This window comes from Gluconobacter sp. DsW_056, assembly GCF_002153595.1.
GTDB lineage: Bacteria > Pseudomonadota > Alphaproteobacteria > Acetobacterales > Acetobacteraceae > Gluconobacter > Gluconobacter albidus.
On sequence record NZ_JOPF01000001.1, the window covers coordinates 56,688 to 113,467 of the forward strand.

General features: G+C 61.5%; 55 protein-coding genes, 2 tRNA genes and 1 riboswitch (2 of these 58 cut by a window edge). Of the genes, 29 read left to right on the forward strand and 28 right to left on the reverse strand.

All coding sequences use genetic code 11. From position 1 onward, the window contains the following. Window positions 1-672, reverse strand: the 5' portion of a protein-coding gene (gene gcvT, locus HK22_RS00305; protein WP_086647926.1) for a glycine cleavage system aminomethyltransferase GcvT. 474 nt of this gene lie to the left of the window's left edge; 672 of the gene's 1,146 nt are visible here — the first part of the coding sequence; it begins with the start codon at window positions 670-672; its stop codon lies off the left edge, out of view. Between the two features lie 158 nt (window positions 673-830). After that, window positions 831-920, reverse strand: a riboswitch (glycine riboswitch). A gap of 91 nt (window positions 921-1,011) precedes the next feature. On the opposite strand from gcvT, the gene HK22_RS00310 reads away from it, so the two are divergent. The 3 genes from HK22_RS00310 to HK22_RS00320 all read left to right on the forward strand — a co-directional run bounded on the left by HK22_RS00310 (window position 1,012) and on the right by HK22_RS00320 (window position 2,142). Next, on the forward strand, window positions 1,012-1,314 hold the full coding sequence (locus HK22_RS00310; RefSeq protein ID WP_062030589.1) for a putative quinol monooxygenase: 303 nt from the start codon (window positions 1,012-1,014) through the stop codon (window positions 1,312-1,314). Between the two features lie 3 nt (window positions 1,315-1,317). Continuing rightward, window positions 1,318-1,599 (forward strand): DUF333 domain-containing protein, encoded by a 282-nt coding sequence (locus HK22_RS00315; protein WP_062030591.1) that lies wholly within the window; start codon window positions 1,318-1,320, stop codon window positions 1,597-1,599. Window positions 1,600-1,713: 114 nt separating this feature from the next. Then, a complete protein-coding gene (locus HK22_RS00320) occupies window positions 1,714-2,142 on the forward strand; it encodes a MarR family winged helix-turn-helix transcriptional regulator (RefSeq protein ID WP_086647927.1) in 429 nt (142 codons plus the stop codon). Window positions 2,143-2,177: 35 nt separating this feature from the next. Here the strand turns inward: HK22_RS00320 and speE are convergent, their stop codons facing one another. The 6 genes from speE to miaA all read right to left on the reverse strand — a co-directional run bounded on the left by speE (window position 2,178) and on the right by miaA (window position 8,299). Continuing rightward, window positions 2,178-3,050, reverse strand: a complete 873-nt coding sequence (gene speE / locus HK22_RS00325) for a polyamine aminopropyltransferase (RefSeq protein ID WP_062030593.1) — start codon at window positions 3,048-3,050, stop codon at window positions 2,178-2,180. A 65-nt stretch (window positions 3,051-3,115) separates the two neighbouring features. Further along, a complete protein-coding gene (gene speD / locus HK22_RS00330; RefSeq protein WP_086647928.1) occupies window positions 3,116-3,595 on the reverse strand; it encodes an adenosylmethionine decarboxylase in 480 nt (159 codons plus the stop codon). Window positions 3,596-3,936: 341 nt separating this feature from the next. After that, window positions 3,937-4,956 carry a ketol-acid reductoisomerase gene (ilvC, locus tag HK22_RS00335; protein WP_086647929.1) on the reverse strand — a complete coding sequence of 340 codons (1,020 nt, stop codon included), beginning with the start codon at window positions 4,954-4,956 and terminating at the stop codon, window positions 3,937-3,939. After that, complete coding sequence (ilvN, locus tag HK22_RS00340; protein WP_062030599.1) at window positions 4,956-5,483, reverse strand: acetolactate synthase small subunit; 528 nt, start codon at window positions 5,481-5,483, stop codon at window positions 4,956-4,958. The genes ilvC and ilvN overlap by 1 nt, the downstream gene beginning before the upstream one ends. After that, window positions 5,483-7,276, reverse strand: coding sequence for a biosynthetic-type acetolactate synthase large subunit (ilvB, locus tag HK22_RS00345; RefSeq protein ID WP_143412350.1), 1,794 nt, complete (start codon window positions 7,274-7,276; stop codon window positions 5,483-5,485). The genes ilvN and ilvB overlap by 1 nt, the downstream gene beginning before the upstream one ends. Before the next feature lie 30 nt (window positions 7,277-7,306). Continuing rightward, window positions 7,307-8,299 (reverse strand): tRNA (adenosine(37)-N6)-dimethylallyltransferase MiaA, encoded by a 993-nt coding sequence (miaA, locus tag HK22_RS00350; RefSeq protein ID WP_086647930.1) that lies wholly within the window; start codon window positions 8,297-8,299, stop codon window positions 7,307-7,309. Window positions 8,300-8,340: 41 nt separating this feature from the next. Here miaA and serB point away from each other — a divergent pair, with 41 nt between their 5' ends. Beyond that, window positions 8,341-9,234: a phosphoserine phosphatase SerB gene (serB, locus tag HK22_RS00355; RefSeq protein ID WP_086647931.1), complete on the forward strand. Its 894-nt coding sequence runs from the start codon at window positions 8,341-8,343 to the stop codon at window positions 9,232-9,234. A gap of 67 nt (window positions 9,235-9,301) precedes the next feature. Here the strand turns inward: serB and HK22_RS15490 are convergent, their stop codons facing one another. Continuing rightward, a complete protein-coding gene (locus HK22_RS15490; RefSeq protein ID WP_198945445.1) occupies window positions 9,302-9,919 on the reverse strand; it encodes a hypothetical protein in 618 nt (205 codons plus the stop codon). Window positions 9,920-10,032: 113 nt separating this feature from the next. Then, a complete protein-coding gene (locus HK22_RS00365) occupies window positions 10,033-10,578 on the reverse strand; it encodes a DUF721 domain-containing protein (RefSeq protein ID WP_086647932.1) in 546 nt (181 codons plus the stop codon). Window positions 10,579-10,588: 10 nt separating this feature from the next. Between HK22_RS00365 and HK22_RS00370 the strand changes: the two genes are divergently transcribed. The 3 genes from HK22_RS00370 (at window position 10,589) to HK22_RS00380 (ending at window position 14,550) form a co-directional block, all read left to right on the forward strand. Further along, window positions 10,589-11,647, forward strand: coding sequence for an A/G-specific adenine glycosylase (locus HK22_RS00370; RefSeq protein WP_086647933.1), 1,059 nt, complete (start codon window positions 10,589-10,591; stop codon window positions 11,645-11,647). Then, on the forward strand, window positions 11,644-12,285 hold the full coding sequence (locus tag HK22_RS00375; RefSeq protein ID WP_143412351.1) for a hypothetical protein: 642 nt from the start codon (window positions 11,644-11,646) through the stop codon (window positions 12,283-12,285). The genes HK22_RS00370 and HK22_RS00375 overlap by 4 nt, the downstream gene beginning before the upstream one ends. Window positions 12,286-12,858: 573 nt before the next feature. After that, on the forward strand, window positions 12,859-14,550 hold the full coding sequence (locus HK22_RS00380; protein ID WP_086647935.1) for an alpha-keto acid decarboxylase family protein: 1,692 nt from the start codon (window positions 12,859-12,861) through the stop codon (window positions 14,548-14,550). A 92-nt stretch (window positions 14,551-14,642) separates the two neighbouring features. Here HK22_RS00380 and HK22_RS00385 read toward each other — a convergent pair whose 3' ends face one another. Next, window positions 14,643-15,707 carry a transporter gene (locus HK22_RS00385; protein ID WP_062032587.1) on the reverse strand — a complete coding sequence of 355 codons (1,065 nt, stop codon included), beginning with the start codon at window positions 15,705-15,707 and terminating at the stop codon, window positions 14,643-14,645. A 242-nt stretch (window positions 15,708-15,949) separates the two neighbouring features. On the opposite strand from HK22_RS00385, the gene HK22_RS15165 reads away from it, so the two are divergent. From HK22_RS15165 to HK22_RS00400, 3 genes are all read left to right on the forward strand, one after another. After that, window positions 15,950-16,312, forward strand: a complete 363-nt coding sequence (locus HK22_RS15165; protein WP_062107123.1) for a hypothetical protein — start codon at window positions 15,950-15,952, stop codon at window positions 16,310-16,312. Between the two features lie 94 nt (window positions 16,313-16,406). Then, window positions 16,407-17,702, forward strand: a complete 1,296-nt coding sequence (gene ahcY / locus HK22_RS00395) for an adenosylhomocysteinase (protein ID WP_086647990.1) — start codon at window positions 16,407-16,409, stop codon at window positions 17,700-17,702. A gap of 75 nt (window positions 17,703-17,777) precedes the next feature. Next, a complete protein-coding gene (locus tag HK22_RS00400; RefSeq protein ID WP_086647936.1) occupies window positions 17,778-18,164 on the forward strand; it encodes a DUF3597 domain-containing protein in 387 nt (128 codons plus the stop codon). Between the two features lie 77 nt (window positions 18,165-18,241). On the opposite strand, the gene HK22_RS00405 is transcribed toward HK22_RS00400, so the two are convergent. From HK22_RS00405 to sucB, 4 genes are all read right to left on the reverse strand, one after another. After that, window positions 18,242-19,351 (reverse strand): histidine-type phosphatase, encoded by a 1,110-nt coding sequence (locus HK22_RS00405; protein WP_233142283.1) that lies wholly within the window; start codon window positions 19,349-19,351, stop codon window positions 18,242-18,244. Between the two features lie 62 nt (window positions 19,352-19,413). Continuing rightward, window positions 19,414-21,678, reverse strand: a complete 2,265-nt coding sequence (locus HK22_RS00410; protein ID WP_086647938.1) for a TonB-dependent receptor — start codon at window positions 21,676-21,678, stop codon at window positions 19,414-19,416. 143 nt (window positions 21,679-21,821) lie between these two features. After that, the gene (locus tag HK22_RS00415; protein ID WP_086647991.1) at window positions 21,822-22,832 is read right to left on the reverse strand and encodes a L,D-transpeptidase; all 1,011 of its coding nucleotides are present in this window, start codon (window positions 22,830-22,832) and stop codon (window positions 21,822-21,824) included. Window positions 22,833-22,946: 114 nt separating this feature from the next. After that, a complete protein-coding gene (gene sucB, locus HK22_RS00420) occupies window positions 22,947-24,059 on the reverse strand; it encodes a dihydrolipoyllysine-residue succinyltransferase (RefSeq protein ID WP_086647939.1) in 1,113 nt (370 codons plus the stop codon). A 167-nt stretch (window positions 24,060-24,226) separates the two neighbouring features. Here sucB and HK22_RS00425 point away from each other — a divergent pair, with 167 nt between their 5' ends. The 3 genes from HK22_RS00425 (at window position 24,227) to rho (ending at window position 27,996) form a co-directional block, all read left to right on the forward strand. Next, window positions 24,227-24,874 (forward strand): gluconate 2-dehydrogenase subunit 3 family protein, encoded by a 648-nt coding sequence (locus tag HK22_RS00425; protein ID WP_086647940.1) that lies wholly within the window; start codon window positions 24,227-24,229, stop codon window positions 24,872-24,874. A gap of 14 nt (window positions 24,875-24,888) precedes the next feature. Then, window positions 24,889-26,418 (forward strand): GMC family oxidoreductase, encoded by a 1,530-nt coding sequence (locus tag HK22_RS00430; protein WP_086647992.1) that lies wholly within the window; start codon window positions 24,889-24,891, stop codon window positions 26,416-26,418. A 276-nt stretch (window positions 26,419-26,694) separates the two neighbouring features. Next, entirely contained in the window at window positions 26,695-27,996 is a 1,302-nt protein-coding gene (gene rho, locus HK22_RS00435; RefSeq protein WP_062032614.1) for a transcription termination factor Rho, read from the forward strand. Between the two features lie 84 nt (window positions 27,997-28,080). Here rho and HK22_RS00440 read toward each other — a convergent pair whose 3' ends face one another. Continuing rightward, window positions 28,081-28,527: a methylated-DNA--[protein]-cysteine S-methyltransferase gene (locus HK22_RS00440; protein WP_086647993.1), complete on the reverse strand. Its 447-nt coding sequence runs from the start codon at window positions 28,525-28,527 to the stop codon at window positions 28,081-28,083. Between the two features lie 464 nt (window positions 28,528-28,991). Here HK22_RS00440 and HK22_RS00445 point away from each other — a divergent pair, with 464 nt between their 5' ends. The 8 genes from HK22_RS00445 (at window position 28,992) to HK22_RS00480 (ending at window position 38,489) form a co-directional block, all read left to right on the forward strand. Then, entirely contained in the window at window positions 28,992-31,265 is a 2,274-nt protein-coding gene (locus tag HK22_RS00445; RefSeq protein ID WP_062032617.1) for a PQQ-dependent dehydrogenase, methanol/ethanol family, read from the forward strand. A 34-nt stretch (window positions 31,266-31,299) separates the two neighbouring features. Further along, entirely contained in the window at window positions 31,300-32,736 is a 1,437-nt protein-coding gene (locus HK22_RS00450) for a cytochrome c (RefSeq protein ID WP_062032618.1), read from the forward strand. Window positions 32,737-32,877: 141 nt separating this feature from the next. Then, a complete protein-coding gene (gene mnmE / locus HK22_RS00455) occupies window positions 32,878-34,182 on the forward strand; it encodes a tRNA uridine-5-carboxymethylaminomethyl(34) synthesis GTPase MnmE (protein ID WP_086647941.1) in 1,305 nt (434 codons plus the stop codon). Between the two features lie 3 nt (window positions 34,183-34,185). After that, window positions 34,186-36,042 (forward strand): tRNA uridine-5-carboxymethylaminomethyl(34) synthesis enzyme MnmG, encoded by a 1,857-nt coding sequence (mnmG, locus tag HK22_RS00460; protein ID WP_086647942.1) that lies wholly within the window; start codon window positions 34,186-34,188, stop codon window positions 36,040-36,042. Beyond that, on the forward strand, window positions 36,039-36,620 hold the full coding sequence (gene rsmG, locus HK22_RS00465) for a 16S rRNA (guanine(527)-N(7))-methyltransferase RsmG (RefSeq protein WP_086647943.1): 582 nt from the start codon (window positions 36,039-36,041) through the stop codon (window positions 36,618-36,620). Before mnmG ends, rsmG begins: the two co-directional genes overlap by 4 nt. Beyond that, a complete protein-coding gene (locus HK22_RS00470; protein WP_086647944.1) occupies window positions 36,610-37,413 on the forward strand; it encodes a ParA family protein in 804 nt (267 codons plus the stop codon). Before rsmG ends, HK22_RS00470 begins: the two co-directional genes overlap by 11 nt. A 6-nt stretch (window positions 37,414-37,419) precedes the next feature. Beyond that, a complete protein-coding gene (locus HK22_RS00475; RefSeq protein WP_062107143.1) occupies window positions 37,420-38,295 on the forward strand; it encodes a ParB/RepB/Spo0J family partition protein in 876 nt (291 codons plus the stop codon). A gap of 118 nt (window positions 38,296-38,413) precedes the next feature. Continuing rightward, window positions 38,414-38,489: transfer RNA gene (locus HK22_RS00480), tRNA-Lys, on the forward strand. Window positions 38,490-38,600: 111 nt separating this feature from the next. Here HK22_RS00480 and HK22_RS00485 read toward each other — a convergent pair. Together HK22_RS00485 and HK22_RS00490 are read right to left on the reverse strand one after the other, a co-directional pair. Then, entirely contained in the window at window positions 38,601-39,287 is a 687-nt protein-coding gene (locus HK22_RS00485; RefSeq protein WP_062107145.1) for a histidine phosphatase family protein, read from the reverse strand. Next, a complete protein-coding gene (locus HK22_RS00490) occupies window positions 39,284-41,332 on the reverse strand; it encodes a hypothetical protein (RefSeq protein WP_086647945.1) in 2,049 nt (682 codons plus the stop codon). Before HK22_RS00490 ends, HK22_RS00485 begins: the two co-directional genes overlap by 4 nt. Before the next feature lie 197 nt (window positions 41,333-41,529). Here HK22_RS00490 and rfbB point away from each other — a divergent pair, with 197 nt between their 5' ends. The 5 genes from rfbB to HK22_RS00515 all read left to right on the forward strand — a co-directional run bounded on the left by rfbB (window position 41,530) and on the right by HK22_RS00515 (window position 46,076). Beyond that, window positions 41,530-42,585 (forward strand): dTDP-glucose 4,6-dehydratase, encoded by a 1,056-nt coding sequence (gene rfbB, locus HK22_RS00495; RefSeq protein ID WP_086647946.1) that lies wholly within the window; start codon window positions 41,530-41,532, stop codon window positions 42,583-42,585. A gap of 20 nt (window positions 42,586-42,605) precedes the next feature. Continuing rightward, window positions 42,606-43,472: a glucose-1-phosphate thymidylyltransferase RfbA gene (rfbA, locus tag HK22_RS00500; RefSeq protein ID WP_062107195.1), complete on the forward strand. Its 867-nt coding sequence runs from the start codon at window positions 42,606-42,608 to the stop codon at window positions 43,470-43,472. A gap of 82 nt (window positions 43,473-43,554) precedes the next feature. Beyond that, on the forward strand, window positions 43,555-44,118 hold the full coding sequence (gene rfbC, locus HK22_RS00505) for a dTDP-4-dehydrorhamnose 3,5-epimerase (protein ID WP_062107152.1): 564 nt from the start codon (window positions 43,555-43,557) through the stop codon (window positions 44,116-44,118). A gap of 8 nt (window positions 44,119-44,126) precedes the next feature. Further along, a complete protein-coding gene (gene rfbD / locus HK22_RS00510; protein WP_086647994.1) occupies window positions 44,127-45,017 on the forward strand; it encodes a dTDP-4-dehydrorhamnose reductase in 891 nt (296 codons plus the stop codon). Window positions 45,018-45,125: 108 nt separating this feature from the next. Next, window positions 45,126-46,076, forward strand: coding sequence for a glycosyltransferase (locus HK22_RS00515; RefSeq protein WP_086647947.1), 951 nt, complete (start codon window positions 45,126-45,128; stop codon window positions 46,074-46,076). Here the strand turns inward: HK22_RS00515 and HK22_RS00520 are convergent. Continuing rightward, window positions 46,068-46,508, reverse strand: a complete 441-nt coding sequence (locus tag HK22_RS00520) for an HIT family protein (RefSeq protein ID WP_086647948.1) — start codon at window positions 46,506-46,508, stop codon at window positions 46,068-46,070. The two genes, HK22_RS00515 and HK22_RS00520, sit on opposite strands and share 9 nt — an antisense overlap. 36 nt (window positions 46,509-46,544) lie before the next feature. Then, window positions 46,545-48,029 (reverse strand): sugar porter family MFS transporter, encoded by a 1,485-nt coding sequence (locus HK22_RS00525; protein ID WP_198945440.1) that lies wholly within the window; start codon window positions 48,027-48,029, stop codon window positions 46,545-46,547. Window positions 48,030-48,149: 120 nt separating this feature from the next. On the opposite strand from HK22_RS00525, the gene HK22_RS15415 reads away from it, so the two are divergent. Continuing rightward, entirely contained in the window at window positions 48,150-48,278 is a 129-nt protein-coding gene (locus tag HK22_RS15415; RefSeq protein WP_255308576.1) for a hypothetical protein, read from the forward strand. On the opposite strand, the gene HK22_RS00530 is transcribed toward HK22_RS15415, so the two are convergent. From HK22_RS00530 to HK22_RS00545, 4 genes are all read right to left on the reverse strand, one after another. After that, window positions 48,265-49,071: a metal ABC transporter permease gene (locus HK22_RS00530; protein WP_086647949.1), complete on the reverse strand. Its 807-nt coding sequence runs from the start codon at window positions 49,069-49,071 to the stop codon at window positions 48,265-48,267. The genes HK22_RS15415 and HK22_RS00530 overlap by 14 nt on opposite strands. Further along, complete coding sequence (locus HK22_RS00535; RefSeq protein ID WP_086647950.1) at window positions 49,058-49,747, reverse strand: ATP-binding cassette domain-containing protein; 690 nt, start codon at window positions 49,745-49,747, stop codon at window positions 49,058-49,060. The genes HK22_RS00530 and HK22_RS00535 overlap by 14 nt, the downstream gene beginning before the upstream one ends. Beyond that, window positions 49,734-50,633: a metal ABC transporter solute-binding protein, Zn/Mn family gene (locus HK22_RS00540; protein ID WP_233142287.1), complete on the reverse strand. Its 900-nt coding sequence runs from the start codon at window positions 50,631-50,633 to the stop codon at window positions 49,734-49,736. Before HK22_RS00540 ends, HK22_RS00535 begins: the two co-directional genes overlap by 14 nt. Window positions 50,634-50,708: 75 nt before the next feature. Further along, window positions 50,709-51,116, reverse strand: a complete 408-nt coding sequence (locus HK22_RS00545) for a lytic transglycosylase domain-containing protein (RefSeq protein WP_086647951.1) — start codon at window positions 51,114-51,116, stop codon at window positions 50,709-50,711. Window positions 51,117-51,222: 106 nt separating this feature from the next. Between HK22_RS00545 and HK22_RS00550 the strand changes: the two genes are divergently transcribed. After that, complete coding sequence (locus tag HK22_RS00550) at window positions 51,223-51,699, forward strand: YbaK/EbsC family protein (protein WP_062032727.1); 477 nt, start codon at window positions 51,223-51,225, stop codon at window positions 51,697-51,699. 9 nt (window positions 51,700-51,708) lie between these two features. Here HK22_RS00550 and galE read toward each other — a convergent pair whose 3' ends face one another. The 5 genes from galE to HK22_RS00575 all read right to left on the reverse strand — a co-directional run bounded on the left by galE (window position 51,709) and on the right by HK22_RS00575 (window position 55,405). After that, entirely contained in the window at window positions 51,709-52,698 is a 990-nt protein-coding gene (gene galE / locus HK22_RS00555; RefSeq protein ID WP_086647952.1) for a UDP-glucose 4-epimerase GalE, read from the reverse strand. A gap of 88 nt (window positions 52,699-52,786) precedes the next feature. Then, entirely contained in the window at window positions 52,787-53,224 is a 438-nt protein-coding gene (locus HK22_RS00560; protein WP_062032733.1) for a DUF2501 domain-containing protein, read from the reverse strand. A gap of 111 nt (window positions 53,225-53,335) precedes the next feature. Then, window positions 53,336-54,550 (reverse strand): AGE family epimerase/isomerase, encoded by a 1,215-nt coding sequence (locus tag HK22_RS00565; RefSeq protein WP_233142290.1) that lies wholly within the window; start codon window positions 54,548-54,550, stop codon window positions 53,336-53,338. Between the two features lie 63 nt (window positions 54,551-54,613). Continuing rightward, window positions 54,614-54,689 (reverse strand) — tRNA-Ala (locus tag HK22_RS00570). Between the two features lie 104 nt (window positions 54,690-54,793). Then, a complete protein-coding gene (locus HK22_RS00575; RefSeq protein WP_062032740.1) occupies window positions 54,794-55,405 on the reverse strand; it encodes a Maf family protein in 612 nt (203 codons plus the stop codon). A gap of 353 nt (window positions 55,406-55,758) precedes the next feature. Between HK22_RS00575 and hemE the strand changes: the two genes are divergently transcribed. Beyond that, window positions 55,759-56,780 carry the 5' portion of a uroporphyrinogen decarboxylase gene (hemE, locus tag HK22_RS00580; RefSeq protein ID WP_062032743.1) on the forward strand. It continues 40 nt past the right edge of the window, so 1,022 of the gene's 1,062 nt are visible here — the first part of the coding sequence; the start codon lies at window positions 55,759-55,761; the stop codon falls past the right edge of the window.

Genomic DNA, 56,780 nt, shown 5'->3' on the forward strand with positions numbered 1-56,780 from the left:
CGGCTGCGCCAGGATCGCACGTGCGATTTTTTCAGAATCCGCGCCCGCACAGCCGATCTCGAACCCGTCCTCGCCCGTATAGCCGGACCGCGACACCGTCACCTTCACGGGCCCAGTCGCAGTGGCCAGTTCGGTCTCGATCACATCCATGAAGCGCATGTCCTTCACGGCCGTGCAAAGCGGCGCCAGAGCCGCTTCCGCAGCCGGCCCCTGAAGCGCCATGAGCCCCCGATCAAACTGGCGCGTCACAACACACCGATCAGACAGCGCAGCCTCGATCCGGTCTGCGTCCTGAACCTTGCAACCCGCGTTCACGACCACCAGAAGATCATGGCCCATATTGGCGACCATCAGATCGTCCAGAATACCACCCTCTTCATTGGTCAGCAGTCCATAACGCTGGCGCCCGGCGGCAAGCCCAACATAATCCGCCGGTACCAGCGTCTCCAGAGTTGCAGCCGCGTCCTTCACGTCGCCGCTTTTCGCGGCAATGCGGATCTGCCCCATATGGGACACATCGAACAGACCAGCCTTCTCGCGCGTATGCAGATGCTCCGCCATCAGTCCCGCAGGGAACTGGATCGGCATCTCAAAGCCTGCGAACGGCACCATCTTCGCGCCAAGTTCCAGATTCAGATCGTAAAGGGGAGTACGCTGGAGGGAATCGCTCATACGAAAAAGCCCGGTCCATTCTATCTCAAGACGTGAAGATGCAGACGCCTCCGGCTCCACGCAGAACGCGGCCGGAAAAACGTCGCCCCTTCTGTCCTTTCGCCTGAGATCGCTATCCCGTCGGCGGATGCGTCGAGCGCACCTCTCTCCAGAATGTCCTGACCGCCTCGGTCCTTTGGCCTGAGAGTTTCCGGGGCGGTTGCTCCTTCGGCGCCAGCCTCTCGGCCGGTCTCTCCCGTGTCGGTCCTTCCGATCCTGCCAGTTTCCGAAAAACTCCGCAATCGTTACGATCGCTCCTGCGTTGTGTCCCGAGACCTTAAATGCACAAAGGAGAACTCCATGGCTGGCGAACTGACGGTCATTGCCGAATTCGAGACCACACCGGCAACCTATGACAGATTTCTCAAGGTCTGCGCCTATGACAGCGAACGCTCCGTCGCCGACGAATCCGGCTGCCACAGCTTCACGGTCCTCTCCCCCGAAACGGAAGCCGATACCGTCATCCTGGTGGAAGTCTATACCGACCGCGCGGCCTTCGAAGAGCACCTCAGGACCCCGCATTTCGAGGTCTTCGCAAACGCTGTAAAAGAACTGGACATCAAGGAACGCAGCGTCCGCTTCCTGAAGAAAAGGGCTCCCTGAGCAATGCATCTTTCAAGCACGAAACACCTCCTGGCCATCACCCTCCTGTGCGGCACGGTGTCCGCCTGCGCTTCCCATCCGCAGCACAATCCGCGCACCCGCCTGATCGGCATTCCCAACCCCGCCAGCGTCTATTGCACGCAGCAGGGCGGCCGACACGGTGATGTCCGGACTGCAGGCGGCGAAACCGGCACCTGCACCTTCCCGCCCAACCAGATCTGCGACGAATGGACGCTCTACCGCGAGCACCGCTGCGTCGCCCCGCTGGCCAAAATGACACCCTGATTTTTCAGCCTGGTCAGATCAAGCCCGGTCAGGCCCGAAAGAGCCGCCGGGTTTTTTCATGACCTCAATACATAACATGTTATGTATTCTATCCACATGATCCCCGGAATCCGCATGACCGTCCCCTCTCCCCTGAGCGCCCTGACCACCCGCAACACCAGACTCTTCACACTCCTGCTGGAACGCGAACTCAAAAAGACCGGCCTCCGGATCGGTCAGCTCCCCGTGTTGCAGGCTTTGCAGGACGGAAAGACCCTCAATCAGAAAGCGCTCGCGGATTTTGCGGATATCGAACAGCCGGGCATGACGACACTTCTCGCCCGGATGGAACGCGACGACCTGATCCGGCGCGAACCAGACCCAACAGACCGCCGCAGCACACTGGTCACACTGACACTGGACGGTCAGCGGAAAAGCCGGAATATCGTTCCTGTTGTGGAACATTTAACCGACACAGCACTCAAGGGGTTTACACCCCTCGAACGCGATATTCTCGTAACACTTCTGGAACGGATCAACAGCAGCCTGAGAGAGCAGCTGTAACCGCCTGCCCCTTTAATGAAGAGGCAGGCGCGGGATCATTTTCCGGTCTTGGGAAGATGCTCGGCAATATAAGGCGGCAGGTTGAACGCCCCGACATGGATCTCCGGCGTCCAGTAGCGCGTCGTACCCACGATCTTCGCAGCATCCGCACGGGCGCGGATCTGCTCGACCGTCTGCGTGTTCGGTGCCTGCCCCTTGGAGGCCACACCCAGCGTCATGAACCCGCCGACATAGGTCGGAACAGCCGCCACATACGCACCGACATGCGGGAAAAACTTCGCACGACGCAGGCTCGTCTCATGCAGTTCGTCCGCCTGCATGAACGGAACGCCACACTGGTTCACGATCAGACCTTCGTCCGACAGGATGCGCGCGCAGTTGCTGTAGAACTCGTCCGTGAACAGCACTTCGCCCACACCGATCGGATCGGTGCTGTCGACGATGATCACATCGAACGCACCATCAGCCGCCTTCAGAACATAGTCGATGCCGTCGCCGACAATGACCTCGGCCCGCGGGTCGTTCCAGGCATCTCCGGCAATGTTCGGCAGATACTGCTTGGACAGCTCGATCACCGCACCGTCGATCTCGACCATGACAGCCTTCTCGACCGTCTCATGCTGCAACACGCGACGCAGAACGCCACCATCACCCGCACCGATGATCAGAACACGCTTCGCACAGGGATGCGCCAGCAGCGGCACATGCGTCAGCATTTCCTGATAGACGAACTCGTCACGCTCGGTGATCTGGATAACGCCGTCCAGAACCAGCACGCGGCCGTGGCTGGAACTTTCGAACACCACCACATCCTGAAAGTCGGATTTTACCCGTGCGAGTTCGCGCGTAACGAGAAAACGCTGTCCCCAGTCCGGGTACAGTGTCTCGTTGAGCCATGTTTCAGCCATGGATCATCGTTTCCTTGTCGGAGTATATTGAAAAAGGGCCGGTCTTACCCGGCCCTTTCATCAGTTCAGACCGCTTTTGCGGCCTTGTCCTGCACGCGGCCACGCCGCACTGCATCGACCTCGATCCGCCCAGCCTGGAACAGGCGCTGCATCACCGGAATCGACAGGTTCGGATCACACACGCCGCACATGAACACGTCTACAGCGGCATAATTCCGTTCCGGCCACGTATGGATCGAAATATGGCTTTCTGCCAGCACGATCACGCCCGACACGCCGCCATTGGGCGTGAAGTGGTGAAAATGGCTATGCAGAATCGTCGCGCCAGCTGCAACAGCAGCTTCACACAGCGTTTCATCAATCCGCATCGGATCATCGAGATTCCGGGCATCCCAGAAATCGATCAGCAGGTGATTGCCAGCAAAACGCTCGCCATCACGCTCAATGAAGTAATCTTTGCGCTCATCCTCGACGAAGTGAGCGGCGCTGTTCTGGATATCTCTCGGGAGTTCCGATACCATCCCCAGTTGAGCAAGTGCGTTCATCACGTACCCCCAAACCAGTAGACAGCCTGTTGGGCAAAAAATGCCCCCTTGGGCCAGGAAGCGCGCTAGTTACCGGCCCCTCCCCCCTGATGCAAGCACTTTATGGGGCAATTCCCCAATATGTCACATATCTTTTTCGCCCCATGTGCCTATTGCATGAGAAAGAGGTTTTCCCTTTCCTGTACACAGGGCTGAGACCAAAAATTTCATAAATCCCCGAGCCCCGGAAACAGTTCGGGCGCCGGATCTGTGGGAAACGAATCCCCCAAATCCCGACGCCCGGCAGACGCTGATACGTCCCGATCCAGAGAGGCCGAATCCAGCCTCCCTGACCCGCCTGATCAGTTCTTGGTCTTGTCGACCAGCTTGCCCTTGGCAATCCACGGCATCATCGCGCGCAGCTTCTCACCGGTCTTCTCGATCTGGTGCGCGTCGTTGCGTGCACGGATGGCTTTGAAGCCAACGCCGCCGGACTGGTTCTCAAGGATGAAGTTACGAACGAACGTGCCGTCCTGAATGTCCGTCAGAACGCGCTTCATCTCAGCCTTGGTTTCAGGCGTGATGATCCGCGGACCCGTCACATACTCACCATACTCCGCAGTGTTGGAGATGGAGTAGTTCATGTTGGAGATACCGCCTTCGTAGATCAGATCCACGATCAGCTTCATTTCGTGCAAGCACTCGAAATAAGCCATTTCCGGCGCATATCCGCCTTCAACCAGCGTCTCGAAGCCGGCGCGGATCAGATCGACCACACCACCACACAGGACAGCCTGTTCGCCAAACAGATCGGTTTCGACTTCTTCCTTGAAGGTTGTCTCGATGATGCCTGCACGGCCGCCACCATTGGCGCTGGCATAGGACAGAGCGATTTCGAGCGCATTGCCCGAAGCATTCTGCGCCACGGCCACGAGGGACGGAACGCCACCACCACGCTGATATTCGGAACGGACCGTGTGGCCCGGGCCCTTCGGCGCGATCAGGAACACGTCCAGATCCGGACGGGCTTCAATGATGCGGAAATGGATGGACAGACCATGTGCGAAGGCAAGGGCTGCACCCTGCTTCAGGTTCTTCTCAAGGCTGTCCTTGTACAGGGCGCCCTGGCCTTCATCCGGCGTCAGAACCATGACCACATCGGCCCACGCGGCTGCGTCTTCCGGGGACATGACCTTGAAACCGGCCTCTTCAGCCTTCTTGACGGCAGAAGACGTCGGACGCAGGCCGATGACGATGTCCGTCAGGCCGCTGTCCTTGAGGTTATTGGCATGAGCGTGACCCTGGCTGCCATAGCCGATGATCGCGACTTTCTTGCTCTTGATCAGATTCAGATCGGCATCGCGATCATAATATACCCGCATCAGACAGGCTCCTTTTTAAGGTGAAAGACTGAAGGACCGCGCCCGATGGCGGCAATCCCGGTGCGCGAAACCTCGGCCAGACCAAGGGGGCGCATCAACTCGATGAACGCGTCGATCTTCTCGGGCGACCCCGTCAGCTCGAACACGAAACTCGTGGCCGTCGTATCCACTGGCCGCGCGCGGAACGAATCCGCAATGCGCAGGGCCTCCGTCCGGCGCTCGCCGGACGAGACGATCTTCACCAGCGCAAGCTCGCGGCCCACATACGGGCCTTCCTGCGTCAGATCGCAGACATCATGCACCGGGATCAGGCGCTTGAGCTGCGCCTTGATCTGCTGGATCACCATCGGCGTGCCCGACGTCAGCACCGTGATGCGCGAGAGCTTCTGCTCCGCATCCACCAGCGCCACCGTCAGGCTCTCGATGTTGTAGCCCCGGCCGGAAAACAGGCCCACCACGCGGGCCAGCGCGCCACTTTCGTCCTCGATCAGGACTGAAATGACCGAATTCTGGATCGTCTCCGTCATCAGACCAGCATCTTCCCTTCTTCGGTCAGTCCCGCCGCTTCGGAATCCTGATCCGGACCCAGCAGCATCTGGTTATGCGCCGCACCCGATGGAATCATCGGATAGCAGTTCTCGCCCTCGGCCACGCAGATATCGGCCACGACCGGCCCGTCATGCGCCAGCATCCGGCGGATCACGTCATCCAGCTCACCCACATGCGTCGCCCGCATCCCGGTCGCATGGAACGCCTCGGCCAGCTTCACGAAGTCCGGCAGCGCCTCGCTGTAGGACTGCGAATACCGCGAGCCATGAAGCAGTTCCTGCCACTGACGGACCATGCCCATATAGTGGTTGTTCAGGATGAAAATCTTCACCGGCAGGCGATACTGCGCGATCGTCCCCAGTTCCTGGATGTTCATAAGCGTGGACGCCTCACCGGCGATGTCGATCACCAGCGCATCCGGATGCGCTACCTGCGCGCCTACGGCAGCCGGCAGACCATAGCCCATCGTCCCCAGCCCACCCGACGTCAGCCAGCGGTTCGGCTTGTCGAACTGGAAGTGCTGGGCTGCCCACATCTGGTGCTGACCAACTTCGGTGGACACGAACGTATCGCGACCCGTTTCCTTCGCCAGCTCATACAGACGGCGAACCGCATGCTGCGGACGGATGACGGCAGACGGCGTCATGTCCTGCGTAAAGCCAAACCCGTCCACACTCCGCCAGGACGCAATCTGGTTCCACCAGGTCGACAGATCCGGCGCAGGGGTCTCCCCCCAGCCTTCGAGCAGCGCTTCAAGCGTATCGCGCACATCGCCTTCGATCCGCACATCCACCGGCACGATCTTGTCGATCTGGCTCGGGTCGATATCGGCATGAACCTTGAACGAATTGGGCGAGAACGCATCCACACGCCCCGTCACGCGGTCATCGAAACGCGACCCCAGAGCGATCAGCAGATCACAGCCATGCGTGGCCATGTTCGCCTCGACCGAACCGTGCATCCCCAGCATACCCAGGAACTGCGGATCAGGAGACGGAAACGCCCCCAGCCCCATCAGCGTGGATGTCACCGGGAAACCGGTCTTGCGCGCCAGACGACGCAGCAGGTCCGACGCTTCCGGCCCGGAATTGATGATGCCACCCCCCGTATAGAAGAGCGGGCGCTTCGCCGTCTTCATGGCTTCGAGGGTCCGGGCGATCGCCTCCGCATCCGGCCCACCCTGATGGCGCAGCCGCTGGAGGCGCGACAGTGCCGGCTTCGTCAGCGGCGCCTTGCCGACCGTGATGTCCTTGGGCAGATCCACCAGAACCGGCCCCGGACGCCCCGAGCGTGCCACCTCGAACGCCTCACGCACGGTCTGCGCCAGTGTTCCGGGCTCCCGGACGAGATAATTGTGCTTGGTCGCAGGGCGCGTGATGCCGGTCGTGTCGGCTTCCTGAAACGCATCATTGCCGATCAGCTTCGTCGGCACCTGCCCCGCCAGACAGACAAGCGGAATGGAATCCATCAGCGCGTCCACAAGCCCGGTCACGGCATTGGTCGCCCCGGGACCCGACGTCACCAGAACCACGCCAACCTTGCCCGTCGAGCGCGCATAGGCTTCCGCCGCATGAACGGCGGCCTGCTCGTGACGCACAAGAATGTGTCGAATCCGGTCCTGCTTGAAAAGAGCATCGTAAATCGGAAGGACAGCCCCACCCGGATATCCGAATATGACCTCCACACCCTCTTCATCGAGAACGCGCAGAAGCACTTCCGCGCCATTCAGCGCCTCGTTGCCTGTTCCTGCGTCTCTTTCAGCAGCCGTCACCGTTTCCTCCCAAGGTATGAGCGGCGGGATTTAGGACGACAACGCGGCGGCGTCAACTCGTTCCGATATAAAGTTCTCTATTTTTTCATAATGACTTTCCGATTCTTGCGCAAAATGGGTATATCTGCGCAACGAAATCATCGCGTCACCCTCTTTTCCCAACGCATGATGCCGGAACCACGTCGCCTGCCGCCGCGTATAGCGCCCGATGGCAAGAACCGCGGATTTCCGCGCCTCTTCAAGCGATTCCTCGCCCCGCAGAACGGCTGCCAGTTCAGGCACACCATGGGCACGCATGGCAGGCAGAACCGGATCAAGGCCACGTTCCAGCAAACGGGACACTTCGTCCAGAGCCCCGGCCTCCAGCATCTGACCGAATCTGAAATCAATCGCCCGGCGCAACCCCTCCCGCTCGGGATCAAGCTGCACCGACACAAACCGGCAGGACGCCGGCGGCAGACCCGGCTGAGACCGCCACCAGGCCAGTCCATGCCCCGTCCCCGTCCAGACCTCCCAGGCCCGCGAAATCCGCTGCGTATCGTTCGGACGCAGGCCGGAGGCCGTTTCAGGATCAACCTCCATCAGACGCCCATGCAGCGCCTCCGGCCCGATCTCTTCCGCCAGCCCCCGCGCTTCGGTCCGCGCAGCGTCTCCGGGGTCCGGCACCTCCACCAGACCATCCGTCAGCGCCCGCAGATACATCCCCGTCCCACCACACAGGACCGGCAAACGCCCCACGGCCCACGCCTCGTCCATTTCCCGCAAGGCTTCGGACCGCCACCAGGCCACACTGCCCGGCACAGCCGCATCCAGAACCCCGTAAAGCCGGTGCGGAACGGCAGCCTCATCCGCGTCGTCGGGCCGGGCCGTCAGAATCCGCAGATCGCGGTAAACCTGCATGGAATCCGCGTTGATGACCGTGCCGTCAAAGCGTCGCGCAAGGTCGAGCGCCAGTGCCGACTTGCCGGAGCACGTCGGTCCGGCCACAATGATCGCAGTTTTTGTTGTCTTCGGGGCGTTCATTCTCCCCTCCTGCCACACGTGCCGGACCGTTACGAGATCTCATGTCCCTTCCTGCCGTCCTGACCCTCATCGCCGACCGGAAATCCGGTCCCCTCAAACCCGAGGCCATCGACATGGCCCGCGCGCTCGTCAAGGGCAACGCGCCCATCGTCCTGTCTCCGGGAGAAGCGGTAGACATTCCCTGCCCGCCGCCACGCCCCGGATCGGCCAACATCACCACGATCCGCGCAACGCTCGCGCCCTACCGTGTCGACGCCCTGCTTCTCAAAACACGCGGTCGCCGCCGGGCCGTCCTCGTCGCGGACATGGACAGCACCATCGTCACGGGCGAAACGCTCGACGAACTGGCGCACCTTCTGGGCTGCGGCGAAGACGTCGCGGCCATCACCCGCGCTTCGATGAACGGCGAACTCGATTTCGAAACCGCGCTTGAACAGCGCGTGGCCCTTCTGGCCGGAAAACCTGCTTCGGTTCTCGAACAGGTCTGGGAGTCCGTCACCCTGACGGAAGGGGCCCGCGAACTCGTGCAGACCATGCGCAGGCATAATGGCCGCACGGCTCTCGTCTCGGGCGGCTTCACATGGTTCACCCAGCGCGTCGCCGAACTGTGCGGATTCGACGAGAATTACGGCAATGAACTGGAAATCGCAGACGGCAAAATCACCGGCCGTCTCGCTGGCCCGATCCTCGGCCCCGATGCCAAGCGCGACCATCTCGAACGCCTGACCTCAGAGCGCGGCGTACAGCTTCGTGCGGCTCTGACAACCGGCGACGGCGCCAACGACATCCCCATGCTCGCCAGCGCGGGTCTTGGTCTGGCCTTCCACGCCAAACCCAATGTCCGCCGCATCATTCCCACACAGATCAACTTCGCCAGCCTGCGCGCACATCTCTTCGCACAGGGCTACAGTGCAAAGGATTTCGTCACGGACTGACCGGACCTCAAACCCTGACGATACGAAAAAGCCGCCGGAGAGAGATTCTCCGGCGGCTTTTTTTCGATCAGTATCCCCAGGTATAGGGCGGCACATTGGAATAGGATGGCACGGCATAACCGGGAGCATAGCCCGGCGCATAACCATATCCGCCGCCATACCCTCCACCATAACCATAGGGCGAGGCCTCGATCGCCATCCCGGTCGCGACGCCAAGACCGACACCAAGGCCCCAGCCGCCCCAGCCCCAGCCGCCGCCCCAGCCCGGCATCCCCCAGCCATAGCCAAACCAGCCTGGTCCACCCCAGCCGTTCCAGCCACCCCAGCCCGGATAGCCCCAGCCGCCAAAGCGCGGGCCACCCCAGCCTCCGCCCCAGCCGCCACCACGGAACCCCCATCCGGGACGGCCACCGCCATAGCCACCACCGCCCCAGCCTCCACGATATCCACCGCCGCCGGGCGGGCCGCGAAACCCGCCGCCACCGCCCGGACCACCATGAAAACCGCCACCCATACCGCCGGGTCCCATACCACCACCGTGAAAGCCCCCGCCGGGCCCTCCGCCGCCGCCATGAAAGCCTCCGCCCCCCGGACCTCCCCCATGCTGGGCAAAAGCGGGAACAGAAATCGTGGATGCCAGCAAGGCCAGCATCAATGCGGCGGCCGGTCTGTTTGTGAAGGTCATGGCAAGTCTCCTGCGGGAAAGCCCGATCATGTTTTCCATATCGGCATTACCAGATCGTGTAGGAAGAGGGCCTTTCCATGACGAAACAACTTGTTTCACGTGAAACACTTCCGTCACTTTCGCCTGCGCTTCGCGCCCAGATGCCCGCCCAGGCTTTCCAGCGCCAGACGAAGCTCCTCGTCCTCGATATCCGGCACTTCGATCTGCAACGGTTTCGGACGCTTCGGCGTCGGTCGCTCGAACGCCACCAGATCCTGAACAATCTTCAGACGCTCGATCCCATACTCGCCCCGCAGCCCACAGGCCACATTGATGCGCTCGATGATCTGCGGCGCCAGATGCTGAAGCTCCATCGCGATCGGTCCTGCACAGGCCAGCGTCAGTGTCCCCGCAGACAGACGGCGCGGTTCGGTCTGTTTCCCCAGACGCGGGCCGACAAAATCCGCCCAGTCCATCATCAGACGCGCCAGAACCGGCGGCTTCTTCTTGAAGACTGGCTGCGTCAGCGCCTGCACGAAAGACCCGATCTGCTTCGTGCCCGAACGGCGCGGCGTCCAGTTACGATCAGACGCGGGCACCCAGCCATCAGGCTCCTGCGCCGGTTTCTTTCGGGCCGTATTTCGTAACGGGCGCTTGTCCGAACCGCGATCCTTCGTCATATCCGTTCCCGTGACTCCTGATGCATCCGCCCTGCTGCGCTGGTACGACCACCACCGCCGCGCCCTTCCCTGGCGCAGCCTGCCCGGCCAACGCCCGGATCCGTACGCCGTCTGGCTGAGCGAGATCATGCTCCAGCAGACAACTGTCAAAGCCGTCATATCCTATTACGAGCGCTTTCTCACGCATTACCCCACAGTTCAGGGTCTCGCAGCGGCTCCGCTCGAAGATGTCCTGCATCTCTGGGCCGGCCTCGGCTACTATGCCCGTGCCCGCAATCTCCATGCCTGTGCGAAACGCGTCTCCGAACGCGGCGGTTTCCCAGACACGGTCACAGAGTTGCTGACCCTTCCCGGAATCGGCGCCTACACAGCCCGCGCCATCGCCGCCATCGCCTTCGGACGCCCCGTCGTTCCCGTTGACGGCAATGTCGAACGCGTCACAGCGCGCCTGAACGCCACCGAAGACCCCCTTCCAGCCTCACGCCCGCTCCTTGCCCGACAGGCCGCACTCCTGAACGCCGACCCTGTCGCCCAAAGCCGCCCGTCAGACTTCGCGCAGGCCCTGTTCGACCTCGGCGCAACGATCTGCACGCCCCGCAACCCTGCATGCCTGACCTGCCCCTGGCAGACCTCCTGCATCGCCCATGCCCGCGGTATCGCGGCCCGACTCCCGGTCAAACAGTCCAAACAGACACGCCCCACCCGCTACGGCGCACATTTCCTCCTGCACGATTCCAACGACCAGATCCTGCTGCGGACCCGCCCGCCCACAGGCCTTCTGGGTGGCATGGACGAACTGCCGGGAACAGACTGGCGCAGCACGCCCTGGAGCGAAGACGAAGCCCTCGCTCTCGCCCCCGGCCTGACCGACTGGACCCGCAGAGGCGAAATCCGCCATGTCTTCACCCATTTCACCCTGTTCCTCACGGTCTATGAGGCTTGCCTTCCACAGGGCCATAATGCAGGGATCGATTCCTCTTTCGGCACGTTCCGCTCAACGAAGCGCGCCGCCCTGCCCGGCGTCATGAAGAAATGTCTGGCCCTCACCCAACCGCCTCCGGAGACATGATGACTGAGACCCCTCCGATACTCCGCCTCTGGTTCATGGACTGGTTCGGCTGGATGCTCGATCATAATTCCCTGAAAGACGCGCTGTGCCGCACTCCTTTTCAGGAAGGCCGCCTTCCGGGCCTCAGCGCCAGCGTTCCGCTGCCTTTCCGGCTTCCCTGTCGTCCGCTACTGGAAAAACGGATTTCAATGCCCCGCCCCTTTCCCGAAATGGAACTGCGGGAACATGCCCCAAACCGCGTGGTCTTTTTCCTTCCACAGAGCGGAACCTATCTGAGAAGCGCCCCAACCGGCGCGGATTCGATAGATTTTGGAGCCCCCGAGCCAAGGGAATGGGAAACGTTCTTTCCCATGACGATGGAAATGCTGCGCGGGCTCTCCCTGATCCTGAAGCCCGACATCGTAAGCCTGAAAGACGACGCGGGACACAGCCTTCCCGCCCCCGCACTCCAGCACGGCTTCTCACTCCAGTTCGGTGACAGATCCCTCCCCCTGTTCCTGAATACGGCGGCCCTGATCCAGATCGGCCAGATCATGCCCGGAAACACCACCAGCCTCGCACTCACATGGAGCGCCGACGCCCCGCCAACTCCCGTCACCGCTTCCCGCGAAGCCCCCACCCAGCCGCCTTCCCCTTAAAAACAGCTCCTGATCCACAAGGCGCAGACATACCTCCTGCACGCCTTGCGGATCAGGAGATGCTCCGTTACCTGTAATATTTGAACAAGACCTTTCTGGTCCTCATCGGTTCCACGGAAATTCCCTGTCTGTATTGGATTCTCCCTCATGAGAAAGGGTTTTTTCAATTAATTGTAATTTTTGATTGATGTCCTTCACAGACAGAATTTTTGTTCTAAACATTCATGCGTCTGGAGCAGACAGGTATTTCATACGAAGCCAGTCTGCTTTCCGGCTGTCATGGGAAGATATGTCGCCAACAGGTTCTTTTCTTGCCGCGTTCAGGGGCCGTCCTTACGGAACGGACCGTTTATTGTCTTATACTGTTCATTATTTAACGACAGACAATCGCTATCCCGGCCTTTACGATTTTCCACTCTCCCCTGACGGCACGTTACCCCCGACACCCTGCTCCAGACACCAGCCCGCAACCTGCCATCCGCCTGTCTCTGGTCAGATGACTGCATGGTCCTGTCAGCACGCCAGACCATCCAGTCATCTGACCGTCCCTATGGCTCCTGAGGTATCAAAATCATGACCTACACTGTCGGACATTATCTTTCCGAACGCCTGACGCAGATCGGCCTGAAGCACCATTTCGCCGTCGCGGGCGACTACAACCTCGTTCTGCTCGACCAGATGATCGAACAGGGCGGCACCAAGCAGATCTATGACTGCAACGAGCTGAACTGCTCCTTCGCCGCCGAAGGCTATGCCCGCGCCAATGGTGCCGCCGCAGCCATCATCACCTTCAGCGTCGGCGCGATTTCCGCCATGAACGGTCTGGGCGGCGCCTATGCCGAAAACCTGCCGATCCTCGTGATTTCCGGCGCGCCGAACACCAACGATCACGGTTCGGGCCATGTCCTGCACCATACGATCGGCACGACCGAATACAGCTACCAGATGGAAATGGCCAAGCACGTCACCTGTGCGGCCGAAAGCATCACCTCCGCCGAGACGGCCCCGGCGAAGATCGACCATGTCATCCGCACCATGCTGCGCGAGAAGAAGCCGGCCTATCTCGAAATCGCCTGTAACGTCTCGGCTGCACCCTGCGTCCGTCCGGGTCCGGTGTCGTCCCTGCACGCCCACCCACGCCCCGACGAAGCCAGCCTCAAGGCCGCTCTGGACGAAAGCCTGAGCTTCCTCGACAAGGCCACCAAGGTCGCCATCCTCGTCGGCACCAAGCTGCGCGCCGCCGAAGCGCTCAAAGAAACCGTCGAACTGGCCGACAAGCTCGGCTGCCCCGTGACGGTCATGGCTGCCGCCAAGAGTTACTTCCCCGAAACGCATCCCGGCTTCCGGGGCGTCTACTGGGGCGATGTCAGCAGCCCCGGTGCCCAGGAGATCATCGAAGGCGCCGACGCCGTGATCTGCCTTGCTCCCGTCTGGAACGACTACTCCTCGGGCGGCTGGCAGAGCATCATCCGCGGCGAAAAGGTTCTCGAAATCGATCCGGACCGTGTGACCGTCAACGGCAAGACCTTCGACGGCTTCCGCCTCAAGGAATTCGTCAAGGCCCTGACCGAGAAGGCCCCGAAGAAGTCCGCAGCCCTGACCGGCGAATACAAGCCCGTCATCCTGCCCAAGGCCGACCAGGCCAAGCCGCTGACCAACGACGAAATGACCCGCCAGATCAACGATCTGGTCGACGGCAACACCACCCTTTTCGCCGAGACCGGCGACTCATGGTTCAACGCCATGCGCATGCATCTTCCCGAAGGTGCGAAGGTCGAGACGGAAATGCAGTGGGGCCATATCGGCTGGTCCGTTCCGTCCATGTTCGGCAACGCCACCGGCTCGCCGGAGCGCAAGCATGTGCTGATGGTTGGTGATGGCTCCTTCCAGCTCACCGCGCAGGAAGTGGCCCAGATGGTCCGCTACGAACTGCCGGTCATCATCTTCCTGGTGAACAACCACGGCTACGTCATCGAAATCGCCATCCATGACGGCCCGTACAACTACATCCAGAACTGGGACTACGCCGCTCTGATGCAGTGCTTCAACCAGGGCGTCCCCGGCGAGGAAAGCGGCAAGTCCGGTCTCGGTCTGCATGCCACGACGGGTGCCGAACTGGCCGATGCCATCGCCAAGGCCAAGAAGAACACCCGCGGCCCGACGCTTATCGAGTGCAAGCTCGACCGGACGGACTGCACCAAGACACTGGTCCAGTGGGGCAAGGCTGTTGCAGCCGCAAACTCCCGCAAGCCCCAGAACACCTGATCAACACCTGACCACAAACAGGTCTCCAAAGAAAAACCCCCGTGTCAGACACGGGGGTTTTTCTTTTGTACCACATGAAAACCTGACGACCGTCAGAGCAGACGCGCGACCTTCATGAACAGAAACGTCACGCTCATGAAGACGAAACAGACAATGCCTGCCTCCACGGTCCCCAGCGATCCCTGAGCCAGAAACATCCCGCCGGTATTCATGCCGAAGAACCCGGTTACGAATGTCGCGGGCAGCATCAACGTGGTCCCGACGGAAACGATATACAGCCGCCGGTTGGTCTCTTCCGCCTGATTGGACCCGAGTTCGTCCTGCAACGACCGCGCACGGTCCTGAAGCGCGATCAGATCGTCCAGAGCCGCATGAACCTGCCGTTCCGCCCGGTCCCGCAGTTCATCCTCGGCCCAGTCCGGAAGATCCAGATCTTCGTCTTTCAGAACACGGTCGATCGGCGTCACAACCCGGCGCAGCTCGGTCGCACGACGGCGCACCTTGCCCACGATACTACCCAGATGCCCCAGATCGGAGCGATGCTCGATCAGCAGAAGCACATCTTCCGCCCGGTCCAGCTCATCATCCAGATGCCCGAGCTGACGCCGCACGGTCCCGGTAAATTCCCGCAAGGCACGATCAATGATCCCCGCAGGCGTCCTGGGGATCTGATCCGGCCGCAGGGAACGATAGGCCGCCCCCAGCACCGGAATGGGATTGCGCCGCGTCGTAATCAGCAGATCCGGGCGCATTGCAAACCGCCAGGCACAGATCTCCCGGTCTTCTTCTGACAGCGCATCGTCAAAGGCGGGCAGCGCCCCCCAGATCAGATCCTCGAACGCCTCAAGCGCAATCCCATATTCCGTCTCGGCCAGCATCGCACAGACGTCTTCGGGCAGATCCGGCAGATGCGCCACATACCCCCGCGCCGAACTGTGCACCGTATCGAAATGCAGCCAGTACCAGCCTTCGTTCTCAAGCGGACGTCCCGGCGCCAGGAGCGCTTCCACCTCGGCCGATCCCAGCGTCCGCAGATCCTGCCCCGGAACGGCATGCACGGCCCAGACAAGCCCGTTTGCGAACGCAGGCGCGCCGGTTTCCTGATGCTGTGGGTCCAGAACCGTGAAGGGGAAGTTGTAGGCAGTGCTGTCTGACACGACATCCTCCTGTTTTCAGGGGGTTCAGGACCGGCAGAACCGGCATGCAGGCTCAACAGAAACGACGGGGCAACGCGCCCTCTCCGGCTTCTCGCATGCCCTGCATACAGACGCAATATACCCGTCTTTCCGCACCGAAACCGTCCCGCGAATGCAACTCCACCCCAAACAGACAGTTAAAACACCATATCGCAATGAGTCAGCCCCGACACACGGGCGCGCTCCTCCGGAAAGGAACATTCATGTCCATCCGCACAGCATTCTTCGCCACCAGCCTCCTGCTCGGCACCGCAATCGCCGCTCCTGCAATGGCCCAGGCGGTCAGCGCTCCCAGCAACGACCAGCCACAGACCTCGACCTCTGCGATCCAGAAAGCGCAGAACTCCACGGTCAGCCAGCCGAACAACGCCCTGCCAACCAACCCGCGCACCATAACCGAACAGCCGGACCAGCCCGCTCCCGCCGCGCCCAGCCCCATGACCCGCAGTACGAACGAAACGGGCCCCGTCCCGTCAGACCAGAAGGACGTGCACAAGCTTCCCGGCAAGCATCATCACACGCATAAAAAGACGCCTGCTCCGAGCAAGACGTCGTCGCCGGAATAAGACGGAAAAGCCTATTGCCGGGCCCGCCCTTTCCGCGGGTCCGTCAAGCCTTTATACAGGCAGCCATCCAAAGATGGGCAGCAAGGGCCATTTCATGACGACGCAGGATTACAAGGTTCGCGACATTACTCTGGCAGACTGGGGCCGCAAGGAAATCTCCATCGCCGAAGGCGAAATGCCGGGCCTGATGGCTCTTCGCGAAGAGTACAAGGACACACAGCCGCTCAAGGGTGCACGCATCGCCGGCTGTCTGCACATGACCATCCAGACCGCCGTTCTGATCGAGACACTGATCGACCTCGGTGCCACGGTCCGCTGGTCCTCGTGCAACATCTTCTCCACGCAGGATCACGCCGCAGCCGCCATCGCCGCAGCGAACATCCCCGTCTTTGCCTGGAAGGGACTGACGGAAGAGGAGTTCAACTGGTGCATCGAGCAGACCATCCACGGTCCCGATGGCTGGACGCCGAACATGATCCTCGATGATGGTGGCGACCTCACCATCATGATGCACGACAAGTACCCCGAAATGCTCAAGGACGTGCGCGGCATTTCCGAAGAGACGACAACGGGCGTGCATCGTCTGTGGGAAATGTCCAAGAAGGGCACGCTGAAGGTTCCGGCCATCAACGTGAACGACAGCGTCACGAAGTCCAAGTTCGACAACCTGTATGGCTGCCGCGAGAGCCTCGTGGACGCGATCCGTCGCGGCACGGACGTCATGATGGCCGGCAAGGTCGCCGTGGTTGCCGGTTACGGCGACGTGGGCAAGGGTTCCGCTGCTTCCCTGCGCAACGCAGGCTGCCGCGTTCTCGTGACCGAAGTCGATCCGATCTGCGCTCTTCAGGCCGCCATGGAAGGCTATGAAGTCGTCACGATGGAAAATGCAGCCCCGCGCGGCGACATCTTCGTCACCTGCACCGGCAACGTGGACATCATCACGATCGACCATGTGCGCGAGATGAAGGACCGTGCGATCGTCTGCAACATCGGTCACTTCGACAGCGAAATCCAGGTCGAAGCCCTGCGTAACTATCGCTGGAACAACATCAAGCCGCAGGTTGACGAGATCGAGCTGGCTCCGAACCGCCGCATCATCCTTCTGTCCGAAGGCCGCCTGGTGAACCTGGGTAACGCAACGGGCCACCCGTCCTTCGTGATGTCCGCATCCTTCACCAACCAGACCCTGGCGCAGATCGAACTGTGGACGGCAAAGCCCGGCCAGTACGAAGTCAAGGTCTACACCCTGCCGAAGTCTCTGGACGAGAAGGTCGCTGCCCTGCACCTCGCGAAGGTCGGCGCAGAACTTTCTAAGATGACGTCAGATCAAGCAAAATACATCAACGTTCCCGTCAACGGTCCGTTCAAGCACGAAGAATACCGCTACTAAGACGAGGCGGATTAGAAAGGGCGGAATCCCGGTTGCGCCCTTTCCGGATTTCCTCAACCAACAGGAGTTACACTCATGGGTCTTTTCAGCACGATCATGTCCAAGATCTTCGGACATGCAGAAGCCGCCACACCGTCCACCACAGCCGCTCCGGCTGAAGCAGCCGCAGTTCCGGCCACCGCAGCAGCAGCCCCGGCAGCAGCGCCCGTGGATGTGGACGCCGTCCTGTCCGGTCTGGCCGCAAATGCAGGCCAGCCGCTGAACTACAAGACTTCCATCGTGGACCTCCTGAAGCTGCTCGGCCTCGACAGCTCGCTCCAGTCCCGCAAGGAACTGGCCGGTGAGCTGCATTATTCGGGCAGCACGGACGACACCGCGACGATGAACGTCTGGCTCATCAAGCAGGTCTATGCCGAGCTGGCCAAAAATGGCGGCAAGGTTCCGGCTGACTGGACGCACTGATCCGCGTCCCGTCCGCACGGACACCATAAAAAAAGCCCGGCTGTCACCAGCCGGGCTTTTTTTATGAAACGCTGATCTCAGGGAAGGATCGCATTCCCCGGCTCAAGCGTCTGCATCGAACGCTCCACCCCGGACGCCTGCCCCGCACGCAGTTCCTCAAGAGACTGATGGAATATCCGCACCCTGACCTCAACATGCCGGTCCGGATAACGCCACTGCTCGAACGCCAGAACCGTATCCGGCGCCGTGCTGTCCGGCTGATCGTCAAACGTCCATGACAGCCCGAAAATCGCCGCCAGCGCATCCTGGTTCGTATCGTGCCCCGCCAGAACCAGAAGCCGCGTGGAATCCGTCACACCCGGAATCTCCGTCACCGAACGGTCCGCCAGAAACGCCCGGACGCTCTCGGCCATCACCCCGTTACGCGCCGCCGCCACAACAGGCAGACGTCGCAACATCCGGCTCTCTGCTTCATGAACCGGCAGAACGGTTTTCAGCAGCCCCGGAACATCCGCTTTCGCAGACCCGAAAACACCCTCTGCAAAGCCTTCGGAATACAGCAGCAGCAGACTTTCCGCCGCCATGCCACCCGTCGCCACCCCTCCCGAGAGACGCGGCGCGCCTTTCTTCCATTCAAGCACCGCATCATCGCGCAGACACCACGCCGTATGCGCAACACCATCACACGCGCCGGGCGCCATCAGTGTCTGCAAAGCCTGCAAACCACCCCGAACATCCGAACGCTTCGAGACAGGCAGCATGGAGGCAAACGCCTGCTCCGTCTCCTGCTTCGACGGCACCGCGCGTCCAGCCGAAATGGCATTGAACACTGGGTCCGGCCCATGCTCCTGCCATTGCGCAGAAACATGACAGTCCGGAGCCAAACCACGCGCCCAGACCTGCCCGGTCTGCTGCGTCCGATGATCCGCGCCATCCGCCCAGATCCGCACGCCATTGGAACAGGATCGTAACGGATTAAACCCGAGACCTATATAATGCGTCCGAACAGCCTGAACCATGGCCCCAAGCGCCACAGCCCCATGCGACGTCATTTCTCCGGGCGCGACAGACCATTCAGGCCAGTTGAAACCGGTCTTCTCCCGCAACGCCGTTGCAGACGCCGTCGGACTGCGGATCCCGTGCCGCGACAGCAGCACGACTTTTTCCAGAACAGGCCCCGACGGCACGGGAGCGCTCCCCGAACATCCCGCCAGGAACAAGGCCCACAGAAGAATAGAGTGCGTCTTTTTCACGGGAAGGTCGCCGTCATGTTGAAGAAGACGCTGCGCCCGGCCAGGCGCCAGTAAAGCGGCGCATCACCATAAGACTGGTTGCCCGCAAAATCGCTGATGGAGCGATTGTTGAAGAGGTTGGAAATCTTGAGGCTCGGCGTCACGTCGCGCATGAAACCACCGATATTATGAATGCGCCACCCCAGTGCCAGGTCCGCCGTGACATTGCTGTGGATTTTGTACTGGTTTTCAAACACAGCATTTCCAGCCGCATTTGTGGTACTGTCCAACCCCCAGTGATGCCCGACATATTTCCCCATCAGAGAGAAATACGGCCCCTTCGGATTTTCATAAAGCAGACCGAACGACGCCAGTGAATCCGGCGTCGTCGCAACGCGCACGGTGCTATGTTTGTAGCGCGCATCATTTACGCTGTAATTGCCGTAAAGCGAGAAGCCATATCCAATGACATACTGCCCCTCAAGCTCGATCCCCTTATAAATCGCGCCGCCACTGTTCACGTATGTAGACGTGGTTCCGATACCATCAACCTTGATCTGTGCGGATGCGATATAATTGGAAAAATCGATATAATATCCATCCAGTGACAGCATCCAGTTCTTGCCGTGATAGACCGACCCCACCTGATAATTCAGTGTCGTTTCGGGCTTCACGTTTCCAACCGACTTCACCTGGAAAACCGACATCGGAGGTGCCAGAAAGCCCCGCGCGATCTGCGCATAAGCGCTCCAGTTTTTCATAATCCGTTGATTGATCGCAATGGATGGCTGCCAGGATCCATAATGCTGCGTATCATTCAGCGGCACCTTCGTGGACTTGTTAATGGCTGCATCATAGTCCCTTGTGAACATGGAATATTTCACACCCGGCTTGATAACTGCCCCCTTCCAGGGGTGAATATCCAGTTCGAGATAGGGCTGAATGGTCGTGTTCAGATCCGAAATATCATAACTGTAAGCCGACCCTGTTTTGGACGGAACCGGTATCGAATTTTTACTCAGATCGAGTGCATAGGTGTATCGGCGATCCTTCTGCACATCCGCCCACACACCGAACAGAACATCCCCGTAAGACGTATGCGATTTAAATCGTAACGTATCGCCATAAGAACGGAATTTGGCGTCCGCATATTTCCCGGGAATATCATTGGCATAGGTCGCCACCTTCTTCCCGGCCGTATTATAGAACGTCACGCCATTCGCAGCGGTGCTCGTCTGGCTGGCATCCGTGCTTTCCGTATAATCATGCTCGAAGCCGCTCGTATAAAGCTGGTTCTCCATCGTCAGCCACGACGCAAGACGGCTTTTCAGACTGACGTAATCAAAATCCGACGTGTAGGTGCTGGGATTATATCCATAATAACACTGCGCGGCCGGGTCGTTGCACAGCCCGTAATTCTTCCCGTATTTCGCATATTCCGCGAGCGTCGCGCCCTGCGTCGTAAACTGCCATTCCTTGTTATAGGTCGCCTCGAATGTCAGCGTCGTCTCGGGCGCAAGATCAATCACGTCCTTGAACATCAGATTGCTCCGGCGCTCTGCCGAGTTCGTCAGATATCCGTTCGTCTCCTCGTGCTGCATGTCGAGAAACGCCCGACCAAAGCGCGTCTTGCCGCTGTCAAACTCGATCCCACCGGCCCGCGTATTGAAACTGCCATACGTCCCATAGAGCGACACGCCCCTCTTGGCCGGAGGCGTCTTGGACGTGAAACCCATCGTGCCACCGAACGTGGCATTTCCAATCGTAGACCCCGTACCCGGACCACGATCAATCTGCGCTTCCCCCAAAAAATGCGAAATAAACAGAGACGAAGTCGTGTGATGCAGATCAGTGGCATCGCCAAACGGAATGCCATCGAACGTCATGTTATACTGACCATCCTGGAAACCGCGCAGGCTCATCGCCTCCGCCTTACCCATTCCAGGACCGTTCGGATTCTGTGAATAGACGCTCGGCTGGAACCGGATGATATCGTCAATACTGGCGAGCGGAATAATGTTGTTGCTCAGAAAGCCGGACTGGATTTTTGATGTCGGCTCCGTAATGTCCAGAGGCACCGTGGCAGGCGCAATCCGCGCCGCATGACCCAGAACGGTCAGGTTTTCCACGCCAGGTGTAGCGTCTTTTTCTTTTCCGGCTTTGTGTTCCTCATGCTTCTTCTGTTTTGCATCAGAAACATCAGCCTGGGCGCTTCCTCCCAGCAACAGGGCACCGGCAAAGCACCCGGAAAGCAGGATATGGTTACGCATCTTGAACGTCATGGGGAGTGGGCTCCAGTGATTGGCGCGCACTCCATACGGAAGGCTTCAGGTCAGGAAAACTGCTTTACCGTTCCTGAAATAAAACATTCACACGTTTTACTTCAAATCTTCATACTTATTTTGAAATATTTCTTGTTTTATATTTACGGCAATGGTCTTTTATCTGCAATAGGGTCGATTTTCGGCTCGGTCAGTGGTCCTGAATCCACCACGACCACCAGATCTCCCGCAATCGGCGTGGGCTGCCGGTCTTTTGGAAGCAGCGCCTGAAAACGCGGATCGTAACTCGCAGCCTGCTCATACAGAGCATCAATCAGGCCATAATGATCCATGAATTTGTTCATGGTCGCCGGAATACGAATGCAGCCTTCCGACGCCGGATGCCCCAGACGCCATTCAAGGAACTGCGGATCCGTCGCATGGATCTCCAGCCGGATCTGCCCGGTTTCATGTCGCGGCAACCAGCCCTTCATCGCCGTCTGCCACCCCATGTCCCACACGCGCGATCCCTTGGCGCCGATGCCACGAATCCCGTTCTTGTTCTTCGTCCCTTCCGCCCGGTAACCTAGGCGGTCCGCCGTGTTCTGGAAAACACCGATCGGGGTGATGTAATAATATTTACGCCCCGTTGTCCCGGTCGAAACCGGCGTCCCCCCAAGAGACTCCCACGGAGCATCCGGCAATGCCAGAACGTAATCCAGGTGCTGGATCTGCTCGTTCCGATCCACAACCACAATAAGCTGCGGCCGCGCAATCGGCATGTTCGCCTGCGTCACCTCGTCCTTCGCAAGCGTCAGGAACGCCCGGCGACGCTCGGGCGTATATGTGCTGAACCCTTTGACGGTATGCTTCATCAGCACCGCCAGGCGTGACGCCTCTTCCCGGGCCGCTTCGTCGGAAACAACCGGCAGATCCGGAATATCCAGAGGCGGTGGCGCCAGATCGGGTCGCGAGGGCGTATCGGTCGGCGGATTGCTGGCCGGCGGTGGCACCGACGCTCCCAGAGAGGGTGTCGTATCCGGCTGATGCGTCGACAGTTCCGGACCTGCGCCATCCGGCCGTGCACAGGCCGCCAGCGGTGTCAGCCCCACGACCATCGTCGTGGACGCACATAACAGAACTGCAAACCGCGTCAGTCTGGAAACATCACGCATCTTCAGGGCACCATCCTCGGGTTCGGAACAACAGACAGAACGCGAGGGAACAGAGACCTGTCCGGCGTTCGGCATGACTGAAACGTCTTCAACGCACCAGCCACGCAAAAGGCATCACAGATCCAGAAGCAGACGCCTCGGATCTTCCACAAGCTGCTTGATCCGGACGAGAAAGCTCACCGCCTCCCGCCCGTCGACGATCCGGTGATCGTAGGACAGCGCAACATACATCATCGGCCGGATCACGATCTGCCCGTCCCGCACGACCGGACGGTCCTGAATGGCATGCATCCCCAGAATGCCCGACTGCGGCGTGTTCAGGATCGGCGTGGACAGCAGCGAACCAAAAATCCCGCCATTCGTGATGGAGAACGTCCCGTGCGACAGTTCCTCCAGCTTCAGACCGCCCGTCCGCGCCCGCTTGCCGTAATCGGCGATGCGACGCTCCAGCTCGGCAAAGCTCATCTGATCGGCATCATGCAACACCGGTACCACCAGCCCGCGCTCTGTCCCCACAGCAATACCCAGATTGACGAAATCGCGATAAACGATCTCATCGCCTTCGATCTGCGCATTGATCGCCGGATAATCCTTCAGCGCGCCCACAACGGCCCGCGCGAAAAAGGACATGAAGCCCAGACGCGCGCCGTCATGCTTCTTCTCGAACTCGTCCTTGTATTCCGCCCGCAGCGCCTTGGCGGCGGACATGTCGATCTCGTTGAACGTCGTCAGAATGGCCGCCGTGTTCTGCGCCGCCTTCAGATTCCGCGCGATCGTCTGACGCAGACGGCTCATGGGAACCCGACGCTCCCGCGCCTCATGCGAAGACAGCTTGGGGGCCGGTGCGGCAGAAACGAGCTTCGGCGCTTCCGGAGCGGGAGGCGTGACGCGCGCCGGGGATGCAACAGTCGATGCAACAGGCTCCGAAGCCGCAGTCTTGGGAGCAGGAGCCGGTTCAGCCGCGACAGGTTCAGGCGCAGCCGGTGCCTCCGCCGTTTCGTCCACAGCCCCGAGCAGGCCGCCGATCTCGACTTCCGTGCCCACCGCCACACAATCTTCCAGACGCCCGGCGGAAGGCACAGTCACTTCAACACTGACCTTGTCCGTCTCCAGCTCCACGATGGTCTCGTCATGCTGCACATAGTCGCCGGAGTTTTTAAGCCACCGCGCGACAGTCGCAGTCGTCAGGCTTTCTCCAAGCGCCGGAACCCTGATTTCGACCGTCATGCTGCTTCCCTGTCTTGCGTCCCGCCGCGAAGCGGGGAAATGTCTGTGCCGTACCCGACACTATGTCCGGAAAAGGTTAAGAATGCAGAATACTGCATCTTCGTTCCCAGCGGGAGGCGGAACCATCCCCCTCGCCGGACTTTGAAACCAAAACACAGGAGGCCGCAATGTCCCACCCGCCCGACCGTCCTGAAATTCTGGACTCCGACCACCTCTCCGCCCGCACCCGCGAGATCCTCACATCCCGGCTTTCCGTCTTAGGAACGCAGCCCCGGACGCTGTCGTTGCAAGCCTATGCCGTCCTCGATGCGCTTCTGCCCATTCTGCTGCCCCTCGACGAAATTCTGCCGCTTGGCACAGACACCAACATGACCGCCCGGATCGACGCCGCGCTTTCCGGCCCCCGCGACGGCTGGCGCTTTGCGGATCTCCCGCCTGATGCCGAAGCCTGGGAATCCGCCCTCCTGACCCTCGACGACGTCGCAGCCGACCAGCACGGACTCCGCTTCATCCATCTGGCCCCGGATCTGCGCGGCACCCTGCTCGACGCCGTCATGGACGGGCAGATCGGCCTCGACCGCGAAGACCGCCTCACGGCATCACAGATGAAACGCTGGTCCGGAGACCTGCGCGGCGAGGTCGTGGACTGCGTCATGAGCGACCCGCGCATCCAGCAGGCCCTCGGCATTTCCTCCAGCCTCACCGGCGGCGACACCGTCTTTCAGGGCTTCACGAACGTCGGCCCCGACAGCCGCGAAAACTTCGAACCCAAAGCCACCGCCCCCCTTCTCCAGATGGCAGACTCCAGCGAATGAGCAGCACGACCGTCATGAAGACATTCGCCGAAACGGACATCGTCGATGCCCTCATCATCGGCAGCGGTGCCGGTGGCGCGCCACTGGCCGCAGAACTCGCCCGCAACGGCAAAAGCGTCGTGGTGCTGGAAGCCGGACCCGCCTTTACCGCCATGGGCCACACCCCCGACGAAGTAGCCGCCCGCGAACTGTACTGGCTGCATGAACGGCTCTCCGCCGGGACGAACCCGCAGGCTTTCGGCGGCAACAACAGCGGCACCGGCCTCGGCGGCTCCCTCCTGCATTATGGCGCCTTCATGCCCCGCATGGACGCCCGCGACTTCCACCTGCACACCGAAACCGGCAAGGGCGTGGACTGGCCCTTCGGTCTGGACGAATTGCTCCCCTATATCGAACGCGTGGAATCTTTCATCGGCGTCTCCGGGCCCGCCCATTACCCATGGGACCCAGACCGCCGCTACGCCTACCCGCCTCCGTCCGCGAACTCCGCCGCGCTGAAAATGCGCGAAGGCTGTGACGCGCTCGGTTTGCGCCACGCAGACGGCCCCGCCGCCCTCATCACCCGCGATATCGAACAGCCGCATTTCGGCACCCGCCATGGCTGCGCGAACTGCGGCGCCTGCCATCAGGGCTGCCGCAACGGCGCCAAGTCGGGCGCGGACAACACCTGGCTTCCCATGGCCCTCGCCTATGGTGCCGAACTCCGCCCCGGCTGCTTCGCCCACACGATCGAACGCGACAGTTCAGGCCGCGTGACCGGCGTGGTCTATCGCCAGAACGGCGTCGAACACCGCCAGAAATGCGCGACCCTCGTCCTCGCCGCCGGTGCCGTCGAAACCCCGCGCCTGCTCCTGACCAACGCCCTCGCCAACAGCTCCGGTCAGGTCGGCCAGAACTACATGACCCATGTCTCCACCCAGGTCTGGGGCGAGTTCGACGAAGACATCCGCCCCAATCGCGGCTACCCGTCCCTGACCATCACCGAAGACATGATGCGCCCGAAAGACGCGGATTTCGTCGGCGGTTATCTGGTGCAGTCATTGGGCATGATGCCCGCGACGTGGGGTCAGAACCTCGCCCGCAGCACCACGATACGCGGCCCCGCCTTCGCCCGCGCGCTCGCCGGATACAACCGCTCCGCTGGCATGGGCATCAACGGTGAATGTCTGCCCCGCCCCGAAAACCGCGTCACCCTGTCGGACGAAAAAGACGCCTTCGGCATTCCAAAGCCGCTGATCGAGCACTCCTACGGCCCCAATGAATGGGCCATGCACCACCACGCAGCCCGCCTGCTGACGCAGATGTGGGAGGCCGTGGGCGCAAAGGACATCCGCGTCATCGACCGCGCCGCTCACATGATCGGCACCTGCCGCATGGGCACGGATGCCCGGAACAGTGTCGTCAATCCGGTCGGCCGCAGTTTCGATATCGACAATCTGTGGATCTCCGATCATTCGATCTTCCCAAGCGCCGCCGCCGCCAACCCGGCCCTGGCCATCATGGCGCTCTCCCTCCGCACTGCGGAGGCCATGCTGAAGGCCTGATTGAAATCTGACATAGATCAAAGTGATCCGGAGCCTGCGCAGGAGCCTTGACACTGCTTCGCGCGCTCCGGTAAGCGAAGGAGGACTTTCCGGTGACGTCCCGTCACCCGGTCTCCCTTTCCTTACGGATGCTTCCTGCTTCCCCCGTCCTGCGAAATCCTCACAGATCATCGCCTGACACAAGCAGTCCCCGTTCAGTGGCCCCGCCTTCTGTACGGTCGCGCATCCCTCCCCCTATCAGGTCTGCCACTACCGGCACATCAAGGCGCGTCTTTCATGCATCTTGCCGAACTCAAGAAAAAATCCCCAGCCGACCTTCTGGATTACGCAGAGGAACTGGAGATCGAGAACGTCTCGTCCATGCGCAAGCAGGACATCATGTTCGCCATCCTCAAGACCCTTGCCGAACGCGATCAGGCGATCTACGGCGAAGGCACACTCGAAATCCTGCCGGACGGCTTCGGTTTCCTGCGCAGCCCGGAAGCCAACTACCTTCCCGGCCCCGACGACATCTACATTTCCCCCACGCAGGTCCGCCGCTTCGGCCTGCGCCCGGGCGACACGGTTGAAGGCCAGATCCGCGCCCCGCGCGACGGCGAGCGCTATTTCGCGCTGCTGAAGGTCAACACCATCAATTTCGAGGCCCCGGAAACCGTCCGGACCCGCATCAACTTCGACAACCTCACGCCGCTTTACCCCGAGCGTCGCCTGAAGATGGAAGTCGAACAGTCCGAAGCCGCCGTCACGGAAACCTCCCCGCGGGGCAAGGGCAAGAAAGACCAGCGCGACTACACTCCGCGCGTAATCGACCTCGTGACGCCGATCGGCATGGGCCAGCGCGCCCTGATCGTCGCTCCGCCCCGCACCGGCAAGACCGTGATGCTCCAGAGCATCGCCGCCTCCATCTCCGCCAACCACCCCGAAGTGTTCCTGATCGTCCTGCTGATCGACGAACGCCCGGAAGAAGTGACGGACATGGCCCGCTCGGTCCGCGGCGAAGTCGTCTCCTCCACCTTCGACGAACCGGCAACCCGCCACGTCCAGGTGACGGAAATGGTACTGGAAAAGGCCAAGCGCCTCGTCGAACACAAGCGCGACGTGGTCATCCTTCTGGACTCCATCACCCGTCTCGCCCGCGCCTACAACACCGTCGTCCCCTCATCGGGCAAGGTGCTGACCGGCGGTGTGGACGCCAACGCCCTGCAGCGCCCCAAGCGCTTCTTCGGCGCCGCGCGTAACATCGAGGAAGGCGGATCGCTCACGATCATCGCAACAGCCCTGATCGACACGGGCTCGCGCATGGACGAAGTCATCTTCGAAGAGTTCAAGGGCACCGGCAACGCCGAACTCATCCTGGACCGCAAGCTGGCCGACAAGCGCACCTTCCCCGCCATCGACATCACCAAGTCGGGCACGCGTAAGGAAGAACTGCTGGTCGATCGCGCCGAACTGTCCAAGATGTGGGTCCTGCGCCGCATCCTCGCCCCGATGGGCACGATGGACGCCATGGACTTCCTGCTGGACAAGCTCAAATACAGCAAGTCCAACAACGACTTCTTCGAAGCCATGAACAACTGATCCCGGATCAGCATGGCCGACATGAAAAAGGGGAGCTCCGGCTCCCCTTTTTTGTTGCCCGGAATGACGGGAAAAAGCCTCCCGTTACAGCACACCTTCCAGATGCAGCATGGCATGCTTGTCCGCGATGCCCCCGAGCCCCGAATACCCGCCAAGCCCCGCCCGGCCGACAACCCGGTGACAGGGGATCAGGATCGGAATCGGATTCGCCCCAACTGCCCCACCAACCGACCGTGCAGACCCGCCGACCTCGGCCGCAATGTCCGCGTAAGTCCGTGTCTTCCCATAGGGAATCCGGCGCAGCGCGTCCCAGACCTTCTGGCGGTACGGAGTCCCGTAGGGGCGATAGGGCAGCGTGTCGAAATCGACCGATTCCCCGTCAAAATAACGCTCCAGAAGATCGCGGGCCTTCAGAAGGAGTGGAGTCTCCTCCTGATCGCGCCCCCAACCCCAGTCTAGAGCGACGATCTGGCCCTCATCTTCACTGATGGTAAGGGCCCCGAAAGGTGAGTGGCAGGATAGCTGTGGCATGAACGACACGGTGCCCGAGCCGCTCAAAACCGTCAATCCGGCAGTGTTGCCATTAAGACCGAGGCTTTTTAGCCATGCGCTTAACGCATATCGTGTGATACCAATATGCGAAATAAACATACTGGACCGCTTCAGTAGGCTTTTTAGCAATACTCTGTAATGTGTTGGAAAACTGCCCTTTTTTGTATCGGAAAGGGGGCCGGAAGTTTTCCGGAACGCCTGTGTAATCATTCGCGGAGCCACATCATAGCCCGTTTCAGGATCATCCTGCCCCGCCCCTCACGGAAACGTCAGAAGCCGTGTTTGTCTTAAACAATAAAATAGGGTCAGTAAGTTCTCATGCTGACGGTATCTGGTACTGATCGTTGGATTGAGAGGACAGGATTTTCCCCTAGCCCTTTCAAGACTGCACAGGTCCAGAATATCACAGCGGAAACAGTCTTTACAAAAAGGACAGTTGGATCATGACTTCTGGTCTACTGACGCCGATCAAGGTTACGAAAAAGCGCCTTCTCAGCTGCGCGGCCGTACTGGCACTCTCAGCTGCTGTTCCCGTCGCTTTTGCGCAGGAAGATACGGGCGCAGCAATTACAAGCGCCGATAACGGTGGCAATGTCGGAAACTGGATGTCCTACGGGCGGTCCTATTCCGAGCAGCGCTTCAGCCCGCTCGACCAGATCAACAAGGACAACGTCGGCAAGCTCAAGCTCGCCTGGCATTATGATCTGGACACGAACCGCGGTCAGGAAGGCACGCCTCTGGTCGTGAACGGCGTCATGTACGCCACGACCAACTGGAGCAAGATGAAGGCGCTGGATGCAGCGACCGGCAAGCTCCTGTGGTCCTACGATCCCAAGGTTCCAGGCAACATCGCCGATCGCGGCTGCTGTGACTCCGTCAACCGCGGTGCTGCCTACTGGAACGGCAAGGTCTATTTCGGCACGTTCGACGGACGCCTGATCGCGCTGGATGCCAAGACCGGCAAGCTGGTCTGGAGCGTCTACACGATCCCCAAGGAAGCCCAGCTCGGCCACCAGCGCTCCTACACGGTTGACGGCGCACCGCGCATCGCCAAGGGCCGCGTCATCATCGGCAACGGCGGCGCCGAATTCGGTGCCCGTGGTTTCGTGACGGCCTATGACGCCGAAACCGGCAAAATGGACTGGCGCTTCTTCACGGTTCCGAACCCCGACAACAAGCCCGACGGCGCAGCCTCCGACGACATCCTGATGTCCAAGGCCTATCCGACCTGGGGCAAGGGCGGAGCCTGGAAGCAGCAGGGCGGCGGCGGTACCGTCTGGGATTCGCTGGTCTATGACCCCGTGACGGACCTCGTCTATCTCGGCGTCGGCAACGGCTCGCCCTGGAACTACAAGTTCCGCTCCGAAGGCAAGGGCGACAACCTCTTCCTCGGCAGCATCGTCGCGATCAACCCGGATACCGGCAAGTACGTCTGGCATTTCCAGGAAACGCCGATGGACCAGTGGGATTACACCTCGGTCCAGCAGATCATGACGCTCGACATGCCGGTCAACGGCGAAATGCGCCATGTGATCGTCCATGCCCCGAAGAACGGCTTCTTCTACATCATTGATGCGAAGACCGGAAAATTCATCTCGGGCAAGCCCTACACCTACGAAAACTGGGCAACAGGTCTGGACCCCGTCACGGGCCGTCCGAACTATGTGCCTGACGCCCTGTGGACGCTCACGGGCAAGGCCTGGTACGGCATTCCGGGCGATCTGGGTGGCCATAACTTCGCCTCCATGGCCTACAGCCCGCAGACGAAGCTGGTCTACATCCCCGCCCAGCAGGTTCCGTTCCTCTACGATCCGCAGAAGGGTGGCTTCAAAGCCCACCACGACAGCTGGAATCTCGGACTGGACATGAACAAGATCGGCCTGTTCGACGATGCCGATCCGCAGCACAAGGCCGACAAGGCGCAGTTCCTGAAGGATCTGAAGGGCTGGCTTCTGGCCTGGGATCCCGCAAAGCAGCAGGCAGCCTTCACGGTTGACCACAAGGGTCCGTGGAACGGTGGTCTGCTCGCAACGGGTGGCGGCCTCCTCTTCCAGGGTCTCGCAACCGGCGATTTCCATGCCTACGACGCTACGAACGGCAAGGATCTCTTCAGCTTCCCGGCACAGAGCGCCATCATCGCGCCTCCCATCACCTATACCGCCAACGGCAAGCAGTATGTCGCGGTGGAAGTGGGCTGGGGCGGCATCTATCCGTTCTTCCTCGGTGGCGTGGCCCGGACATCCGGCTGGACCGTCAACCACTCCCGCGTGATTGCTTTCGCACTGGACGGCAAGGACGCACTCCCGCCGAAGAACGAACTCGGCTTCCTGCCGGTCAAGCCGCCTGAGAAGTGGGATGAAGCCCGTACGAAAAACGGCTATTTCCAGTTCCAGACGTATTGCGCTGCCTGCCATGGCGACAACGGCATCTCGGGTGGCGTTCTGCCTGACCTGCGGTGGTCCGGTGCGATCCGCGGACAGGAGAAGTTCTACAAGCTCGTCGCCAAGGGCGCTCTGACCGCCTACGGCATGGACCGCTTCGACACGTCCATGTCCCCGGCCGAGATTGAAGACATCCGCAACTACCTCGTGAAGCGGTCCAACGAGTCCTATGAGGACGAAGTGAAAGCCCGCGACAACAAGCAGGGCGTCCCCAACGACCAGTTCCTCAACGTACCCCAGGGTCCGGTTGAGCCTGCAACGGCGGACCATCCGTAACGGGCGACCGTTACGGTAAAAGGAGGCACGTGACATGCTCAATGCATCAATTCGCGACAGGCTGGTATCTGAGATGAAACAGGGATGGAAATTCGCGGCCGCAATCGGCCTCATGGCGGTGTCGTTCGGCGCCGCCCATGCCCAGGACGCCGATGAAGCGCTGATCAAGCGTGGCGAATATGTCGCCCGCCTGTCAGACTGCATCGCCTGCCATACGGCTCTGCACGGACAGCCCTATGCGGGCGGTCTGGAAATCAAGAGCCCGATCGGCACGATCTATTCGACCAACATCACGCCGGACCCGGAACACGGGATCGGCACCTACACCCTGGAGGACTTCACAAAGGCCCTCCGCAAGGGCATCCGCAAGGATGGCGCAACGCTTTACCCGGCAATGCCCTATCCTGAATTCGCACGCCTGTCCGACGAAGACATCCGTTCGATGTATGCCTACTTCATGCATGGCGTGAAGCCGGTTGACGTCGCCAACAAGGCGCCGGACATCAGCTGGCCGCTCTCCATGCGCTGGCCGCTGGCCGTGTGGCGCGCCATGTTCGTCCCGAGCATGACGCCAGGCGAAGACAAAAGCATCAGCGACCCGGAAGTCGCACGCGGCGAATACCTCGTCGACGGTCCGGGCCATTGCGGCGAATGTCATACGCCCCGCGGCTTTGCGATGCAGGTCAAGGCCTACGGAACGGCTGGCGGCAACGCCTACCTGTCCGGCGGCGCACCGATCGACAACTGGATCGCTCCGAGCCTGCGCAGCAACAGCGACACGGGTCTGGGCCGCTGGTCTGAAGACGATATCGTCACCTTCCTCAAGAGCGGCCGTATTGACCACTCTGCCGTCTTCGGTGGCATGGCCGACGTGGTGGCCTACAGCACGCAGCACTGGACAGACGACGACCTGCGCGCCACGGCCAAGTACCTGAAGAGCATGCCGGCCGTTCCGGAAGGCAATAACCTCGGCCAGGATGACGGTCAGACGACCGCCCTGCTGGACAAGGGTGCTCAGGGCAATGCCGGTGCGGAAGTCTATCTGCACAACTGCGCCATCTGCCACATGAACGATGGTACGGGCGTCAACCGCATGTTCCCGCCGCTGGCTGGCAACCCGGTCGTCATCACTGACGATCCGACGTCGCTCGCCAATGTCGTGGCCTTCGGTGGCATCCTGCCCCCGACCAACACCGCACCGTCCGCTATCGCCATGCCCGGCTTCAAGAACCACCTCACCGACCAGCAGATGGCCGATGTCGTGAACTTCATGCGCAAGGGCTGGGGTAACAAGGCACCGGGAACCGTGTCCGCTGCCGACATCCAGAAGCTGCGCACGACCGGAGCACCGGTCTCCACGGCTGGCTGGAACGTCTCCAGCAGGGGCTGGATGGCCTACATGCCGCAGCCTTACGGCGAAGGCTGGACCTTCTCTCCGCAGACCCACACGGGCGTGGACGACGCACAGTAAGCGTTTCACACTCCCTGACAGTCTGAACAAAAGGGCGGATCGGAAACGATCCGCCCTTTTTTCATACTTTTCATACCCGCACGCCCTTCATTGCAGGCTAACCATTTTCACCACGGGGCCTCCTGCACTACATAGAACCCCATGACGCGCTCTTCCCTCCCGGACCACACACCGCAGGTCATTTTCGCACTGGCAACCGGCCCGTCCCGTGCCGCCATCGCGATCATGCGCGCCAGCGGCCCCGGCAGCGATACGATCCTGCGCGCCCTGTGCAACGGACATCTTCCCGAACCCCGCCGCGCCAGCCTGCGCACCCTGCGCCATAACGAAGACGTGCTCGATCATGCCGTCGCCCTCTGGCTCCCCGGCCCGAAGTCCTACACCGGGGAAGACGGCTTCGAGCTGCACCTCCATGCCGGCCCCGCCATCATCGCCCGCGTCGCCGACGCCCTGACCGATCTCGGAGCCCGCCCCGCCGAACCCGGCGAGTTCACCCGTCGCGCTGTCCAGCAAGGACGGCTGGACCTGCTTCAGGCCGAAGCCATCGCCGACCTCGTGGACGCTGAAACCGAAAGTCAGCGCAAACAGGCCCTGCGTCAGGCCGACGGCGCCCTGAGCCGCCTGTACGACAACTGGGCACAGCGCCTTCGCCTCGTCCTCGCCCATCAGGAAGCCCTGATTGACTTCCCGGACGAAGACCTGCCGCAGGACGTAGAAGACGGGCTGGTCGCGGAACTCTCGAAACTCCAGACCGAAATGTCTGCCCATCTTCAGGACAATCGTGGCGAACTCATGCGCCAGGGCCTGACCGTGGTGATCGCAGGCTCGCCCAATGTCGGAAAATCCAGCCTTCTCAATACGTTATCCGGAACCGACTCTGCTATTGTCACCCATCGCGCAGGCACCACACGTGACGCCATCGCACTCGACTGGGTTCTGGACGGCATCCGCCTGCGTCTGATCGACACGGCAGGTCTGCGGGAGACGGAAGACGAAATCGAGGCCGAAGGCATCCGCCGCGCGCTGTTTCACGTGAAACAGGCGGACGTCCTTCTCCACCTGATCGGCCCTGACGAGAGCCTCGACACCCTTTCCGGACAGGAAATTCCCATCCGGACGAAAATCGACATCGCACCAGCCCCACCCGGCATGTTAGGGATCAGCACGCAGTCCGGCGAAGGACTTGATGCGCTGCGTCAGGTCCTGTCCGAACGGGTGTCCGAACTCATGGCCGGTTCAACCGCGCCTCCGCTGACCCGCGCCAGACACCGCGCCGGAATCCAGGAGGCCGCAACCCATCTGGATCAGGCCCGGACCGCGACATGGCCGGAACTGCGGGGCGAAGAACTCCGGCTGTCCATGCTGGCTCTGGGGCGTCTGACCGGACGTGTTGATGTTGAATCCCTGCTCGATGCGATTTTCGGGCAGTTCTGTATCGGGAAGTAGTTTGTGAGCGATTTCGACGTCATCGTGATCGGCGGCGGTCATGCCGGATGTGAAGCTGCAGCGGCATCGGCCCGTTTCGGCGCGCGCACCCTGCTGCTCACCCATCGGCTTGAAACGATCGGCGCCATGTCCTGCAACCCGGCCATCGGCGGGATCGGTAAGGGCCATCTCGTGCGCGAAATCGACGCGCTCGACGGCCTGATGGGTAAAGCCGCAGACCGCGCAGGCATCCATTTCAAACTGCTCAACCGCTCCAAGGGCCCGGCCGTTCACGGCCCCCGCGCCCAGGCTGACCGCTCCCTCTACCGCGCCGCCATTCAGGATCTGCTCGCCGCCACACCCAATCTGACGATCCTCGAAGGCGCCGCCGGAGACCTGATCGAAGAGAACGGCCACATCACAGGCGTCATCTGCGAAGACGGTCGCGCGTTTCGCTGCGGCGCCGTCGTCCTGACCGCCGGAACCTTCCTGCGCGGCGTCATCCATGTCGGCCACACCCAGACAGACGCCGGACGCATCGGTGAGGCTCCGGCCAAGCGTCTGGGCGAACGGCTCTATGCGCTCGGCCTCCAGATGGGCCGCCTCAAGACCGGCACACCGCCGCGTCTGGCCAAAGACAGCATCGACTGGGAAAACCTCCCGGCCGATCCCGGCGATGCCGAGCCCGAGGCCTTCAGCCCCATAACGACGGCCATCACCAACCCGCAGGTCGTCTGCCGCATCACCCAGACCACCGCCGAGACCCACAGGATCATCACCGAGAACCTGCACCGCTCGGCCATGTATGGCGGCGCCATCGCCGGCCGCGGCCCACGCTACTGCCCGTCCATCGAAGACAAGGTGGTCCGCTTCGCCGACCGCAGCTCGCATCAAGTCTTTCTGGAACCTGAAGCCCTGCCCGGCAATCCGGGCGGCGATCTGGTCTATCCCAACGGTATCAGCACCAGTTTGCCCGCCGACGTGCAGGCCGCCATGATCGCGACCATGCCCGGTCTGGAAAACGCCCGCATCGTCACGGCAGGCTATGCCGTCGAATATGATTACGTGGACCCGCGTGAGCTTCTGCCATCCCTGCAACTGCGCCGCCTGCCGGGCCTGTATCTTGCCGGACAGATCAACGGCACGACCGGCTACGAAGAAGCCGGCGCACAGGGCCTCCTCGCAGGCCTGAACGCCGCCCGCGCCACGGCCGGAAACGAGGCGCTGACGCTAGACCGAAGCGACGCCTATCTCGGCGTCATGATCGACGACCTGACGCTGCACGGAATCAGCGAACCCTATCGCATGTTCACATCCCGCGCCGAGTATCGTCTCACCCTGCGCGCGGATAATGCCGACCTACGCCTGACGCCCAAAGGAATCGCCGCAGGCTGCGTCCTGTCCGAACGCGAAGCCGCTTTCACCGCCCAGAAAGCCGAACTCGACGCCGCCATGGCCCGCGCCGCCGAAACAACCTTCCTGCCGCAGGCCCTCCGCGACGTCGGTTTCGAAGTCTCTCTGGATGGCCGCCGGCGCACGGTTCTGGATGTCCTCGCCAGCAACGGCGACCACACGATCCTGAACACGCTGGCCCCGTGGTTCGGCGAACTTCCCCTGCGCGTCCGCCGCCATGTCGAGACCGAGGCCCGCTATGGCGGCTATCTTCACCGGCAGGATCGTGAAATTCGACAGCTCGCATCGGAAAGTGCCATCGCCCTTCCGGCTGATCTGGATTACACTGCCATCGGCGGCCTGAGCAGCGAAATGCGCGAGCGTTTTTTCCAGGCCCGCCCGACCAGTTTCGCCGCAGCACAGCGCGTGCGCGGGGTCACACCTGCCGCGCTGGTCGCCCTGCTGGCCCATGTAAGGACCCTGTCATGACCACCGTTTCACGTGAAACACACGAAAGGCTGGATCGCTTCGCCGACCTGCTCGTGCAGTGGAACGCAAAAATCAATCTCGTCAGCCCGCGGGACATTGCCCAGCTTTGGCCCCGTCATATCGAGGACAGCCTCCAGCTTGCCGAACTGATCTCCGAAGGTGCCACCATCACCGATATGGGTTCGGGCGGCGGTTTTCCGGGCATCATTCTGGCCATCGCCACAGGAAACCCCGTCACCCTGATCGAATCGGACCAGCGCAAATGCGCCTTCCTGCGGGAAGCCGGACGCATCTGCGACGCGAAGGTGACGGTCATCGCCAAACGTATCGAAGCCGCCACCCCCCCTCCGGCCGACATCATCACGGCCCGGGCGCTGGCCCCCCTCAACAGGCTCCTGGACTGGGCACGGCCATTGCTGAAAGAAGACGGGTTCTGCCTGTTTCTGAAAGGTCAGAAGGCGCAGGCCGAGTTGACCGAGGCAAGCGCCGACTGGCACATGAGCCACACCATTGTTCCCAGCCGCACCGACCCCGGCGGAGCCATCATCAAGGTCAGTGATTTCAAGCGTGTCGTCTAAAACCGAATCCCCCACCAACCGGATCATTGCTGTCACCAACCAGAAGGGAGGCGTCGGCAAAACCACCACCACCATCAATCTGGCAGCAGGCCTCGCCCGTCAGGGACAGCGCGTCCTGCTCGTGGATCTGGACCCCCAGGGCAACGCCTCAACCGGCCTGGGCATCGACTACGACCAGCGCAACACCGGCACCTATGCCGCGCTGATGGTGGAAGCCGAACCCCATGCCCTGCCCCAGCCGACCGCGTTCGAGAATCTCTCGATCATCACGGCCAACAACGAACTGGCCGGCGCAGAGCTTGAAATGATCGGGGACGAGCGCCGCGAATACCGTCTGCGCGACGCCCTGCATGCGCTTGAAGGCCATTACGACACGATCCTGATCGACTGTCCGCCCAGCCTCGGCCTGCTGACGCTCAACGCGCTGGTCGCGTCCGACAGCGTGATCGTGCCGCTGCAATGCGAGTTCTTTGCGCTCGAAGGCATCAGCCAGCTCGTCCGGACCATCGACCGCGTCCGCCGCGCCTTCAACGCAGACCTGCATCTCGAAGGCATCATCCTGACGATGTACGACCGGCGCAACAACCTCTCTGAACTCGTGGCGCAGGATGCGCGCGGCTTCTTTGGCGATCAGGTGTTCGAGACGATCATCCCGCGCAATATCCGCATTTCCGAAGCCCAGAGCCATGGCAGCCCGGTGCTGGATTACGACGCCCGCTCCACAGGCGCCATCGCCTATCTGGCGCTGGCGGACGAGCTGATCAAACGCAACAAGAACAAGACAAAGGCGTAACCGGCGATGGCCAAAAAGGACAGTTCCCCGCGTCTTGGTCGCGGCCTCGCAGCCCTTCTGGGCGATCAGGCGCCGCAACTGGCCCGCGCCACACGCGCAAACGCCCAGCCGCAGCAGCATTCGTCCCTGCCCGTGGATGTTCTGGCCCCAAGCCCCTTCCAGCCGCGACAGGACATGAACCCCGAACGCCTGTCCGAACTGGCCGACTCCATCCGCTCACGCGGCGTCCTGCAACCCCTGCTCGTCCGCCCCGATCCGGAAAAGCCGGGTCATTACCAGATCATCGCCGGTGAGCGCCGCTGGCGCGCCTCACAGCTCGCAGGCCTGCACAGCGTCCCCGTCCATATCCGCGAACTGGACGATACGGACGCTATGGCCGCAGCTTTGGTCGAAAACCTCCAGCGCGCGGATCTCAACCCGATCGAAGAAGCCGAAGGCCTGCAACGCCTCGTCACGGACTACACCCTGACGCAGGAAGAACTGGCCGGAGCCGTCGGCAAGTCCCGCCCGCACATCACCAACACCATGCGCCTGCTGAACCTGCCGCCGGAAGTCCGCGCGCATGTCCGCAACGGCGACCTCACAGCCGGTCACGCGCGCGCCCTGCTCACCCATTCCGATCCGGTCGCTGCCGCCAAACTCGTCATCGCCCGCGGCCTGAACGTCCGCCAGACGGAAGCCCTTACCAGCGGCAAAGAAACCACGACCCCGGCCAAAAAGGCCCGGGACGCGGAAATCCTGCAGATCGAAAACGACCTCTCCTCCCGCCTCGGCCTGAAAGTCCATATTTCCTATAACGGCAAAAAGGGCGGCTCCCTGAAGATCGACTATACGTCCCTGGAGCAGTTCGAAAGCGTCATGCGCCTCCTCAACCGGAAATAACACACTGAAAAACAAGGTTTTTCTTCTTTTTCAGACCAGACGCGAAGAAAAGAAGAAAAACCTCTTGCAGCTTCCAGCAAAATCCCGCTATAAGCCGCTCCACCGGTAGACGGGCCATGGGCACATAGCTCAGTTGGTAGAGCAGCTGACTCTTAATCAGCGGGTCCAAGGTTCGAGCCCTTGTGTGCCCACCATGCCCGTCTCCGGTTATTTCCAAAAAAATTCATACTGAATTTCCAAAGCCCGCCAAGGGTCTTTTTGTGCTTTTCGGCAGCCCCTGAAAGCCAGAGACTGCCCCCGCAAGTTCAGCCCCGGAAATCTGGCAGTTCGTTAACCGTCACGACACGCCACAGGCAATCGATACGCTCCAGAATGGTAATGGACAGGTTCTGGATCGAAAACCGCAGTGCCGTATCGGGATGAACGCCCAGCGCATGCGCCAGAGCCGCGCGGATGGCTCCTCCATGACTGACGACAACCATGTCCTCACCTTCATGGGCATTCGCCAGATCCTCCAGACCATGCGCCACACGCGCACAGACATCCAGCATGCTCTCCCCGCCCGGCGGCAGTTCACAGGCAGAAATGGACCAGAACGGATTGGGCGGCAGACGCAGCAGAGACATGAACTCCGTATGCGGCGTTCCATGCCATTCCCCGATCGACTGTTCGATGAAACGGCCGTCAATCGTCACATCCTGAGAAAATGCTCCCGCCTTACGGATTTCGCTCGCCGTGTCGCGCGCGCGCTGGAGCGGTGAACTGTACCACAGCGCATCAGTCGGCAGACGCCGCGCCAGCGTGGCATAGCCGCCCTGCTGGCTTGCCATCGCTTCCCGGCACAGCGGCACATCGAGCGCCCCATACATCGTCTTGCGCGCACTGGCTTCCACGACCGCGTGGCGAATCATCCAGAACCGGGTAACGCCCTTCGGCAATTCCGGCGTATCGAGAAAATGCCCGTGCGGGACCGCTTTATCTGTCTGCGTCATGCTAATGGGGCGTAACGGGGGACAGGGTTCGCGTCCAGCAGAACATCCCAGTGTTTCAGGATCAGTTCCAGTTTTCCAAGCACCCGGCGCGCATCCATGCATTCGCGCTGCAAGCGGCGCTCCTCGTCCAGCCCTTCATGCGACGGCTCTCCCGAAACCAGCCGCGCGCCCGCACACAAACGCAGCGCCCCCGCCGGTCCATCCAGCATCGGATGCGGCACCGGGACGGGCTGACCCAGAACACAGAGCAGACTGCCCTCTCCTTCCGCCACCCAGGGCGACAGATCCGCATTCAGCCAGCGATGCACCCGTCGCGCATCTTCCAGCGCAAGGGGCTGGCCGGGCGCATGCGGGTCCTCCACCAGAAACGACAGGATGGTCGGAACGGCATCCCAGCGCCCGTCATCAAAAGGCGTTCCCATGGGCAGGATGGTCAGGACGGGACGGGCACGCACCATGGCAACGGCCTCCGTCATGAACCGCGTCAGACGATTGCGAATGACCGGATCGGGCAGCGCAAACAGCGCGTCCATTTCGGCCAGCGCCGCATACCAGCGCAGGGCCAGTCCGATATTGTGACCGTTATTGAGCGCCGAAGCATCCGCACCTTCCGGCCACTCATCGCGGTTGCCATAGGCCTGCAATCCTTTCGGAAGTGACAGGGACGGCAAACGACGGCGGATTTCGGGGGGAAGGAGAATAGCCCCGCAAAACGGCGGCCCGGTAAAGAACTTGGAGCCGGTCACCATGACGATGATTCCCCGCTCCACCCAGTCCGCCACCCGCGACGGACTCAGTCGCGCCTGACAGACATCCACAACCACGCTGAGCCGGTCGCCCAGCTCGGTACACAATTCCCAGACAAGATCCATGTCCGGCGCCGCAAGCCCGGTCTTGGACTGGTCCAGCCGATGTAGCAGCACATGACGTCCCTCGGCCACCTCCCGCAGCACCAAGGCCGCACATTGCGCGTTGATTTCCACAACGGGCCGCGCCGTGCCATCAGCCGCACGGATATCGACACCAATCAATCGCGTTTCCGGAGAAAACCCTTCGATCACCTCGCCTTTGCCTACCAACGTGGAACAGGCACTGTCCGTCGCGAAATGCCGTCCACAGGCCGCAAGAGGCACCCCGCTGCCCGTTTCATCGGGAGCCAGAAGAATGGACGTTACCGGACGCCCTGTCCCCGCCGCGACAAGCGCCAGAACCGCAAGTTCACAGTCCGTCCCGGACGCCGACAGCAGAACGGCATCTTCCGGCAGATCATAATGGGCCCCGATAGCCGCGCGGGCCCGGCGCACAACACCTTCCTGCACCAGATCCGGGTCCTGCTTGGCCAGAAGCGCACTCATCATGATGCGTCGGGCGGCCTCCGCGCCCCCAAATCCCCGTTCGGACAGCGAAGACGCCGTCGATGACCCAAAAGTGATCGCCCAGGGCCGGGGACGATGGGAGCTGGAATACCGGTTCAGCCCGGTATGCGGATCAACGGCCAGCCGGGAATCCCCGCCCCCACTCATCAGGCTTTCGGCGGGCGCCAGAACAGGCCACAACCGGGCCAGAATCCCTTGCAGACGTCCGGCTTCGGCCAACGTGAAAGGCGGCAGATCCGGCAGAAACGCGCTCAGCGTCTCCCAGCTCTGCAACAGGCTCGGCACGTCGGGCACGTCGCCCGCAAACACGGCCAGCCAGGACGGAAGCGGGGCGACATCTCCGGTATCAAGCGCATGAAACAGCACCGCCACGCGCGCCGCGGCAAAACTGGCCAGAAACGGATTGGCGCCCGGCTCCAGAAGTCGCATCAGTTCAATGGCATGACGCAGGAAAGTCGGCGTAAGGCGCGGCGCCTCAAGACACAGCGCGCCGAGCTTGAGCGTCGCGGTGTGCAGACAGAAAGCCTGCCCCGGCACCAGTTCTCCCTCGATCCGGAACGGAAGCGGCAGTGACACATCCAGGATCGGAACCAGCCCGTCCGCAATCACCCGCAGATCGGGCCGCTCCAGAACATCCGTCAGGGAGCGTGTCAAAGTATCAGCCAGCATGCCTGCCTCTCCTGCCTCCGCACGACTGTGGGATTAGCCCATCAGCCCGGCCAGCGCGAGAGGCGAAAGCAGTCCGTGAAAATCATCTTAGCGATGTTGCCGAAGCTCTCGCAGCGTTATTTGCGCTGTTCCAACAACACTGTAAGATCAAATAACTCTGCAGGGGTTCAGACCCTGATTTTAACCAAGAGGTTCAAATGCGGATTTTGCTGACAGGCGGTTGCGGCTTCATAGGATCGGCCGTGATACGCCATCTGATCCGGAACACGGACCATTCGGTCCTGAATGTTGACTGCATGACTTATGCAGCCTCGGAAGATACCGTCAGCGAAGTCGCAGGCGATCCCCGTTACTCCCACGCCCGTGCCAATATTGTGAACGGCGTGGAAATGCAGCGCCTGTTCGAGGAATACCGCCCCGACGCCGTCATGCATCTCGCGGCCGAAAGCCATGTGGACCGCTCGATCGACGGCCCCGGCATTTTCATCCAGACAAACGTCGTCGGCACCTACTCCCTGCTCGAAGCGGCCCGCAAATACTGGAACACACTGGGAGACTCCGAAAAGCAGGCCTTCCGCTTCCATCATATTTCCACGGACGAAGTCTTCGGCCATCTGGAGCCGAACGATCCACCCTTCACCGAAACCACCCCCTACGATCCCCGCAGCCCGTACTCGGCCTCCAAGGCGTCGTCCGACCATCTGGTCCGCGCCTGGTTCCACACCTACGGCCTGCCGACCTTCGTCACCAACACCACCAATAATTACGGCATCTGGCACTTCCCGGAAAAACTGATCCCGCTGGTCACGATCAATGCGATCGAAGGCCGCGATCTTCCGGTTTACGGCAAGGGTGAGAACGTCCGCGACTGGCTGTTCGTCGAGGACCATGCCGAAGCTCTGGTCAAGGCGGTCGAAACCGGAAAGCCCGGCGAAACTTATGCCATCGGTGCCCGCCAGCCCCGCACTAATCTTGAAGTCGTCAAGAAGATCTGCGCCGTCCTCGACGAGCTTCAGCCGGACCCGGCCGGCCCGCGCGAGCGCCTGATCCGCTTCGTCACCGACCGCCCCGGCCATGATTTCCGCTACGAGATCGATCCGTCTCACGCCGAGAAGGAACTCGACTGGAAAGCGACGCACGATTTCGAAAGCGGTCTGCGCAAGACGGTTCAGTGGTATCTCGACAACCGCGCCTGGTGGGAAGGAATCCGCTCCAAGCGCTATACCGGCCAGAGACTGGGAGCCAGCAAGTGAGCACCATCGAAACCAAGCCCATGAAGGGCATCATCCTCGCCGGCGGGTCGGGCACACGCCTGTATCCCATGACCATGGCAGCCTCCAAGCAGCTACTGCCGGTCTATGACAAGCCAATGATCTATTATCCCCTTTCCACGCTGATGCTGGCGGGAATCCGGGACATCATGATCATCACGACGCCCCATGACATGCCCCAGTTCCAGCGACTGCTGGGCGACGGTTCGCAGTTCGGCGTCACCTTCGAATATCGCGTCCAGCCCTCCCCCGACGGTCTGGCGCAGGCCTTCCTGATCGCCGAAGACTGGATTCAGGGCGCCCCCTGTGCCCTGGCGCTGGGCGACAACCTGATTTTCTCCGAACATCTCGGCGTCCTGCTGCGCGCAGCCTCCAACCGCCCCGAAGGCGCAACCGTCTTCGCCTATCAGGTCCGCGATCCGGAGCGCTACGGCGTGGTCTCCTTCGACGAGAGCGGCCTCGCCCTCAAGGTCGAGGAAAAGCCGACCCATCCGGACTCCAACTGGGCCATCACAGGGCTATATTTCTACGACCACCGCGTCGTGGACTTCGCCAAGAAAGTGAAGCCCAGCCCCCGTGGCGAGCTGGAAATCACCGACCTTAACCGCATGTATCTCGAAGAAGGCACCCTTCAGGTAGACCGTCTGGGCCGCGGCTGCGCCTGGCTCGACGCCGGCATGCCCGACAGCCTGATGCAGGCCGGAACCTTCGTGCAGACCATCCAGTCCCGTCAGGGCATGCTGGTCGGCTCTCCCGCCGAGGTCGCCTTCCGCAACAAGTTCATCAACGCCGACCAGCTTCGCGAGCACGCCAAGAACATGGGCAAGACCGAACTCGGCCGCCTGCTTCGGGAACTGGCCGACAGCTGATTGCCCCCCGGAGATTCCAGCCCGCATCGGCCGGCGGGCGGACCCTCTTTCTCTTGAGCAATTCTCAGAACAGGACTTCAGCATGAAGGTCGAACGTCTTTCCATTCCAGAGGTCATTCTCGTTACGCCTCCCCGTTTTGGTGACAATCGCGGCTTCTTCTCCGAAACCTATAATGTGGATCGCATGAACGATGCCGGCATCACGCTGCCCTTCGTTCAGGACAACCAGAGCCTGTCCCGCCAGAAGGGCGTCGTCCGTGGCCTGCACTGCCAGCTTGCCCCCTACGCACAGGGCAAGCTGGTCCGCGTCACGCGCGGTGCCATCTGGGACGTGGCCGTCGATGCCCGCACGGGATCGCCGACCTATGGCAAATGGGTCGGTGCTGAACTCTCTGCCGAAAACTGGTCGCAGCTCTGGGTTCCGCCCGGCTTTCTGCACGGTTTCGTCACGCTCGAGGAAAACACCGAAGTCCAGTACAAATGCACCTCGCTCTACAGCAAGGTGTCAGAACGTGCGGTCATCTGGAACTGCCCGGAACTGAAGATCGACTGGCCCGTTTCCGAAGCAGATGCCGTCCTGTCCGACAAGGACCTGGTCGCACCGAATTTCTCGGAATCCAAAGGCTGGTTCCAGTACGAAAAGTGAGCATGGCCATGTCAGGCACAGGTCCCATCCTCGTTACCGGCGGCAACGGTCAGCTCGCCACGTCGCTCCAGACGCTCGGCGATGAGCGCGTCATCCGCATCGGACGGCCGGAATTCGATTTCGACCGTCCGGAAACGATCTCCGCTGCCTTCGAAAAGTATAAACCCTCGGTCGTGGTGAACGCGGCCGCCTGGACGGCTGTCGATCTGGCCGAAACAGAAAAAGAGGGCGCTGCCCGCGCCAACACGTCCGGCCCGGCGGCGCTGGCCGCCGCCTGTGCAGGGGCGGACATCCCGTTCATTCACGTCTCAACGGACTATGTCTTCTCCGGTAACAAGGGCGTGCCCTATACCGAAGACGACGCCACGTCTCCCGAGACGGTCTATGGCAGCACCAAAGCCGAAGGCGAACAGGCCGTCCTGACCGCGAACATCAAAAGCATCATCCTGCGCACGGCCTGGGTCTACTCCGCCCATGGCAAGAACTTCGTGCGCACCATGATCAATGCGGGCGCGAAAAACCCCGTGCTCAAGGTGGTGGGAGACCAGAGCGGCAACCCGACCAGCTCGGACGATCTGGCCGAAGCCATTCTTGCCATCATCGCCCTGATCGAACGCGACGGCTGGAAACCACAGTACAGAGGCATTTTCCACGCCAGCGGCTCCGGCGAAACCACGTGGTACGGCCTCGCCGTCGCAGCGCTGGAAGAAGCCGCGAAACACGGTCAGACCATGCCGCAGGTCAATGCCATCCGCACCGAGGACTGGCCTACCCCCGCCAAGCGTCCGCAGGACTCCCGGATGGACAACGACAAGCTCCATCGCGTTTTTGGTGTGAAAATGCCAGAGTGGCGCCACAGCGTGGCGCGTATCGTTCACAAGCTGTTTTCTGAAGCCTGACCGACCGTTGCCCTCTCCCGTCAGGGGGCAACTGCCTGTCTTTCTCTGGCGTTGCGTTGGAATGATTCCCTTTTTCCATCTTTCGGCCTTAAGCCCGGGGGCCGAAACATGACACAGAAAAGGGCCGAACCTTCCCGGCACATCGCCATTCTGCTGTCATTATACAACGGCACAGCCTATCTGGACGCGCAGCTTGCCAGTCTCTTGGCCCAGACCCATACGGACTGGACCCTGTACTGGCGCGACGATGCTTCCACCGATAACTCAAAAAGCCGGATGCGCGCTTTCGCCGAAGGCCCCGGACAGGGACGATGCATCGAAATCACAAGCCTTCATGAACGTCTTGGCGTCGCCGGGTCCTATGCCCATCTGCTCGACGCCATACCGGATACACCCTATGTCGCCTTCGCCGATCAGGACGACATCTGGGAACCGCAGAAACTCGAATGGGCAATGAATGCCGCACAGGATGCCGCCAACCATCACCCGGTTGGAACGCCGCTCCTGTACTGCGCCCGACAGTATCTGACGAATGCGGATCTCGTGATTTTTCAGAAATCCCCGCCCCTGCGACACAAACCCGATTTCCCGGCCTCCCTGACGCAGAACATCGCCACAGGCCATACGGTTCTGCTGAACGCCGCCGCACACCACCTGCTGCGAAACAACCCGCCGCCGCCGTCGATCCTGCATGACTGGTGGGCCTATCTCCTGACGGCCGCTGCGGGCGGAGACATCATTTTCGACACCCGCTGTGTCAGCTACTACCGGCAGCATGCCCATAACACGGTCGGCGCCACCGGCTCCTTTATCCGACGGGCCTGGGCCGCCTGCCGACGCGGTCCCCGCGCTTTCATGACAATCTTTCATGCGAACGTGCAGCATCTTCTGAACCAGCCGGAAATCCTGTCCGCCCCGACGATGCGACTGCTGAACGATATCGCGCAGGCCCGCACCTTCCCGGCCCGTCTACGCCTGCTGTTCAGATACCCCACCCTCCGGCGACAGCGGTTTTCCGAAAATACGGTGTTCCGGATCTGGTATCTGTTCTCACGCTAGTCCCAGAAACCGGCGCATGGCCTCCATGAACGGACCATTCTGCTCCACACTGGATGGACGCGCGGCCTCATAATCGTAAACCGTCCCCGCCGGACGTGTGGCTTTTTCGGGATCTTCGAACGCATAGCGCGGCACGATATGCGTATGCAGGGACGGCGCCAGATTGCACCACGTCTCATAATTGATCCGCACCGCGTCAGTCACCGCCAGCAGCGCATCCCCGACCGCCGCCATATCGGCCAGATACTGCGCCCGCGCCTCACCCTGCAGATCATTGAGTGTCGGCACAACCGGATCGGCCAGAAGCTGACAGTATCCCGGCAGAGGCTGCGTCTCCCCGATCACCAGCCAGCCCGATTTCATACGCCCGATAACAGAAGGGTTGCTGCCACGTCGTGCGGCAGCAACCCTCTGTGCGATAACATCCGTCATTGGTCGGTTCCCCTTCTGCGTGAAGGGGAAAGCGTATCACGCAGCTTCTTCGACGTCCTCGTCTTCGCTCTGCACGATCCGCGTATTCCCGCGCGTGGGGCGGAAGCGCTTTTCAACCAGCGCCTCTTCAATATCTTCCAGAGACGCACCGGCCGTTTCCGGCACGAAGAAGAACACAAAGATAACAGACGCCAGATTGACGAACGCATAGAACCACATCGTCCAGCTCAGCCCGATGGCTTCAGCCATGCTCAGCGCCGTGCTGGTCACCAGAAGATCAGCCCCCCACAGCGTCGCGGCATGAAGCGAGGTCGCCTGTCCACGCATCGAGAGCGGGAACATCTCGGCCCCCAAAAGCCAGCCACAAACCTGGATACCGCCGGAATTGAACATCATGAACAGCAGCAGGAACACCACGATCAGATAGGCCCCCGTGCTGCCCGGAGCCGGATGGCTCAGGAACATCACGCCAAGCCCTACGAGTGACAGCGCAGCCCCCGGCCCCATGATGAGCATCAGACGACGGCGGCCGATCCGGTCCACGAACATGCAGCCCAGAAACGTCATGATGCAGTAAATCACCGCCACACCCAGCGACGCCAGAAGGGCGGAAGACGTGCCGAAACCCGCATCGTTCAGGAAGGTCGGCGTATAGTAGATCATCATCTCCAGCCCGCCGCACTGCGTAAAGAACGCAACGCCGAGTGCCGCCACAAGCGCAGGACGCACCCACGGCTGGAACAGACCGCGCCAACCGCGGTTCTGCGGCTCGATCCCTTCCGCGTTCTCGCGAATGGTCTGGACTTCCCGGCGGATGGCCCGCTTGGTCGTGCGAATGCGGCCAAGCTGGATGATGGCACTCTTCATGCCTTCGTTCTCAGCCGCCCAGCGCGGACTCTTGGGCATAAAGAACATGGAAACGAACACGATTGCGGCCGGAATTGCGGCAATGCCTACCATCGGGCGCCAGCCCCACGCCGTACGCTGGGTGAAGCCGATGATGTTGGCAATCAGAATCCCCAGACCGATCGCCACATTGAACATCGTGACCAGCGTGCCACGACGCTCCTGCGGCGCCAGTTCGGAAATATACATCGGCACGACCTGCGTCGAACCGCCAACCGCCAGCCCCAGCACGAAACGCGCCGCAATCAGGCTCCAGACATCCGGCGCCAGCGAGCAGGCCGTCGCCCCCGCCACGAACACGCCACTGACCAGACAGGTGGTGTTCCGCCGCCCGAACTTCTCCGACAGACTGCCCGCGCCAAAGGCCCCGAAAATCGCCCCCAGAAGGATCGCGGAAGCAACCCATTCCTTCATGGTGGCATTGAGATGGAAATCATCCCCGATCAGAGGCAACGTGCCCGAGATGATGCCGGTGTCATAGCCATACAGACCGCCGCAGATCGCAGCGACCACAGCCGCCAGAATCAGCATCAGCTTGGCATTGGGAGAAACTTCGATGGACGCGGGATCAATATGCTCCCGTCCGGTTCGGACTGTTTTCGTATCGTTTTCCATAAGGGCATAACATATCACGATACGATTGGTTTTTCAGGTTCGGCAGAAAACAGCCGCAAAATGTCCTCAAAATCCGTTCAGGATTGACTATTCCCCCCCAACACCGTCAGGATACGCATTATGCAGACACCCGATACAACCAACGATGTTCCCGTTATTGGTACGAAAGCGCTGATCATCATGCATGTGATGCTGGCTGCATTCATCGCTCTGGTGCATTTCAAGCTGACGAACGCTACGGACTTCTGAACCGCCGCCACAGATCGGCCAGCGCATAGGACAGGGCAGCCCCAAGCCCGATCCAGAACGGAACTGGCGCATCCGTCACCCAGGACAGCATCAGTCCACCCCACGATAATCCCAGCGCCAGCCCGACCGAAACGGCAATCCCCGCCAACGGTCCCAGCCCGAGCTTCAGAGCCGTCGCGGCAGGCCCGATCATCAGACTGAACGCGAGAAGCGCCCCGGCCACTTCCGCACAGGCCGCACAGGCCAGCGCCGCCACAGCCATGAACACCACCGACACCAGCCGCGCCGGAACACCCCGCGCCCGCGCCACTTCCGGTGCCAGACTGGCAAACAGCAGCCGACGCCCCAGAAACGCCAGCAGCCCCAGACACAGCACGGCCACCCCGCACAGCGCCTCCAGCGTCGGCACATCAATGCCCAGAACATCCCCGAACAGCAGCGTGGTCGCAAGGCTGGAGCCCCGGTTGCTCATATGCAGGAACCACGCCCCAAGCCCCAGACTGGCCGCCAGAACAAGCCCGATCGTGCTGTCCCGCTGGGCGGGAACGCCGCGCTCCCCTTCGCGCTCAGCCCCGATAACGAACCCCGCCATCAGACTGAACACCACCATTCCCGAAAGCGGCGGAAAGCCAAGCCAGACCGCTCCGGCCGCCCCGCTGAATCCGATATGCGACAGCGCATGGGCCGCGAACGCCTGACGCCGCAGCATCAGGAACCAGCCCACCGTCCCCGCCAGAACAGACACAACCGCCGCGCCCACAAAGGCATGGCGCATGAAATCAAACTCGAACATGCAGCCCCCCGTCCGCAAGCTGCACAACCCGCGTCACAGCCCCGGACAGGGCCTCGGTTTCATGAGACGTCAGAACAATCCCGATCCCCAGGCGCTCCGTCAGATCCCGCAACAGACGCACCGTCCGCTCCTGCCCCGCCTGATCGAGCGCCGCCAGCGGCTCATCCAGCAACAGCAGATCCGGATTCCCTGCCAGAGCCTGCGCCAGCCCGACCCGCTGACGCTCCCCGCCGGACAGCAGCCCCAGCGGACGATGCGCAAACGCCGAAGCCCCCGTCAGCGCCAGAAGCCGGTCCGCCTCTTCCCGCCGAGACCGCAGACGCAGCGGCAGCCCCCAGCGCACGCCGTCCACCGCCGCCCGCACATGACTGACCGCCGGAAGCAGCAACGCCGCATCCGTCACACTCTGCGGCATGTAACCGATATGCTGCCGGGCCTGCGCCGGCGACAGACCATGCGTGAGAATTTCGCCCGCCTGAAGCGGGATCAGCCCCAGCATCGCCCGCAGCAGCGTGGACTTCCCCGCCCCGTTCCGCCCCGACAGAAGCGTCATGCCCGAAAGCGGCACCATCAGGGACGCCTCCCGCAACACACAGGTCGATCCCGCCGTGAGCGTCACGTCCCGCAAAACCAGCCCACGCTCCGGCTGACAGCAGACCCGTTTATTTTCCGCCATCACCCAGCGCCTGCTCCACCGTCTGAAGAATGCCATGAACCCAGCCCTGCCAGGACTGCCCTGGTGGCAAAGTCTCCCCAATCGCCACGACCGGCAAGCCCACAGCCTGCGCCCGATCCACCAGCCGGTCGATCTGCGGCGAATGAATGGCCGGATTGGTCATCAGCATCCGCACCTTCCGCCCGTCAACCAGCATATCGACCTGCGCCACATCGCGCGGCGACGGCTCCGCATGGTTCATGATCGCAAGCGCAAAATTCTCATCCACAACCGCCAGCCCCGCATCCCGAAGCAACGTCTCCCCGACCGGCTCTACCGCCGCCACGGGCACGGCATCATGACGGGCCTTCATCGCCGCCAGACGGGCCGTCACGCCCTCCAGCTCTTTCCGGAACGCCGCCAGCCGCTCCGCCACGTCCGACGCCGAAATTCCCGGCCGATGCGACAGCCTGTCCGCAAAGACCTGCGCGACTTTCCCTACCGCCACCGGATCGAGAAAGAGATGCGGATTGTCGCCGGGCCGCCACCCCGCCAGAGACGCCACCACGATCCGCTCCGGCACGGAAGCCGTAAAGGGAAGCGCCCAGTCGTCATAGGTCGCGCCATTCACCACCGCGATGGTCGCCCCTGCCATGGCGCGTGCCATGGAGGGCGAGGGCGTCAGATCATGCGGATCAATCCCCGGCGTCGCCAGAAGAGCCTGTGTCTGCACATCCTCCCCCCCGATCTGCGCCGCCACATCACACCAAGCCGCTTCAACGCACACCACACGCACCGGGGATCGGGCCGGAGACAGGGCAGGAACCTGCGCCGGCTCGGTCTGAGCAACGGCTACAGGTCCTGAAATCAGTACAGCCAGCAGAAAAGCCGGAAAAAAACGCATCATGGTCCTCGGGGCAGGGGTCAAGGCTCAGGTGTTATAAAGTAACATTTATGGCCTGACCATCCTCACCGGAACGCCTTATCCCTGACGCAGATAAAGTGCCGCCGCCGCGGCCACAACCCTGCGCTGGTAATCCAGATTGAGCGGCAGCGTGCGGGAATGATAATCCCCAATCGCCTTCATCAGATTGCCATGCTCCTCATTCAGCGCCCTGCGCAGGATCATCGCCGCCGCCGCGATATTGAAACACGGCTCCAGCGCCAGACGCGCCGCAACCTGCGACACGGGCTGACGGGTCATGGAGGCGATCGGCAAAATCCAGCGCGAATTGATCTGCATGAGCCCGATATCGACCGAGCCGTCCGTATTGGTGCTGACATGCCCCATCGTCCCGCCCTCGACCCGCTGGATCGCAGGCAGGATGCGCGGCGGCAGATGGTAATGTAAAGCCGAAGCCAGCATGCAGGCCAGCAGACCGCCAGCCATGATTATGAACGGACCACAGGGTGAATCATGCCCCCGACCCTAGCATCGGACGCGCCTGCCTGCCATCCTGAACCCCTCGTGATGACCGCAAAGGACAGGAGAACACGTGCAGGACACATCCGCGACCCTGACACTGGACGCTCTCGGCATTTCCTATGAACGCCATGTCTATGACTATGACCCCTCAGCAGGGAAACTCGGCGTGGCCGCCGCCGCAGCGCTGGGCCTGTCGCCGGATCACGTCCTCAAGACCCTGATGGTGCAGATCGACGGACGCCCCGCCTGCGTGGTGCTGCCCGCGGATCGCGAACTGGATTTCGCCCGCGTGGCACAGGCCTTCGGAGGGCGGAAAGCCAAGATGCTCTCCCGCCCCGACGCCGAACAGCGCACCGGCTACCGCATCGGCGGCGTGAGCCCCTTCGGACAACGCAGCGCCGTCCCCACGGCCTTCGAACAATGCGGCATGGACGGTCCGCCCGTGGTCATCAACGGCGGACATCAGGGCCTCCTGATCGAACTGTCCCCCCAGGATGCCCTGACCGCCACCGGTGGCCTCGTGGCCGATCTGGTCAAACCCCTTTAAGCGACCGCTTCAAGCAGCGCCATATCCGTCCGGATGGTCCACACGCCAGCGCAGGGCCGTCTCGACGATATCATCAAGCTGACTGAACTTCGGGTCCCAGCCCGTTTCCTTGCGGATCTGCGAAGAATCCGCCACCAGAACCGCCGGATCTCCCCCACGGCGCGGCGCCCATTCCCAGGGCACTTTCCGGCCGCTGACGCGCTCGACACTCTGGACCACTTCCAGATTAGTAAAGCCCAGACCATTGCCCAGATTATACGTCACGGACCGCTCATCGAGCTGCCCCATGGCGCGGATATGCGCATCGGCCAGATCCGTCACATGGATATAATCGCGCACACAGGTGCCATCGCGTGTCGGATAGTCATTCCCGAACAGCTTCAGCCCGGCCCGACGTCCCAGCGCCGCGTCGATAGTCAACGGAATGAGATGCGTCTCCGGCCGGTGATCCTCACCCAGACGCCCCTGTGCATCCGCACCCGCCGCATTGAAATAACGCAGGCACGCGCTCTTCATGCCGCAGATCCGGTCCGCCCAGACCAGCGCCCGCTCGATCAGATATTTGCTCTCGCCATAAGGCGATCCCGGATCCACCGGCGCATCCGCCGAAATCAGCGGCGGGCGGTCATCGCCACCAAACAGCGCCGCCGTCGAAGAGAACACAAAGCGCTTTACGCCATGCCGCGTGCAGGCCTCGATCAGGTTCAGAGCCGTAATGTAATTCCGGCGCAGATAGAGGAAAGGCTGGCTCATGCTTTCGCCCACAAGCGACAGCGCGGCAAAATGCAGAACCGCATCCCACTGCCCCGAAGCCACAGCCCGGTCCGTCGCCTCCGCATCCGCCAGATCGACGTGCATGAACTGTGCGCCATGCGGCACGGCTGCCCGATGACCCGTGCTCAGATTGTCGAGAACGACAACCTCATGTCCGCCATCCACCAGAGCCTGTGCCAGATGACTTCCGACAAACCCGGCCCCACCCGTAACGAGATACTTCACTGATCCAGTTGTCCTTTTTCCAGAAATACCCAACCCGCCATGACTGATCCATGACGGGCCGGCTCAAGTAAGAGAAGACCAGAACAGGTCAGAGAAGATTCTGGGCGCGGTTGAGGATCATGCTGCACAGCTTCTGCTTCATCTGCCCCTTGAGGCTCGACAGCGACAGCGGATTGCTGCCCCCCGTCAGAAGCTGCCCCTGCTGTCCGGCGGCATAATCGCTGGAGGACGTCACGTCCTGCTTGCCCGTCAGGCTGCTCAGGGCCGAAGTGGCGCTGCTGCCGCTCAGATAGTTGTTCTGCACACAATAGCTCAGAACACCCGCAACATTGCCCGTGCTGGCGGAAGACACGTTCGGCAGCATGCTGCCCATGATGCCGGTGCCCCCGGTCATGCCACTCATGCCCGACATGCCGCTCATGGCATTACCCGCACTGCCAACACCCGGAATAGACTGGGCATGGGCCGAAGACGCAACAAGAGCAGCGGCCACAAGACCCGCGAAGAGACCGTTCGAGTAACGCATCCTATTTCTCCTTCAGAAGACGCTCAGGGCAGCACCTGTCAGAAGTCACCGTCGCTGCCGACATGTTTACCGGAAGTGACGCTAACATAGGATTGCAACGGGTTCACCCGTCTAACGTCCACAGAACTCCCGCGCCGCACCATAAATATGATAGAGCGAACTGGCGGGCACGTCTGATACGGTCGCGTTTCCGAAGGCGTCGAAGCGGTCCACCCACAAAGCGCTTTTCTGGTCGGAACTGAACGTTCCAAAGAAATGCTCCGTCAGCCCCCGGAGAATATCAGGCCTCTCATTCCGACAGACCAGCAGACGACAAAGCTCCGTCTGTGGCCAGATCCGCGTCGCATTTTCGACGGTCTGCCCCCCATCCGTCACGGCATCCCGCACGACGGCGCCCTCCCCGACCCGCGCCAGGCCATGCGCCATTCCGAACGCAAACAGCCCTTCCGCCGCCCGGCCAATCGCCCCGGCTTCCGGCGTCCCGGGCTCCAGACGCAGATAGTCCCGCAACAGCCAGGACCATTCGAAAAGATGCCCCGGCTCCACGCGATTGCCCCCGGCGGGGGCCGTCGGGCGCCAGTCTGTCATGAAATCTTCAAGGAGCGCCCCCGATCCGGGCTGGATGAGCTTCCCCAGAGCCAGCCGCACCAGAGACCGCGCCTCGTCCAGATAAAAGCTGTCCCCCGAAACCTCGAACAGCACCAGAAACGCCTCAAGCAGATGCATGTGCGGATTCTGGTGCCGGACCGCACCTATCAGCGGCACCTCGTCCAGAAACCCGCCATGCTCCGCCCGGAAAATCTGATGCAGCTCCAGCACGGTCTGCCGCGCCACCGCCAGAAAATCCGGATTGCCGCTCAGGCGATACGCCCAGCCATAAGCAAACAGAATGAAAGCATGTGCATACAGGTCCCGCTTCGTCCCGACCGGGGTTCCGTCCGGTGCGACGGAAAAGATCCACCCCGCCTGCCCGTCCCGATGGCGATAAAGCCGCTCGACCTCTTCCAGACACATCAGCGCCTGCCCGGACGCCTCATGCAGCCCGTCCAGCGCCGCCCGACAGAATGTCGAAATCTGCCGCGCCTGCACCATCAGCCGCGATGCCTCCAGAACCAGAGGCTCCCCGGCAAACGTCAGACGCTCGTGATACAGGCGCCTTGTGCGATCAAACCCGGCATCGCTCCAGAACGGCAGCACCGTCCGCGTCAGCCAGCCGCCCCAGAGCGACCGCTGGTCAGCATCCATGAGGGTCGGCAAAGAGGCGTAAGGCGTTCCGGTCTGCATCCGACTGCCGTATGAGAGCTGAACGCCCGCGTCAACAGACACAGACCAGCCTCGACAGAACCAGACCGGAAATTTCAGATTTTAAATTTTCAGGGATAAGGAAACTGGTGGAGCCAATCGGGATCGAACCGACGACCTCCTGAATGCCATTCAGGCGCTCTCCCAACTGAGCTATGGCCCCACATGTTTCATCTGCGGCCCCTTTGGGACGGAGCCGGATGAGGGCGGTATATCGTCATGATTTCGCCCTGACAAGCCTGAAAAACAGATTTTGACAGCAGTTTTTCACGCCGAAATCGCCTTCAGCCTCCGCAGTTCCTCCAATAACGGAAGCAGCGGCAGCCCCAGAACGGCATCCTGCGCCCCTTCGACAGCCGAAAAAAGCTGTATTCCGGGGCCTTCCAGCCGATATGCCCCCACACAGGACAGGATCGCCGCCCCTTCCCGCTCCAGATAGGCCTGAAGGAACGCCTCCGAAAACGCCCGCATCGTCAGACGCGGCGACGCCAGATGCTCCCAGATTTTCTCACCCCCCTTATAGAGAACGACCGCCGTGCGCAGAACATGCGTCCGCCCCCGCAGCCGGCGCAGATGCTCCCCTGCCTCAGCAACAGAGCCCGGTTTGGCAAACGCCACCCCGTCCAGATCGAGAATCTGGTCCGCCGCAACCGTCAGATCATCAAAGCCCACATCCCGTGTCGCGAGATTGGCTTTTGCATCCGCCAGGGCAATCGCCGTTTCCGAAAGCGTATACCCCTGCGCCTCGCAGGACCGCCGCAGCGCCTCCTCATCGAGATCGACCGGTCTGGCCTGCACCGTAAGACCCGCATTTTCGAGCAACATGCGCCGGGCTGACGACCCGCTGGCAAGAATCAGGGAAGTACTGAAAGACATCATGATGTACGACTCCGTACTATCGACTGCGGAAAGAAGGACGAGTACTGCAGGAAACCCTGTGAAGGCATTGCGTCAGTACTGGGGTACATGGGGATAGTACCTGCCCTCCCGAAAGGAGTACCGAGTACCGTGGATTGTACGGTACACCAGCCGGAACTGGGGGTTGTACACAGCCTCTCTGTGGGCAATTCGGGATAGAATCAACGACTCCCTTGCAGACTGCGGCCTCCAGAGTTGTACACAGTGTGAACAAGACGGGGTACATTTTCAGAAAGCCGGGTACCCCGGTATCCACAGGGATCATCTTAACCTCCAGCATTTCTTTCTTTTTTCTTTTATGATTAGTGGGCGGCATGATTTCGGAAAACGCACCTTCCTCACCCTCGTCGAAACCGCTTCTGCGGGCCCTCCGTGGTGAAGCCGTCTGGCCGCCTCCGGTCTGGCTCATGCGTCAGGCAGGCCGCTATCTCCCCGAATTCCGCGCCATGCGCGACAGGGCCGACTTCCTCACCCGGTGCATGACCCCCGACATGGCCACCGAGCTGACAATCCAGCCCATCCGCCGCTACGGCATGGACGGCGCGATCCTGTTTTCCGATATCCTGATCCTGCCCTGGGCCATGGGTCAGTCTCTTGAATTCATCGACGGCCGCGGCCCGGTCCTCGGCGCCATCCGCTCCGAAGCCGACCTCGCCCGGCTCGATCCCAAGCGCGTACAGGACGCCGTTGCACCAGTGCGCGAGACCTTGTCCCGCCTCGCCAAAGAGCTTCCAGACGTCACGACCCTTCTGGGCTTCGCAGGCAGCCCGTTCACCGTCGCCTGCTACATGGTCGAGGGCGGTGGATCGCGGGATTTCGCCGAAACCCGCCGCATGATGCAGACCAACCCTGCCCTGTTCGATCGCCTGATCGACACCCTGACCTCGAGTACCGCCGAGATGCTCTGTGGCCAGATCGAAGCCGGCGCGGAAGCCGTGATGCTGTTCGATTCCTGGGCCGGGATCCTGCCCCCCTCCGCATTCCGCCGCTACGTGATCGAACCGACACGCCAGATCGTCGCGTACATCCGCGCCCGTCACCCCAACACCCCGCTCATCGGCTTCCCACGCCTCGGCGGCATCATGGTCCGCGAATACGCGCAGAAAACCGGTATCAACACGCTGGCGCTCGACACGGTCGCCGACCCGGCCCAGATTTCCGAACTCCTGTCCGAAGCCGTTCCCGGCCTCACCCTTCAGGGCAACATGGACCCGATGATCCTGTTCTCCGGCGGTGAGAAAATGATCCGTGAAGCCCAGGCCATTCGCGACGCAATGCGCGGAAAACCCCATGTTTTCAATCTCGGACACGGCGTCATGCAGCATACGCCCCCTGA

Excerpts from the sequence above, each read along its gene's own strand:
- rfbA (WP_062107195.1), top strand. The coding sequence starts at position 42,606 with ATGAAGGGCATCATCCTCGCCGGCGGGTCGGGCACACGCCTGTATCCC.
- HK22_RS00545 (WP_086647951.1), bottom strand. The coding sequence starts at position 51,116 with ATGGCTGGCGGTCTGCTGGCCTGCATGCTGGCTTCGGCTTTACATTAC.
- HK22_RS00410 (WP_086647938.1), bottom strand. The coding sequence starts at position 21,678 with ATGACGTTCAAGATGCGTAACCATATCCTGCTTTCCGGGTGCTTTGCC.
- HK22_RS00315 (WP_062030591.1), top strand. The coding sequence starts at position 1,318 with ATGCATCTTTCAAGCACGAAACACCTCCTGGCCATCACCCTCCTGTGC.
- ahcY (WP_086647990.1), top strand. The coding sequence starts at position 16,407 with ATGACGACGCAGGATTACAAGGTTCGCGACATTACTCTGGCAGACTGG.
- HK22_RS00440 (WP_086647993.1), bottom strand. The coding sequence starts at position 28,527 with ATGCCACAGCTATCCTGCCACTCACCTTTCGGGGCCCTTACCATCAGT.
- HK22_RS00450 (WP_062032618.1), top strand. The coding sequence starts at position 31,300 with ATGCTCAATGCATCAATTCGCGACAGGCTGGTATCTGAGATGAAACAG.
- sucB (WP_086647939.1), bottom strand. The coding sequence starts at position 24,059 with ATGACGGTCGAAATCAGGGTTCCGGCGCTTGGAGAAAGCCTGACGACT.
- HK22_RS00520 (WP_086647948.1), bottom strand. The coding sequence starts at position 46,508 with ATGACGGATGTTATCGCACAGAGGGTTGCTGCCGCACGACGTGGCAGC.
- HK22_RS00375 (WP_143412351.1), top strand. The coding sequence starts at position 11,644 with ATGATGACTGAGACCCCTCCGATACTCCGCCTCTGGTTCATGGACTGG.
- HK22_RS00445 (WP_062032617.1), top strand. The coding sequence starts at position 28,992 with ATGACTTCTGGTCTACTGACGCCGATCAAGGTTACGAAAAAGCGCCTT.
- HK22_RS00560 (WP_062032733.1), bottom strand. The coding sequence starts at position 53,224 with ATGCGTTACTCGAACGGTCTCTTCGCGGGTCTTGTGGCCGCTGCTCTT.
- HK22_RS00320 (WP_086647927.1), top strand. The coding sequence starts at position 1,714 with ATGACCGTCCCCTCTCCCCTGAGCGCCCTGACCACCCGCAACACCAGA.
- HK22_RS00400 (WP_086647936.1), top strand. The coding sequence starts at position 17,778 with ATGGGTCTTTTCAGCACGATCATGTCCAAGATCTTCGGACATGCAGAA.
- ilvC (WP_086647929.1), bottom strand. The coding sequence starts at position 4,956 with ATGCGGGTATATTATGATCGCGATGCCGATCTGAATCTGATCAAGAGC.
- HK22_RS00525 (WP_198945440.1), bottom strand. The coding sequence starts at position 48,029 with ATGGAAAACGATACGAAAACAGTCCGAACCGGACGGGAGCATATTGAT.
- HK22_RS15415 (WP_255308576.1), top strand. The coding sequence starts at position 48,150 with ATGCAGACACCCGATACAACCAACGATGTTCCCGTTATTGGTACGAAA.
- speD (WP_086647928.1), bottom strand. The coding sequence starts at position 3,595 with ATGAACGCACTTGCTCAACTGGGGATGGTATCGGAACTCCCGAGAGAT.
- HK22_RS00490 (WP_086647945.1), bottom strand. The coding sequence starts at position 41,332 with ATGCTGGCTGATACTTTGACACGCTCCCTGACGGATGTTCTGGAGCGG.
- HK22_RS00415 (WP_086647991.1), bottom strand. The coding sequence starts at position 22,832 with ATGCGTGATGTTTCCAGACTGACGCGGTTTGCAGTTCTGTTATGTGCG.
- HK22_RS00515 (WP_086647947.1), top strand. The coding sequence starts at position 45,126 with ATGACACAGAAAAGGGCCGAACCTTCCCGGCACATCGCCATTCTGCTG.
- HK22_RS00530 (WP_086647949.1), bottom strand. The coding sequence starts at position 49,071 with ATGTTCGAGTTTGATTTCATGCGCCATGCCTTTGTGGGCGCGGCGGTT.
- HK22_RS00430 (WP_086647992.1), top strand. The coding sequence starts at position 24,889 with ATGAAGACATTCGCCGAAACGGACATCGTCGATGCCCTCATCATCGGC.
- rfbD (WP_086647994.1), top strand. The coding sequence starts at position 44,127 with ATGTCAGGCACAGGTCCCATCCTCGTTACCGGCGGCAACGGTCAGCTC.
- HK22_RS15490 (WP_198945445.1), bottom strand. The coding sequence starts at position 9,919 with ATGACCTTCACAAACAGACCGGCCGCCGCATTGATGCTGGCCTTGCTG.
- HK22_RS00540 (WP_233142287.1), bottom strand. The coding sequence starts at position 50,633 with ATGATGCGTTTTTTTCCGGCTTTTCTGCTGGCTGTACTGATTTCAGGA.
- HK22_RS00310 (WP_062030589.1), top strand. The coding sequence starts at position 1,012 with ATGGCTGGCGAACTGACGGTCATTGCCGAATTCGAGACCACACCGGCA.
- mnmE (WP_086647941.1), top strand. The coding sequence starts at position 32,878 with ATGACGCGCTCTTCCCTCCCGGACCACACACCGCAGGTCATTTTCGCA.
- HK22_RS00535 (WP_086647950.1), bottom strand. The coding sequence starts at position 49,747 with ATGGCGGAAAATAAACGGGTCTGCTGTCAGCCGGAGCGTGGGCTGGTT.
- HK22_RS00365 (WP_086647932.1), bottom strand. The coding sequence starts at position 10,578 with ATGACGAAGGATCGCGGTTCGGACAAGCGCCCGTTACGAAATACGGCC.
- HK22_RS00380 (WP_086647935.1), top strand. The coding sequence starts at position 12,859 with ATGACCTACACTGTCGGACATTATCTTTCCGAACGCCTGACGCAGATC.
- rsmG (WP_086647943.1), top strand. The coding sequence starts at position 36,039 with ATGACCACCGTTTCACGTGAAACACACGAAAGGCTGGATCGCTTCGCC.
- HK22_RS00575 (WP_062032740.1), bottom strand. The coding sequence starts at position 55,405 with ATGATGTCTTTCAGTACTTCCCTGATTCTTGCCAGCGGGTCGTCAGCC.
- HK22_RS00425 (WP_086647940.1), top strand. The coding sequence starts at position 24,227 with ATGTCCCACCCGCCCGACCGTCCTGAAATTCTGGACTCCGACCACCTC.
- HK22_RS00475 (WP_062107143.1), top strand. The coding sequence starts at position 37,420 with ATGGCCAAAAAGGACAGTTCCCCGCGTCTTGGTCGCGGCCTCGCAGCC.
- rfbB (WP_086647946.1), top strand. The coding sequence starts at position 41,530 with ATGCGGATTTTGCTGACAGGCGGTTGCGGCTTCATAGGATCGGCCGTG.
- HK22_RS15165 (WP_062107123.1), top strand. The coding sequence starts at position 15,950 with ATGTCCATCCGCACAGCATTCTTCGCCACCAGCCTCCTGCTCGGCACC.
- rfbC (WP_062107152.1), top strand. The coding sequence starts at position 43,555 with ATGAAGGTCGAACGTCTTTCCATTCCAGAGGTCATTCTCGTTACGCCT.
- rho (WP_062032614.1), top strand. The coding sequence starts at position 26,695 with ATGCATCTTGCCGAACTCAAGAAAAAATCCCCAGCCGACCTTCTGGAT.
- HK22_RS00485 (WP_062107145.1), bottom strand. The coding sequence starts at position 39,287 with ATGACGCAGACAGATAAAGCGGTCCCGCACGGGCATTTTCTCGATACG.
- speE (WP_062030593.1), bottom strand. The coding sequence starts at position 3,050 with ATGGCTGAAACATGGCTCAACGAGACACTGTACCCGGACTGGGGACAG.
- miaA (WP_086647930.1), bottom strand. The coding sequence starts at position 8,299 with ATGAACGCCCCGAAGACAACAAAAACTGCGATCATTGTGGCCGGACCG.
- serB (WP_086647931.1), top strand. The coding sequence starts at position 8,341 with ATGTCCCTTCCTGCCGTCCTGACCCTCATCGCCGACCGGAAATCCGGT.
- ilvN (WP_062030599.1), bottom strand. The coding sequence starts at position 5,483 with ATGACGGAGACGATCCAGAATTCGGTCATTTCAGTCCTGATCGAGGAC.